This window comes from Carboxylicivirga mesophila (assembly GCF_018271975.1).
Classification (GTDB): Bacteria; Bacteroidota; Bacteroidia; order Bacteroidales; family Marinilabiliaceae; genus Carboxylicivirga; species Carboxylicivirga mesophila.
The window spans coordinates 403,700-461,370 of record NZ_JAGUCN010000001.1 but is presented as its reverse complement, the minus strand read 5'-3'; the positions used below and the strand labels follow the sequence as shown (position 1 = coordinate 461,370).

Sequence of the window (57,671 nt, the reverse complement as noted above, 5' to 3'; positions counted from 1 at the left end):
CATTAATAATAGAAGACGATCCGCTCAATGCATTAGCTGTATCCAGGGTTATTGAAAAGCACTTCCCTGAGATCAACATCGTTGGCAAGGCTGAACGAGTGAATGAGGCAGTTGACAAAATAAACAGCCTTCAACCAGAGCTTTTATTAATGGACATTCACTTAATTGATGGAACCTCATTTGACGTTATCAAACTTTGTAAAAACATGGACTTTAAGATCGTATTTATGTCGGCCTATCATGAGTACGCGGTTAAAGCCTTGCAACATGCAGCAGTTGAATTTGTATTCAAACCATTCGATATTAACGAATTGGTAATTGCCATTGACAAAGCCATTGACGAACTGCTTGACCAGAATTACAGACTCAAAATTCAAACCCTCTTCAATAACATCGAACACAATGAGCATCAAATAATCTTACAGGGTAAAACCAACTTCAGAGTGTTCAATGTCAACGAAATTGCCTGGGGCAAAGCCATTCAGGGAGGAGCTAATTTCTACATGACTGACAACAGTTACTACTTTGCAGCTAAACCTTTGAGGCGCTATGAAGCCATGCTGACTGATCATTCTTTTTTCAGATGTCATCCACATTATTTGATTAACCTCAATCAGGTTAAAGAAGTTAAACCTGAATTACAACGCATAAAAATGAACACTGGCGATGAAGTAATGTATGAAGATAGGCGTTACGACCAGTTAATTGAACTACTGGAGCTAAGTAAGATGTATGCGTAATTATTCCAAATAACAAATCGATTAAAAAAATTTATCTTTTTTTATAACTTTTTTATCGCAATAAAGTATTAGTAGGTGAGTGTTTAAAAATTGGGAAATCATCTAACTAATTAAGCAAATGTTTCGTGGGATTGGTGTACTTTGTTGTGTGGTATTTTGGTGCAGTATGAGTCTCGCACAGGTTGATCAAACCTGGCGTTATTACTATCCTGAATTCAAAGAAAATGCAGGCAACAACCTGTATTTCAGACTTGAAAACAACAACTTCGTCAAAAACAACGAATACTTCGGCAACTACATTGAAGGATATACCCTAATGGGTTACACAGCCCAGCCCTCATTGGTTTATTATGCAGGTTCCCGTTTACGAATAAAAGCAGGCGTGCACGTCATCCAGTTTAGTGGCATGAACGAATTTACAGAAGTACTACCAACATTCTCAATTCACACAAAACTTACCGACAAACTTGATTTAATAATGGGGGGACTTAAAGGCGATGTACACCATCGACTAATAGAGCCTTTATTCGATCCTGAAAATCAATATACACGTCCGATAGAAAATGGTTTTCAGTTTGTATACACCTCTGACAAACTATGGTTGGACACGTGGGTAGACTGGGAGCAGTTTATCTTTTTAGGCGATGATAAACCTGAAAAATTTACCGCTGGCTTCAGCACCGAATATACGCTTACAAAACCAGAAAGCGATTTCAGTTTGAGCATTCCTGGGCAACTTGTGGCCACTCATCTAGGAGGACAGATAAGTAACTATAGTGAACGTATGCAATCATTAGCCAACCTGGCAACAGGCCTAAAAATGAGCTATAACATTGGAGAGGGATTTATCAGAGACATAGGCATTGCCACTTACTTTGTAACTTACCACGATCTCACCGCTCAATCAGGCTGGGATTTCACCAATGGTAGTGCCATATACCCGGTAGCAGAGGTCAACTACAAATACGGGACTCTTATGACTGGCTTTTGGCGAGCCCATAACTTTTTGGCACCAAAGGGAAATTCAATATTCCAGTCGACATCCAACTACCAACCGGGCTATTACACCGAATACCGCAACTTAATTACTTCAAAACTGAGTTTTACCAAAACTTTTATGAAGCAAATAAAGTTTAGCGCGATGATTGAAACATATTATGATGTGCCAGCCAGCCAGTTTGACTATTCATATGGCATTAACCTGGTATTTACACCAAATTTCTTTATCTCAAAGGTGAAGTTTGATTAAGTCAACAGCCACTCAAAACGCCATTTTTTGTTTCGCCACTCGTCAGTAGCATATTCAATTCCAATTCGCTCGGTCCGGCAAACGGTACCGTCCTCTATTTCTTGCGTGTCTTCGATCCACAAACGTGAAGAGTTGACAATTGATTCGCCATAAAAACTTTTGTCCAGATGCAGAACCTTCCCCACCCGGCCCGGTCCGCTTATATTTTTAACTCCTCGAATTAATACCGCTTGTGGCTCATCCTTTTGTCCAGTAACAATATTCAACATCCAATACATTCCATAAATTAAATAGACATAAACCACACCACCTTCGTGATACATTACCTCGGTGCGCGCCGTCCTGCCTTTACTAGCATGGCAGGCATCATCTTCCTCACCGCGATAGGCTTCAGTTTCAACAATCAAAAAGCGCTCTACCCGACCATCACTAAAACACCGGACCAATACCTTACCCAGTAGAGAGCGGGCCACCACTAAAACATCCTGGCGAAAAAAATCAACACATAACCTCATAGCTTAAAAATCAATAACTGCCAACTATGTATGAACCATATAATGACGAAGTTGTCGCATATAAATGATTTCAACAAACATTAGTGCTTTTTTAATCAAATAATTAGCACAATAAAAATAAAAGCAGTAATTTTGCGGCCGATTATTATCCGAGCCGAAAGGTATGGCCTTCAGTTTCAAGGCAGTTGGGGTGGGACCTGATTGTGGCGATTCGAACGCAATACCTTTGCAAACTGTTTATTAATAAGTCGAATTTTAAAAAGGAAGACTGTGGATACGTTAAGTTACAAAACGATTTCAGCCAACAAAGCGACTGCCAACAAAGAGTGGGTTGTGGTAGATGCTGCTGATATGGTATTAGGTCGTTTAGCTACAAAAGTTGCTAAACTGCTTAGAGGAAAGTATAAGCCAAATTATACACCTCACGTAGATTGCGGAGATAACGTGATTATCTTAAACGCAGACAAAATCAAAATGACCGGTAACAAGTGGGACCAGCGTTTATTTTTCTACCATAGTGGTTACCCAGGAGGACGTCGCGACGTGACGCCTGCGGAAATGTTCGCTAAAAAACCGGAAAGATTAGTTGAAAGAGCTATCAAAGGTATGCTACCTAAGAACCGTCTTGGACGTCAGCTTTTCAGAAACTTATATGTTTATACTGGAACTGAACACAAGCACGAAGCTCAACAACCTAAAGTAATTGATATTAACGCCATTAAATAAGTACTATGGAAGTAATTAATGCGATTGGTAGAAGAAAAGCGGCTGTTGCTCGTATTTATGTGAGCCAGGGAAGTGGTAATATCACCATTAACAAGCGTGAGTTAGATCAATATTTCCCAGCTGCAACATTACAATATATTGTAAAACAACCATTAAACACCATTGGTGTTGCTGACAACTACGACATTAAAGTAAATCTTTACGGTGGTGGTTTCAAAGGACAGGCTGAAGCAGTTCGCTTAGCTATTGCCCGTGCACTTGTAAAAATTGATGCTGAAAACAAGCCGGCCCTTAAAGCTGAAGGTTTCATGACTCGTGACTCACGTGTTGTTGAACGTAAGAAGCCAGGTCGTCCTAAAGCACGTAAGAGATTCCAGTTCTCTAAACGTTAATATTTATCAGGTGTGTTTAGTATCTAAATCTTTAAGACTTCTCAACGTATTATTGGGGAACTACTTGAAGATTGATTTAAACAGAAAGTAAACAACTTTAAAAAAATTACAATGCCAAGAGTTAATTTCGAGGAATTATTGGAAGCAGGTGTACACTTTGGTCACCTGAAAAGAAAGTGGAACCCAGCCATGGCGCCGTACATCTTCATGGAGCGCAATGGAATCCACATACTAGACCTTCATAAAACAGCTGTGAAGATCGACGAAGCTGCTGATGCACTTAAACAGATTGCAAAATCGGGTCGGAAAGTGCTTTTCGTAGCCACTAAAAAGCAAGCTAAAGAAATCATCGCTGATAAAGTTGGTGGTGTAAACATGCCTTATGTGACTGAGCGTTGGCCAGGTGGTATGTTAACCAACTTCCCCACTATTCGTAAAGCGGTGAAGAAAATGACTTCTATCGACAAAATGATGGCTGACCCAAGTCAGTGGAAAAACTTGTCGAAAAGAGAAAGGCTTCAAATTACTCGTCAGCGTGCCAAGCTTGATAAAACTTTAGGTTCTATCGCTGACCTGACACGTCTTCCTGCTGCAATGTTTGTTGTTGACGTAATGAAAGAACACATTGCCGTAAAAGAAGCTATTCGTTTGAATATTCCTGTATTTGGTATCGTTGATACTAACTCAGATCCAGCACCAATTGATTTTGTAATCCCTGCTAACGATGACGCCACTAAGTCTATCGAGCTGATTACTGAGGTGATGACTAAAGCGATTCAGGAAGGATTAAGCGAGCGCAAAGTAGAGAAAGACAACGAAGGATCGAAAGAAAAGAAAGCTCGTGCTAAAAAAGCTGAACCTGCAAAGGAAGCAGCTAAAAAAGAAGAAGCTCCTGCTAAAGAATCTTCATCAGAAGAAACTGCAGGCGAGTAATTCGATTATTTTTGTCTAACAACTTTAAAAAATTATATCATGGCTATTACTGCTGCTGACGTAAGCAAACTAAGAAAAAGTACCGGTGCCGGTATGATGGATTGTAAAAAAGCTCTAACAGAAGCTGAAGGCGATTTCGACAAAGCTGTTGAAATCATCCGTAAAAAAGGACAGGCTATCGCTAACAAGCGTGCTGACCGCGAAGCTACTGAAGGAGTTGTTTTAGCAAAAGTTACCGCTGACAAGACAAGAGGTGCGTTAATCGTATTAAACTGCGAAACTGACTTCGTTGCTAAAAACGAAAGCTATGTTGATTTCGCAATGTCAATTCTTGATTTGGCGATTGCTGAAAATCCAGCTGACTTAGAAGCGTTAAAAGCGTTAGAATTGAACGGCCGTCCAGTTGCTGAGTTAGTTTCTGAGCAAAGTGGTGTAATTGGTGAGAAACTTGATTTAGCTGCTTACGAAGTAATCAGCGCCGAATCAGTTAGCGCCTACATCCACGCTGGTAACAAATTAGCTACTTTGGTAGCTTTCAACCAGGCTGACATTGACGAGCAAGTTGGTAAAGACGTTGCAATGCAGGCTGCTGCAATGGCTCCTGTAGCTGTTGACGCTGACAGTGTACCTGCTGATGTTAAAGAGAAAGAATTGGAGATTGGTAAAGACATGGCCCGTAACGAGGGTAAACCAGAAGCAATGTTGGAAAAGATTGCCATGGGTCGTCTGAACAAGTTCTTCAAAGAAAACACTTTGATGGAGCAGGCGTTTGTTAAAGACAACAAATTAACTATTAAGCAATACCTTGACAACACAAGCAAAGGCTTAAAAGCTGTTGACTTCAAACGTTACACTTTGAACAACTAGTAGTTAATTATTCTACTTTATATAAAAAGGGAGCTATTGCTCCCTTTTTTTTTACATACCACCCCTATCATTTAAAGCCTTTACCTCATTCCATTATTAATTGACTGAATCCCATAGCTCGCCTGAGACTTGCCATTAATAAAGAGAAATTCAAATAACTAAAGAAGTCAGAAGCTAATTCAGAGAGGAACCTGTTTGCTCTAAAAATTGTGTAAAAATTTATGAGCAGACATAGAATGTAGTTCTAGTCCGGTTTAATGCGTTTGCATCAATCAAGCGCACCTTTGAAACACATCATCAGACCATCATCAATTATTTCAATGGCAGAAGTACGAATGCGGCGGCCGAATTATTCAATGCTAAAATCAAAGAATTCAGAAGACAATATAGAGGGGTTACAGATATGAAGTTTTTCCTCTTCAGATTGTGTAAAATTTATGCCTAGACCCAGAAATTGGATGTGGTCCGTGGTCCCCGTTATGGCCCAGATAGAGTAACCATAATAAAAAAACGCCTCCCAATCTATTGAGAAGCGTTTCGGACGTTGTCTCACAAGGATTCGAACCCTGACTAACTGGACCAAAACCAGTTGTGCTACCATTACACCATGAGACAAACTTATCAAAAATAAACCTCCTTCTTCAGGAGGTTAAGTTGTTGTCTCACAAGGATTCGAACCCTGACTAACTGGACCAAAACCAGTTGTGCTACCATTACACCATGAGACAATTCCCATGCTTTTGTTTTAAAAGCGATGCAAAGATAGAGAGTTTTTCTTTCAATGCAAGAAATTTTTTCAAAAATATTGGCTTGAATTCGTTAGCCTGTATGACTCAGAGAGTTTTATGACACCAACAACCAATGGAGACTTAACTGATGTTACATACATAAAAACAATCACCAGGATGTAGTAAGTGAGTATCAGTGATAAAAACTATCTTTAAGAACAAAATAGCACGAAATCATGATTTCAACCAAAAAGCTTAACCTCGTATTGGGCTGGAGCCTCTTTATCATTTCATCAATCCTGTATTGGAGCACAATGGCACCCACAGTTAGCTTGTGGGATTGTGGCGAATTCATCGCCTGCATGGTCAAAATGGAGGTCGGTCACCCACCAGGCGCCCCATTTTACCTGATACTTGGCAAAGCCTTTAACCTATTCGCTTTTGAACCGTCGCAGCTAGCCTATACAGCTAATCTATTATCGGTTTTTGCATCAGGTGCAACGGTTATGCTATTGTATTTTTCGGCCGAGCACATGCTACGTAAGCTATTTAGTCAACATACTCAAACACTTAAAGGCTATTTACTACTTGCTGGTTCAGCTGCCATTGGGGCGCTTGCCTTTGCTGTATCGGATACCTTCTGGTTTTCAGCGGTTGAAGCAGAGGTATATGCCCTATCTGTATTTTTTACAGCGCTTTGTTTCTGGCTGTTCCTCAAATGGGAAGATGCCAATAGCAAAACAAGCTCGGGTACTCGCTGGCTGATACTGATTGCCTATCTAATGGGTCTTTCAGTCGGCGTACATTTGCTAAACCTGCTTATTATTCCGGTGTTGGTACTGCTGATATTATTACGTCAAAAAGCATTTTCGTGGGCATTACTGGCCAAAGCAATGGCCATTGGTGGCGCCATTTTAGGGCTTTTACTTTTTGGCATCATACAAAACGGGCTGTGGCTGGCAGGTAAAATGGAAATTTTGATGGTCAACAGCTGGGGCTTACCCATCAACGCAGGCTTATTAACCTTTGCTGTAATATTGTTTGGTGGCTTGTTTTATGCGGTTTTTGCCACGCTAAAAAAGAACAACTGGCAACACATGCTGGCGGTATGCACCTTGGTATTTATGATTGGCTACTCTTCTTATGCCATGATTATTATTCGGGCAGATGCCAATACACCTATCAACCTGAATGATCCTTCTAGCGTTTTTTCGCTGGACAGCTTTCTGAACCGCGAACAGTATGCGCAGAATCCACTTTTATACGGCCATTACTACAACACAGCTGCAGGTGAGTTGCAATACAAAGATGCCTATCGCAAAAGTGGCGAAGGCTATGAATTGTATAAAAAATCAGACAGCTATGATTATGATGATAAGGGCTGTGGCTTTTTCCCAAGAATGCATAGTAACAACCCTGCTCATAAATACGGCTATCAGCAATGGGCCGGGGCCAATCCCAATAGTACTGAAAAACCTTCATTCGTTACTAACCTGCGTTTCTTCTTTAATTACCAGGTCAATCACATGTATATTCGCTATTTCATGTGGAATTTTTCCGGGCGCCAGAATGATGAGCAAAGCCACGGTGATATACAGAAGGGTAACTGGATTACAGGCATTCCGTTTATTGACCATAGCATAGAAGGCAGCCAGCTACACAGCTTGTCAGTCAGCAATCCATCTCGCAATGTCTATTTTATGCTGCCTCTTATTTTGGGTATAATAGGCATTTTGTCGCTAATAAACAAAGGCAAAAACAGCAAGAAGTACCTGGCCGTAACGGGCTTACTTATGCTGATGACCGGACCGGTGATAATTCTTTACCTCAATCAAACACCCTTTGAGCCCCGCGAGCGCGATTACGCATTTGTCGGCTCATTTTTTGCATTTGGCCTTTTCATTGCCTTTGGAGCATTCGCGGTTATCAATTTCATCTACCTAAAAACAAAAAGCTATTTGTCCGCGGGACTGGGAAGCGTTTTGGTATTGGTGGCTGTGCCGCTTTTGATGGTGACACAAAATTACCCTGATCATGATCGCTCGGGAAGAGAGTTTGCCCTGATGCAGGCCAAAAGCTATCTCAACTCTTGCGAACCCAACGCCATCCTGTTCACCTATGGCGACAACGACACCTACCCACTCTGGTACGCCCAGGAAGTAGAAGGCTACCGAACCGATGTCAGAGTGATTAATTACGGCTTAATGGGTGCCGATTGGTGCATACAACAGCTGGCGGGTGCTATCAATCAAACACCCCCTACTTCGCTAAGCATCGCACAGGAACGCTACAAAACAGGTAACCTTGACTACGCATTATTGCTGGAACAAAGTCCGGAGTATGCACCCTTGCAGAGTGTGGTGCAATTCATTGGGAGCAACAAGGAAACTTCGAAGCTACCTATGCAAAATGGTATGAAGGTGGACTTTTCGCCGGTTAATCGCTTCACACTGCCATACGATGATAAGGATACGCTTAAATGGCAATGCCCCAAGCGTGTGTTGTATAAAAATGACATTGCCCTGCTTGATATAATCGCCAGTAACAACTGGGAGCGCCCCATTTACTTTACCATTGGTGCCGACCCGGAAATATTTAACGGGCTGGAGAAGCATTTAAGATACGACGGATTGGTTTACAAACTTGTGCCCCAAAAACAACAAGCCAACACCCCTATTTTTTACGATACTGATCAACTGCTTAATACTTTCTTGAATAAAATTGATTTGGGAGATGGCTCTCTGGCTTATTACGATCACTATTGCCGTCGTACATTTGATGTCATCAAATATCGTCAGATTGGCAATCTGCTTGCTGCCGATTTACTGGAGCAGAACCGAATGGAGGAAGCACAGGCTGTCGTTTTAAAAAGCCTGAAGGAATTGCCCATTGAGGCAGGCCCTGATGTGGCCGGCAACCTGCCACATGTTCATTTAGCCTTTGAGTGCGGACTGGAAGAAAAAGCGCTGCAATATGCCGATTACCTGCTAGAAAGACACCTGAATAACCTGCTATGGTACGCTGCTTTGCCTCAGCGTAAGCAACAATTTGCAGCCAACACCTTTCAGCAGGAGCTTGAAAAAGGCCAATTGGTAAAAATGGTTTTGGATACCATCAATGATCCGGCACTAAACCAACAATTAACCAACGTTTATAAGCAATTAGGAATAGAGTTGTAGGCTAGTAATAAAAAACACATTTAATCGCAATGACTCTTAATCAAATTGAACCGTACATTATTATAGGACTTTTAGGAACCTTATTCTTAGTTCAATTATACTATAGGTTTATTGGTGAAAAACAGCTTAGAAAAATTATAACTGACTTTTACAAAACAAAAGGATTTAAAGTCATTGAAATAAGTAATTTAACAATAAAAGAAAAACTAAGATATGGGGTCCCACTCAACTCCTTTTTAGAAATATATCGATTTCTGTTTACTGTATTCTTTAAGTTTGGAGACAATCACTACAAAAAAGTTGAAACTTCAAACACGCAAGAGAACGAACAAATTAGATATATTGATGTCTATATAAAGAGACGAAGATTAGTATCATGTAAAGAATTTGACGTTTATGACTTCTAGTAGAGTCACCAAAAGACACCTTAAAAACATTCTATTCAGACTGCTTGTTTTCCTTTGCATATCTTATAACTAAAAAACCAAGGAGCACAATTACTTTATAATATTGAAGTAGATAATATATCCACGCGCTTTTAACTTTTCCCGATACACGATGTATCGAGCCAAAATTAAAAAAACGTCGATACACGGTGTATTTTTGCTACTTGGAGCTTGTTGAGCCAAATACACGGTGTACTTTGCATTTTTATACTTGGCGAAGCAAATACACGGTGTATTTTGACTTTTTGACACTCAGCGGGCCCGATACAACTTGTATCCGGCCATTTTAATACTAAAACACGCAAATACACGGTGTATCGGGTCCACCAGACAGAAAAATGGTAAAATACACGGTGTATCGACTATTTTAATAACCTGAAACTGATACACGCTGCATATAGCTGTGCTTGACATCAGACTTCAAACCATACTACCTTTGCCTTTTCACACCCTAAAAAAATGATACTATGAAACGTATTTTATTAGTCACCACCCTGCTCATAGGCTGGGGCCTGCATGTAGCATATGCGCAAAGTGCCGAACAAGAAATTAAACAAACCATTGAAGACATGATCCAGGCCGGGCTGGACAAAGATGTCGACAAGACCTTATCTTACTGGGATCAGTCGCCTTCATTCACCTTCATTGCCGATGGCCATCAATATGATTTTATGGCCTTTAAAGACATGTATACCGATTTTCTGAACAAGGTAGAGTCGCAAGAAGTTACCGAAAACAAACTGACTGTTAAAGAAATTGGGAAATACAAAGCACTGTGCATCTGGACCGGTACCGAAAAAGTAAAAATGAAGGAGCAAGAACCATTTGAATCAAAATGGATATCAACCCTGCTGATGGAAAACAAAAAAGGTGGCTGGGTTATCCTTCATGGGCATACCAGTCACTTTTAATCTTATTTATCTGGATTTTAAAGGCACCCATTGGGTGCTTTTTTTTCACCACAATCTGGTCCCAAACAAAAAGCCCTTCTTCCAATGCTTATCGCGCAGGTTGGATATAATACATCCTTTCGAAGATGAAACATGGATAAACTCATCATCACCCAGGTAAATACCCACATGGTTGACCAGTTTTTTACTCCAATCCATATGAAAAAACACTAAATCGCCTCGTTTCAGGCGACTCACCGCATGCACCTGTTTACCATACCGACCTTGTTCTTCTGAAGAGCGAGGTAGTTTTACCCCATGCTTCTTAAAACTAACATAAACGAGTCCGGAGCAATCCAATCCTTTATGATCAGTTCCGCCCATCCGGTGCTTTACACCCAAATAATAGCGTGCCGAGGTCACCACTTCTTCAAGCTCCACCTCACTCACATCTATCTTTTGCTCTACGCCACTCGCCCTATACAATTTCAGTTGCTTTTTCACTTCATTATTTTGTGCATCAATGGCGTTAGTACACAATAGAGTCATGATTAACAACATTAAACAATATTTCAGCTTCATTGGAAATGATTTTCTATAAAGTTAAAAGATTTTATTAAAGCATTGTCAGCTACCAATATTGCAGATAATGTAAAGGTCAAACAAACAAAAAATTGTATTTTTGGAACTTGTCTAAAAGAAAGGCTCGGAAGGGCATCTATCAACAGACTCTATTGTACTGAAATTAAGTAATTATGAAGCAATATACGCGTTTAAATCTGATACTCGGCTGGCTCACTTTTTTTATTTCTGCCACCGTTTATACCATGACCATTGAACCCACAGCCTCTTTTTGGGATTGTGGCGAATTCATTTCAACATCCTACAAACTATTGGTGGGACACCCTCCCGGGGCACCATTTTTTATGATAGTGGGTCGTTTCTTCTCTTTATTCGCCCCTGATACAGGTTCTGTTGCTTTTATGATTAACATGATGTCGGCCCTGGCCAGTGCATTAACTATCATGTTTCTGTTTTGGACCATTACGCATTTAGCCAAAAAAATATTTATCACTGAAGAAGAGCCGCCTATCTGGCGCACTTGGTCAGTAATGGGTGCCGGTTTGGTAGGTGCTTTGGCCTATACTTTTTCGGATACCTTCTGGTTCTCAGCTGTTGAAGGCGAAGTTTACGCCATGTCATCACTATTTACGGCTGTGGTATTTTGGGCTATTCTTAAATGGGAAAATGTGGCCGGGCAGCCCTATTCAAACCGCTGGTTGATACTAATTGCCTACCTGATGGGACTTTCCATCGGTGTTCACCTTTTGAACCTGTTGGCTATTCCTGCTATTGTTATGGTGTATTACTTCAAGATGTTTGAAGTCAACCGTAATAATACCATCAAAGCACTGGCACTGTCAGCGGTTATCCTTGGCGGCATTTTATATGGTATTATACCAGGCGTTGTTAAAGTAGCGAGTTGGTTTGAGCTAGCTTTTGTTAACGGTTTCGGGCTACCATTTAACACCGGAGCCATCTTTTACATGATTCTTTTGGTAATTGCGCTCATAGCTGGCATTCTAATCACCTACAAAAAGAAAATGGTGATTGCCAACACAATAATACTGGCTGTTACTGTTATCATGATTGGCTACTCATCATTTGCCATGATTGTAATTCGCTCATTTGCCAATCCACCGATGGATCAGAACTCACCTGAAGATGTATTCTCGTTGATGTCGTACCTGAACCGTGAGCAATATGGCGATCGCCCGTTATTTTTCGGACAGAACTACAACTCACCACTCGACCGCGAAGCAATGCGTAATCAAAAGGGAGCCCCTGTTCGCATTAAAAAAGACGACGAATACAAAACAGTGGATCACCGTCCTAAATATGAATTTGATGATCGCACCACAACCTTGTTCCCACGTATGTATAGCCGCGAAGGCCGTCATATAAATGAATATCAAAAATGGACTAACCTGAAGGGTAAGCGTGTAACGATTGAGGATGAAACAGGTCGCCCAAGTACCTTGATGGTCCCTACCATGTGGGAAAACTTTAAGTTTTTTGTCAATTACCAGGTTAATCACATGTATTTCCGCTACTTCATGTGGAACTTCTCTGGTCGTCAAAACGACATTCAGGGTAATGGCGAAATACATAAAGGGAACTGGATAACGGGTATCAAATTTCTGGATGAATCTCGTCTTGGGGATGAAGAACTTCTGCCAGACACCTACAAAAACAACCCGGCCCGCAACAAATATTACATGCTACCGCTGATTCTTGGTTTAGCTGGGCTATTCTTCCAGTATAACGCCGGCAAAAACGGCAAGCAAGGTTTTTGGATAGTGATGCTGCTATTCTTCTTAACCGGACTGGCCATTGTACTATACCTTAATCAAACTCCCCTGCAGCCTCGTGAACGTGATTACGCCTATGCCGGCTCTTTCTATGCATTTGCCATCTGGATTGGCTTGGGAGTATTGGCTATTGTCAATGGCATCAAGCGATTCATGCCGGGTTCGGTAGCTGCCAGTTTGGCAACAGGTTTGTCATTGGTATTGGTACCAGGCATTATGGCTAACGAAAACTGGGATGATCACAACCGCTCAGAACGATATGTTGCACGCGATTTAGCACATAACTACCTCAATAGCTGTGCTCCCAACTCCATATTATTTACCAATGGTGATAACGACACCTTCCCATTATGGTACGCCCAGGAAGTGGAAGGCATCAGAACGGATGTACGCGTATGTAACCTGAGTTACCTGCAAACCGAATGGTACATCGACCAGATGAAGCGCAAAGCCTATGAATCGGATCCGCTGCCATTCTCACTGGAACATGATCAATATGTAACCGGTAGTCGTGATGTGGTGTACCTGTTGGATCGCATCAAGGGTTCAGTTGATTTGAAAGAGGCCATTAAGTTTGTGGCCAGCGATAATCCTAAAACCAAGCAAGTACCGGAATATGCAGGATACCTTGAATACCTGCCCTCTAAACAATTTAAGTTACCTGCAGACAGTTTAAAGGTGCTGCAAAGAGGCATAGTATCTGAAGATGCTGCACACTTAATCACTCCGGATCTAGACATCAACCTTCAGAAGGACATGATTCTGAAGAATGAATTAATGATACTGGACCTTTTGGCCAATAACGATTGGGAACGCCCCATCTACTTTGCTGTCACAGTGGGTTCCGACAACTATGTTAGCTTGCAGGATTATTTCCAGCTCGAAGGTTTTGCCTATCAGGTAGTACCTATCAAAACAGTGAATACCGATGGACAATATGGCCGCGTTGACACTGAGCGCATGTATCAGCATGTGATGGAAGACTTCAAGTGGGGTGGTTTCGAAAATCCAAATGTATACCTGGATGAGAACCATCTGCGAATGGCTACCAATATCCGTAATAACCTGTCGCGACTGGCTACTTCACTTATTGATGAAGGCCAGAACGACAAGGCCAGAAACATTCTGGATAAAAGCATGGAAGTATTAAGTGCCGAGCGTGTGCCTCACAATTATTTCAGCATCTTTTTGGCAGAAGGTTACTTCCGCATTGGTGAATTTGAAAAAGGTGATGAGATATTGACATCATTGGCAAATGACCGCCTAAAAGAATTGGAATACTTCAACTCATTGCCATCATTCAAGCGCGCAACAGCCGGAAGAGAACCAGAGACGGCAATGGCTATTTATATGGAAGTAGTGAAGATGGCTCAACGATATAACAGAGAGGACTTAATGAAGTTCCTGGAGAAAGATTATGAGAAAAACATGCAACGCATGGGCTTCTTCAACGAGTAAAACATGAGTTGGAAAGTTCAGCCACCAGCTGCACTCAGGGCCTTGTTCCCCCACACATTGTGGCGGCAGAAAGGTGTAGGTAAAACACTTTACCTCACCTTTGATGATGGGCCAGTTGAAAAGGAAACGACCTGGGTGATGCAGTTACTGGAGCAATATCAGCTCAAGGCCACGTTTTTTTGTGTAGGCGAAAATGCACATAAAAACGAAGGGTTGCTGGCTGAACTTTTAAAGAAAGGGCATAGCGTGGGTAACCATGCCTATAACCATTTGCCTGCGTGGAGATGTTCGCGCGAGGCCTATTTTGACAATATTGAAAAAGCCAAACCACATATACCTGGCAGGTTGTTTCGGCCTCCGCACGGACAATTGTATCCATGGTATATGCGGGCACTCAAGGAGCAGTTTAAGCACATCGTCATGTGGGATGTTCTGTCAATGGACTATGACAATCGCCTAAGTCAGCATGAAGTACTGGCCAATGTGATGAATCATGTGCGCGATGGCTCTATACTGCTTTTTCATGATTCGAAAAAAGCCTGGAAACGGATGCATTATGCGCTTCCTGCTGCTTTGGATCAATTGTTAGAACAGGGCTACCAGTTTGAACCACTGGAAATGTGACGTTGAACACGCATTTTTTGAATTGATAAAACATTAATACAATAACCAGATTATTGAAACCATCTTGTTTCGGTAGGCTGATATTAATACCTAGAACATGAATATTTTACTATTAGGCTCGGGAGGACGTGAGCACGCATTGGCTTGGAAAATGGCACAAAGTGAAAAACTAACACAATTATTTATTGCCCCTGGAAATGCAGGTACCAAACAAGTAGGCATCAATGTCAACATCAATCCTAATGACTTTGAGGCCATCAAAGCTTTTGTTATTGATAACAACATCAACCTGATTGTTGTAGGTCCCGAGGAACCTTTAGTAAGAGGTGTGAAGGATTTCGTATTGAACGATCCTCAGATTGCACATGTACCGGTAATAGGTCCAGGTAAAGAAGGTGCTAAACTGGAAGGCAGTAAAGAATTTGCCAAAGCATTTATGATGCGCCATGATATCCCTACTGCCGCCTATCTGTCAGTCACTCAAGATAACCTGGAAGAAGGGCTTGCTTTCCTAAAAACACTAAAAGCACCTTATGTGCTTAAAGCAGATGGTTTGGCAGCAGGTAAGGGCGTACTGATTTTGGATGAACTAACCGAAGCTGAAGCTGAGTTGAAAGAAATGCTGAGTGGTAAGTTTGGTGATGCTTCCAGCACTGTTGTTATTGAGGAATTCCTGAGTGGTATAGAGCTATCGGTGTTTGTATTAACCGATGGACATGGCTATGTGGTTTTACCCGAGGCCAAAGACTACAAACGTATTGGAGAAGGCGATACAGGCCTTAACACAGGTGGTATGGGTGCTATCTCACCGGTTCCATTTGCCGATGATGTATTCATGAAAAAAGTTCACGATCGCATTGTCAAGCCAACAATTGATGGTTTAGCAAATGATAACATCCCTTATAAAGGTTTTGTATTTATCGGTTTAATGAGCGTTGAAGGTGAACCATATGTGATTGAGTACAATGTACGCATGGGCGATCCGGAGACAGAGGTTGTGATCCCACGTATTAAAACAGATCTAGTTGACTTATTTGAGGCGGTTGCAGCGGGTGAGTTGCGTAAGAAAACCGTTGAAGTAGACGAGCGCTTTGCAACTACGGTAATGTGCGTTTCAGGTGGTTACCCTGAAGCCTATGAAAAAGGCAAAGAAATAAGTGGACTTGAGAAGATTACAGAAGGTCTGGTTTTCCATGCCGGAACAGCAGATGCGGATGGGCAGGTAGTGACCTCTGGCGGCCGTGTTATTGCGATGACGGCCTATGGCAATACTAAAGAAGAAGCCTTAAAGCAATCTTTTGCCAACGCGCAAACAGTCTCATACGAAGGAAAATATTTCCGTTCAGATATCGGATTTGATTTATAGTACTTATGCTTTTTAGAACACTCAACAGAAACGACATTGTCGCGTTGGCCCTCATGCCTTTGCTGCTGATAGGCTTTTGGATCAATACCCTTTTATTTGATCAATCGCCCAGTTTCCCATACGATCATAATCCAATGCCCCTTTGGGATTTGGTGATCAGTGTTCTGAAAAGTAATCATTTACTGGCATCCGTTATCAGCCTGCTTATTGCGCTGATAATGATGTTCAGTGTCAATAGGGTGGTGAACAGATACAACCTGTTTAACGGACAAACCAATCTGCCCGGGTTTCTATACATGCTTTTGGTCAGCGCCTACCTGATGGCTCAAAAGCTACACCCGGTATGGTTTTTTACGCCACTCCTTATTTTAGCCATTGAACGCCTCTTTTCGGCTGCCGGACAGCGCAAAGCAATGACCTGGTGCTTTGAGGCGTCATTCGCGCTATCCCTTGGTACGCTGTTTTATGCCAAGGGCATCTATTTTATGGCCTTCTTATGGATGATCATGTTTATCCTTCGCCTCCTAACGATTCGTAGTCTCATGGCATCTATCATTGGCCTGGCACTTCCATATTTGTTTTCATTTGCCTATTATTTTTGGTTCGATCAGGCAGATGTGTTTTTAGAAACTGTGGTAGAAAACTTTATTTCGCCCATTGCCTTTTTCAATCATACCATTTACTCGCAGATATACAATGGCTTCATAATCTTTCTGGTATTTGTTTCAATTCTTTCGGTGGTCAGAATACTGCCAGCCATCAAAATCATATCACGTAAACACTACCGGATATTCATTTGGCTAATTGTATTGTGTGTCGTGGCCGCTATCACACCATACTATTCTCTGGAAGTGATGCCCATTTGGGCCATTGGCACATCAATCGTTTTGGGAAGATTTCTATCGCTCATCAGGCGCCGATTCATTCAGGAGTTGATCTTATTTATTATTGTGGCCATCACCATTGCCGGCCAGTTTCTTATCTAATTACATGCATCTTTCAAAGCCTACATTAGCCATATACGGTATTCAGGATCGTATAAATAGTGATACGCCTTTTTATGTACACGACCATGCCTTGACATTAATGGATAAGGGCAAAGTGATTAAACACCTCACACTGGAGCGACTAACCCGTAAAAAGCACGACAACACACTGCATGAACAGATTTATGAACTACTGAAACAAGCCGGGCTATTAAAGAATACTGACTACGATCTGGTTTTTGTTGATAATGTGGTTGGCCGAAGTTTTATTTCAACATGCGGCCGTTTTCGCTTCGAAGCCCCCTTGCAGGATGCATTAGCCGTTAAACCTGAAAAAGGTCGGTGCTGGTGGTTAGATAAAGAAAAAGAAGCCTATGCCCTCAACCACGAACTGGCGCATATAGGTGCCTGTCTGCCATTTTATGGCGCATTTAAAAACAACAGTCTTCTTGTTCATTTTGATGGCGGTGGTAGCTTGAGCAACTTCTCGGCTTTTAGTTATACAAATAAGCAACTGAATGCCCTGGAGCATCATTGGGATTTTAAGTACCTCTCGGGCTTATTTAATGCCAATGCGCTTGTTTTTGGCATCATAGGGGCTAGATTTAAAGAGCAAAACAGTGTACCGGGGAAGATGATGGGACTGGCGGCCTATGGCACTTATCGCAAAGAACTGGAAGAATGGCTGGTCGCTAATAATTACTTTTCAGACATTTGGGGTTCTAAGAAGATATTTTTTGAAGCGGCCAAATCCGACTTTAGTATTGATATCCAAAACCTCAACCAGGATAATCCTTTTCTTCAGGACGTAGTAGCCACCATGCAAGGTATTTTTCAGCGCGAACTATTCAGCAAACTCAGTGCTTTAAAAGAGGATGGTGACTACAAACAGCTCTACTATTCGGGAGGCTCGGCACTTAACATTGTGGCGAATACACAGATTATTGATGCTAACTTATTTGACGATGTGTATATACCTCCTTGCACAGAGGACAGTGGCCTGTCGCTTGGAGCTGCCGCATTTTTTGAATGGTATAAAGGCCATGAGGTAGCACTCCATTCACCCTACCTTAACAACTGGCTGCCTGATGAAGTAAACTGCGAATTTGGCACGGCCGATATAGAAGCATGTGCACAGGCCTTACTCCGGCAAAAGGTTGTGGCCATATGTAACAATGCCGGGGAAATTGGCCCGCGCGCACTGGGTAATCGCTCAATACTGGCATTAGCCAACTCAAAAGCATTGGCCGATAAGGTAAGCATGACACATAAAAAGCGTGAATGGTACAGGCCGGTAGCACCTATTATGCTGGAAAAGAATGCCAGGTATTTTACAAATCGAAGGTCTATAAACCACCTGGCCAAATACATGTTACTTGACTTTGAAATAGCAGATGATAAGCGAGCAAAGATTGAAGGCGTTGTGCATGTTGATGGTACTTCACGTATTCAAACCATCAGTGCAACAGACAATGCCTACATGTATGCTTTATTGAGCCTGTTGGATGAAAAATATGGCATTAGAGCGCTTATTAATACATCCTTTAATGTACGTGGCGAACCAATTGTTCATTCCACGGAAGGCGCCTTAAAATCAGCTAAGAATATGCAGCTGGATGGTCTGGTATTAAATGGTAAATACCAGGATTTATAACCATTTATCGATTATATTTTCCAAGTCATCCATCTTCACCGGTTTGCCAATGTAATCATTCATGCCGGCTTCTATACACACTTCCCGGTCACCTTTAAGCGCATTGGCTGTCATGGCTATAATGGGTAAATCAACTTTCTCTTCGCGCAACTTACGAGTTGCATCAAGTCCATTAAGCACAGGCATCTGTACGTCCATAAACACCAAATCTATCTGATCCTGTTCTTCACCGGTTAGCATATCAACCGCCTCCTGTCCATTATTGGCAATATTAGTCTGAAGCCCTAAACGGGACAGCATCTTCTCGGCAATCTTCTGGTTAATGATATTATCCTCAACCAACAGAATTTTTTTATCCTTAATACGCTCCTTTAACTCAGCCACCTGTGCTTCAGCCGTACTCACATCATTCTTTCCTTCCACCAGCAACTTCTCAATCGCACTGAATAAATCTGCATGTTTAACCGGCTTTTGCAACACAGTATCCACCCCTTTGAATTCCTCAGGATTTTTCCATCTGTTTTCAGATGAGAATAAGATGATCTTAATGCCTTTCTGCTTCCGTTTTACTGTTTTAAGGAAGTTATCGTCGGCTTTACTAAACACATGGCTATCAATTATCATCAGGTTGAACTCCGAATGTTCCTCCAGCATCGACAAGGCTGATTTCTCATCGTTCACTGTATCAGATTTAATCTGCCAGTTATTAAGTGTTTTCTTAAGCAGTAACAAGTTGGTTTTATGATTGTCAACAATCAGGGTGTTGACATGTGCAAACTGCTCCGTATTGAGCTCAAGCGTCTTATGATTTTTATCGATTACAAATGGCAGCGTGAAATGGAAAACTGAACCTGGATTTTCCTTCGACCACATAAAGTTTGGATTTGGACTCTCCACCCAAATCTTACCTCCCATGAGCTCCACCAACATTTTTGAGATGCTGGTACCAAGACCAGTTCCACCAAATTTGCGCGTGGTTGAACCATCGGCCTGTGTAAATGATTCAAATATCTTTTCCAGCTTATTTTTAGGAATACCAATACCTGAATCTTCCACCGAGAAGTGCAAAATCAGGTTAGTCCCTTTCTGCTGTTCAATTTCCACTTTTAGCACTACCTCACCCTCAGACGTAAACTTAACCGCATTACCCATCAGGTTCACCAAAACCTGTATCAGACGACTCTCATCACCAATCAGCACAGGCGGAATAGTTTCCTCCACATCATTTAAAATCTCAATTCCTTTCTCGAGCGATCGGAACGACATTTGGTCCATCAGGTAATCAACCGTAGAGCGCAAATTAAAGGCGTACGATTCAATCTTCATCTTACCAGCTTCAATCTTCGAGAAGTCGAGTATATCGTTGATGATATTGAGTAAGTTATCACATGAACGGCCAATAATTGACACCACATTCTTTTGCTCTTTACTTAGGCGCGTTTTGCCAAGCAATTCAGTAGCTCCAATGATGCCATTCATTGGCGTACGGATCTCATGGCTCATATTTGCCAAAAACTCCGACTTCGCCTTATTTGATTCAGCTTCTTTTTTCTGAATCTCTTTTTGCGCACTGATATCCATAAAGGCCTCAAGGAACACTTCTTTTTGATCCAGCGATATCGGAATAATGTTCTTTAATATCTCACGTGAAATATTATTCTCTTTTATTTCCAGACGCTCCTCCAAGGAAGCCACAATAACTCCCGTTTGCTCGTCCTTATACTCCTCCCTTTTTGCCGTAAAAAACAGTTCATCGTACGAACTATTGATCAGATGCTGTAAGGCTTCCTCTCCATTGGCAAAACCCATTATCTTTGCGGCCGTTTTATTAATCTGTATAATTTGCTTGTCTTTATCTACAATCATTACACCTACGGGCAGGTTGTCGGTAATGGTAGATAAGGCTTTATTCGATTCTTTCAACGACTCAGTCAGCAGCCTTTTCTCTGTGGTATCCTCCTTGATGGCCACATAATTGGAAATGGTCTTATCCTTACTTAGTACCGGCGAAATTAATACCTTCTCCCAGTATACATTGCCATCATCTTTGGCACTGGATATCTCTCCCTGCCATACCTGGCCTTCTTGTATGGTTTGCCACAACATATCGGCCAGCTCATTTTTCTTATTCTGTATCTGGAAAAAGTTAGCCTTCCCACTTTCTAACTCACTTTTTGAGAAACCATCCAGTGATTTAAAGCCTTTATTCACATACTCCACATTACCCTGAGTATCAGTAATCATTATAGATATAGGACTTTGCTCAACTGCCTGTATTAGCTTTTTATTGTTTTCCTCAGCTTTTTTACGATACAGAATTACACTGCGTATCTGAGAAAACAGAAAGTAAGAAAGAAAAATAACAAATAATGAGAATAATATGAGTGAGGCATACTTCAGCTTATTGTAACGACTCAAAATATTAATGGCTCTGTTATTCAACTTTACCAGGCGCTTATTGATTTCGTATGCAATGGTATTTTCTATCTCGAGCATGCGGCCAAACTCAGGATCTGCACCTTTTATAAGTTGTTCCACATTACCTTTCAGATGCTCATTTTGGCCACCATGAACCGTAATATTTTTCAGCACCTGGTCCGATATACGTGCCGCCTGGTTATATAAATCATCTATGATGGGGATTAAATCGCTAACTTCAGATATACTACCGGTAAACTCATCTTCGAGGTAGTGTATCCGCACAGTAATGGAGTCTTTCGAATAATCCTTTACAGGCCGCACATCTTCAATAACACCGCCCTGATCAATAACATTCAATATCGCCTTACTTTTCCTAGTAAGTTCTTCAATTTCGACATTATTATTCTCAAGTGCTTTTACAAGGTTAATGGAAGCATAGGATTTAAAGGCCAAATTGAGCTTGAGCAGGCTATGGTTGAGCATGTTTTCCAGCTTCAGCAGCTTTTCCTGATTCTCAATCGCACTTCTGTATTTCGAACTATACGACTGGTCAAAATAGTTTTCAATGGTTAGAATGGTGGCAATGGTCAACAGAAAGATAGCCAATAACAAGTATAATTTATTGATTATTGGCTCTTTAAAATATGCTAGCTTGGATTGTTTATTGCTCTTACTCACAAATATGAATTTTCCTAAAAATAGAGTTTTTAGAAGTAATTTAAAAAATAATGGTTGGTCTTTTCGTAAAACCATAACGACTTAACGTGGATTCGCTGAGCTCTTGTGAAGCCAGGTGAAGAAAAGCTCTGGCTAATAGTGGTTCTGTAGAACAAGAAATAACTGCGGCATACATAGGAATAGCGTTATTGTAAGGCGACTGAGGATTAACAATTTCAATATGATCACTATTCCCATTCACATGAATATCACTTTGCCAATTGACAGCCACATCGGCCTGATTACCAATTAGCCCCTTAACCAAACCTTTTGAATCAGAGGTTAGAGATACAACACTTTCAAGCACATCGTCATAGGCATTCTGTCGTTGTAAAAACAGTTTAGTCTCGTATCCAAGTGAACTAGTTTCAGGATTAGCTATGATAATGGCGTATCGCCCTTTACGTTTTAATGGATTTGTACTGCCATTAAATTTTTTAGGATTCCCTTTTTTAACCATATAAACCAAATGGTTATACCCTAAGAACAATGAATCGGTCAGCTGATAGCCTGTATTTTTTTTAAAATGTTTAAACGACGAAGATGAAGAAGGTATATAGATATCACCTTTAGCTGCATAATTAATAATTCCCATGAGGTTCTTAGAGCAATCATTCTGGATAATCACTTTACAGTTATGCTGCTGTTCAAATTGATACTTTAGGTCAAGCACCATATTCAGCATCGAATTTTCGCAATAGATAATAAGCTCCTTAGGTGGTATTCTTACTTTCTTACTTTTTTTAGGCTGCTGCCGATGACAACTTCCCATGAAGAAGAATAACCCAATTGTTAGAGTGAGAATATATTTGGTTAGAGGCATAGTTATTCATTTAATGCTAAGCAAGTTAGTGAATAGCACTATCCCAATACAGTCATTTATCACCAAAAAAGACCTGTTTATCAAATAGAATCAGGCATTAATGAAGTGTTTCCGGATCCATTTGGGCACCACAAAGGCGCCAATAACCAAATATGGGTAGTAACTCACCAGCCTCCACATAAAGGCCATTGCCATACCAGTCCCCAAGGGTATCATATTGGAAAGAAACTCTTTAAATACCCACTCCGCAAAGCCACTACCACCGGGTGTAGGGCTCACCAGCATCATTATCCACATCACCAGCTGCTTGCCAAAAATGAGGATATGATCGTTCCAGCCCAGTAGGTGAAAACCGAAAAATGCCAGTATTAAAGTGTTAACTATCCAATATCGGGCAGTCCAGCTTAATGCGGTGGCAGCAAAAGCTTTTAACCAGCTGGATAATGGCCAGCGCCGAAATTCTTCTGAGGTAGCTATTAAATCGGAGCCTGACTCATTGGCCTGTGGACGCCAGCGCTTGATAATGGGAAGTTTAAAGATCCATAAAAGCAACCATTTCAGTCCACGCGGATTAAAAAATAACCCATAACTGATGATGATGGTATAAGCCAACTTTAAAAAATAACCCGTTAGTGCAAACATAAAGAACTGGTTCTTATACCACGGCAATCCTTCCATCATACTATCACCGAAGGCAAAAATATCGGTTCGCCCTATAAAGAGCAATATCAGTGGAAAGGTGAGTATAAAATACAACTCATCAAGAAATGAAGTAACCATAACAACAGCTGTACTACGCCCCAGCTTAACCCCTTCTTTATTAATGAAGAAGATTGCCACACTGGTACCTCCGATGGCCGATGGTGTTATGGCCGAAGTGAATTCCCACAACATTATTGTATTAAACGCCTTTCGCCAGCTCAATAAATTATTTGTCAGTAAGCGTATCCGAATGATGTAGCCCAAATCGCGAATAGCCATCATTATAAATGATACAAAAAACCAAAATAAGGATTGCAGGGTAAACGAAAAGTAATCTAACACAGCCGGATCGAACTCCTGATATAAAAAATAGCCTGTTACACCTAAGCCAATTAGTATGGGAAAGGTTATTCTGCCGGGTTGAATGCTTTTTAATATTTTGCCTGAATTATCAGCCATAGTCTGTAAAGTTATGGTAATCCATGCTGCCAATGAAATACTCAGTTAATTAAAATCACTAAGGCAATTAATTTTATGATTTTTTAAAGATTTCATCAGTTAAAATAAACTTAAGCCTCGCCTTTGTGTTATTGAAGTAAAAAATTATAAACATGAAAGAAGTTCCCTCTCCATGCATTAGTGTATGCCAATATGATAGCCAGGGCGTTTGTTTTGGATGCCGACGAACCATTGACGAAGCGGGCAATTGGTCGAAGTTTACCAATGAAGAAAAAGAAGCCATCGTAAAAGAACTTTCGCTCAGACGTAATGCAGATGGTGAAGAGCCTACTATTTTTCTGCGTTGACTAGCTCCTTAATACACCTGACTATTAGATGACAACACTGGTTAAACATCTCGACAATAAGTCGCAAGTGGTATTTGACAAGGGCAAATTTGACAATTGGTGCGTTTACATCGCCAATGAAAAACGCAAAGAAGCCCCTACAGACATTGACTATTTCAGTCAATTGAAATTATTGAGCTATCGTTACCCTCAGGGTAAAATTTACAATGATTTCCTGAAAATATATACATTAACATCCCGACACATCGAAAGCAAAGTTATACAGCTGATTGACCAAATATGCCTCAGCTATAAATGGAACGATGCAAGCATTATTGAGCAGTGGCTAACCGTGCTTTATGCAGCCATGATAGCTGAGGAAAACAAAGAAAAAGCCATCCTCAAGAAACGCATTAAGCGCCTTGGACTTTACCAACTATTTTTTCAGGACTTCAGCGCCAGCGAAGCGGCCAATTACAGCAAAGGCAAGAGCTGGCGAGAACTCGATAAAACAATGAAAGCGCTTGGTTTCTAACCAACATTACTTCCTATTATCAAAAAAACATTCAGCTAAACACAACATTTTTAGCAAGTCACCGTATTCAACACTGTATGGGACCAAAATCACTTTTAGATTAAAGTATGCTACAAAAGGTTAAATAACAAGGCAGTTACCTCAATTTTTATACCTTTGGCCGCTTTAATGCTTTTTATAAGGATTTAGATTATTAAGTTGTTGATTTGAAGAGTTGTAAGAATGATCTTTACTTTCCTAATTGTATTTTTAACATTTAACGCACCCGACAATCTGCCAGAAAAGTCAGTAAATGAAACAAGTGAATCACTTAGTGGTGCGCAATCAATTTACCAGGAGTTAAACAATAAACACCTCCCCTTTGAGGCCTTTGAAATGGCCTACAACGGGTGGCTAAAACTTAAAGACTCCGTTCATTTCGAAAAAAACATTATTACCCTGGTTGATTTCAGTCAACCTTCCACCCACAAACGTTTTTTCCTTATTGATATTGATTCTAAATCAGTTATCTATCAAAACTATGTGGCACATGGAAAGAATAGTGGCATGCTCAATGCTGAAAAATTTTCGAACATTGCCAATAGCAATCAGAGCAGCCTTGGTTTTTATAAAACCGGCGAAACCTACTATGGCAAGCACGGGTTATCATTAAAACTGGACGGCCTTGAGAAAGGCATTAACGACAAGGCACGTGAAAGACACATTGTGATACATAAGGCCGACTATGCCGAAGAATCGTTCATCAAAAAATATGGCCGCCTTGGCAGAAGCTTTGGTTGTCCGGCAATTCCTTCAGCCAACTACCAGTTTGTGATTGATAACATTAAAGAAGGAACAATGCTTTTTATTTATCATCCGAAAGCGACATACATCAAAACGTCGTCGATATTGAACTGATTTTTTGGTAAATTAATACCTCAACCAAATAATAGTGAGGTATGAAATGGGTTTCATTGGGCATATTAATGATGCTACTCTCTGGCACGCTCCGCAGCAGCCCCAATGAAGCCATTGATTATCCACCAGTGTCCATTGACGACAATTTATCTGACATCTTTCCTGTCGATACCTTTATTGCCCGGTTTGCGAATGACATGGCCACCAAAGAAGTCCTTAAGCTAGCCGGTGAAAAAATCTATAGCAATACACTTATCGCATCTATTTATGAAGAAGCCGGTTATGCCCCTCTATGGCAACTCGAACGCAATCGAATGGACTTAGAGAATATACTGGAAAATGCCTACTACGAAGGGTTAAATCCCAAAGATTACCACCTGGAAGTCATCACCAACTACAACTCACTGTCGAGGGTTTATAAAAACCGTAAAGCTGTGCACGCAGCCATGGCCGACCTTTTAATGACCGATGCCATATTGAGCTACACGCATCACCTTATTCACGGAAAGGTGGACCAGAAAGATTTAAGCCCCAATTGGGACTACAGCATGCAACCCACCGATGCCAGAAAAACGTTTGACCTTCCAAAAGCCCTTAAACAAAACGCCCTTCACCAATACGTTGACAGCGCTCGCTCGCATTTACCTTTCTACGATAAACTAAAACACCTGTTTATTGAATACGACTCCATTCAAAAAGCAGGTGGCCAACTACCTGAGATTAAATACCCGGGCAGATCTCTCAAACCAGGTGACACCTTACCCTCTGTATCAAAATTAAAACAGCGCCTTAAAGCAGATGCCTACACGATTGATTCAATTAATGAGGTATTCGATGAAGAACTAGAGTCTGCACTTATGAGCTTCCAATCATTAAATGGTCTGCCTCCCGATGGTATTGCCGGCCGAAAAACCTATCAAGCGTTAAATCTATCGTTGAGTGAACGTTTGGATATATTACGGGCAAACATGGAACGCGTCCGCTGGATCAACTACGATTACCCGGATGAGTTTATATTGATCAATATAGCCAGCTATCAACTACAAATGATAAAAGGCAATGAGGTGAAATTTGAGTGCCGCGTTGTTGTTGGTAAAGAACACACGCAAACGCCTGTATTCTTTTCCTACATTCGCTACATCGTTTTCAATCCCAACTGGCACATCCCCTACTCCATAGCTTCAGAAGAAATACTGCCAAAACTTAAAACCGATAAGCACTACCTCCAAAACCGCAACATGCTGCTAATGCGAGGTTCTTCAGAAGTCAACCCTATGAACATTGACTTTACTAAATACACAAATACCAACTTCCCCTATTCCATTATTCAGGAAGCCGGTGCCGGTAATGCACTGGGCAAGGTTAAGTTTATCATGCCCAATAAGTACTCAGTTTACCTGCACGATACGCCATCGAAATCTCTCTTTAAACGAATCGACAGAGCATTTAGTCATGGATGCATCCGATTAGAAAAACCTTTTCAACTAGCCGAGCTGCTATTGCAAGAGCAAGGTTATAACCAGGCTGCCATTCAGGAAATTATTGAGAGGAAAGAACCAAAAACAGTAGTGCTTAACAAAGGCATGCCCACGCTGATTATCTACATGACCTGCAATGAAAACCTGAAAAACGGACAAGCCATCTTTTACAATGACATCTATGGATTGGATAAAGAACTATTAAATGGATTAAGTACATCTAGGTGAATAGCTATTCAAGAAAAGCCTGCTTCACTAATACTTCCTACACAAACAATACCTGAGTCTTACCAGTCATTAGCATACTTTGGCGCAAAAACATTACCTTTAAACTTTCATCAACCTTATGCAACAGTGCAATGGATACGCAAGAGATCTTAATTAAAATCAGAAAAATAGTTCGTTCAATCGACATTGAATCGAAGAAAATACAAAAGGAATATGGCGTCAGTATTCCACAGGCACTTTGCCTCAATTACTTGAAAGCAGCTCCAAATTATCAGGCTACCCAAAGCGAAATCCGTAAATTTGTAAACCTTAACTCCAGCACAGTCAGCGGAATTATTAACCGACTGGAGAAAAAGGGCTACCTAGCCCGCCTGCCAAAAGCAGGAGACAAACGCGTTGCCAATATAGTATTGACATCAGCAGGCGACGAACTACTTAAGCGCATCCCTCCTTTGCTACACGAACAATTGTCTAACCAATTAAAATGTCTGGATACAGATGAGTTACACATCCTAGAGAAAGGATTGGACACCCTTGTATCCATTCTGGATATTGAACAAGTAGATGCCTCCCCAATAATCATGCTAAAGATTGATAATGAACAACAAATAGACCAAGACACTCAGTTCGAATAACAACTTTCACATCCTTATCTTATCATCACAGTCGCACTAAGCTCTTTCTGCGATTAGGCCATTTCATGTTTTTTTGCTAATTTTGTTCGCATAGAAACAATCTGCACGTTGAATGATTTATAATGACACACAACAAGAAATCGCAAACAAAATTGAAACAACCAGCCAGGCAAACAACTGGAAAGACTGGAAGTGGCAACTCCGAAACACGATTAAAAATCTAGAGCAATTCGAGCTCTTAACCGGCATACAATTCAATGCAGCCGAGCGAACAGACCTGGAAAAGACCTTCGACAAATTCCCTCTTTCAATAACACCTTATTATCTGTCATTAATAGATAAGACCGATTACAAAAACGATCCAGTATTCAAGCAGGCATTTGGTGGCATCGAAGAACTATCTGTCTTAAACACAGATATGACAGACCCACTTTCGGAAGACAAGGACAGTCCTGTAGAAGGCATAACTCACCGCTACCCCGACAGGGTACTGTTTCATGTCAGCAACATTTGCGCCATGTATTGCCGGCACTGCACACGCAAACGTAAAGTAGGCGACAATGACCATATTCCCTCAACCAATCAATTGAAAAAAGGCATAGAATACATCGCCCGAAATAAGCAAGTCAGAGATGTTCTTCTTTCAGGAGGCGATCCGTTGATGCTACCGGATGACAAAATTGATTGGCTATTGAGTGAACTTAAAAGAATTCCACACATTGAAGTTATTCGTATAGGAACAAGAATGCCTGTCGTACTACCCTATCGCATCACCGATAATCTGGTAAATATTTTAAAAAAATACCAACCTCTGTGGATAAATACTCATTTCAATCATCCCAATGAAATAACAACCTCTGCTAAGGAAGCATTGGCCAAACTTGCTGATGGGGGATTTCCGCTAGGTAATCAATCTGTTTTACTAGCAGGCGTTAATGATTGCCCCAAAATAATGCGAACACTACTTCATCAGCTGGTTCAAAACAGAGTTAGACCTTACTACCTGTACCAATGCGATTTATCCGAAGGCTTGTCACACTTCAGAACACCAATTGGCAAAGGCATCGAAATTATGGAAAGTTTGATAGGCCACACTAGTGGTTTTGCCCGCCCAACCTATGTGATTGATGCGCCGGGTGGTGGCGGTAAAATACCGGTGATGCCAAATTACATCATATCGTGGTCCACCAATAAAGTTATCCTGCGCAATTACGAAGGCGTTATAACCACCTATAAAGAACCCGACAACTACGAGCAAAAAACATGCAATCAGTCATGCGATAATTGCAATCTTGAATTGAATTTAAATAATAAAGATGAATCAGAAGCCATTGGCATTGAGAAACTCCTGTCTGATTCATCTGATGTAATATCCTTAATACCAGAAAACAATGAACGCGTACAAAGAAGAGATAATAGTTAGTGATGTGGTAGAAGAAATTGGCAACGGTTCTTTGATTCAACATGGTAAACACAATGACCGGATCTACCTGATGAAGATGGACAAACGGGATGCAATAGCACTTCCGGAAACATTAACAAAAATGGCCAGAAAGGAAGAGTACACAAAGGTATTCTGCAAAATACCCAAATGGGCCGCTCCTTTGTTCTATTCACACGGCTTTATACTGGAGGCATCTATCCCTCAGTTTTACAACAGCGAAGAAGATGTATTTTTTGTATCTAAATTTCTAAGCTCCGACAGACTACTTAATATAGAAACAGACAAGCTAAAGGACTTAGGCGAACTGCTGTATATCAAAAGGAACGGCAAACCATCGGCCACTTCAAAATACACCATTCGCCCGCTCGGCATCAAAGATGCAGCGACAATCGCGGACATCTACGACAAAACCTTTGCTACCTATCCCTTCCCAATACAAGATGAGGAGTTTTTGATCGAAGCCATGGGAAACGACACTTTTTATTTTGGCGCTGAATACAATGGAAAGATCGTAGCCGTAGCATCGGCCGAGGTTGATCGAAAGGGAGGCAATGCCGAAATGACTGACTTTGCCACATTAAAAGCACATCAGGGCAACCGATTGGCCAGTTTGATACTTCAGTCTATGGAATGGGAGATGAAAAAGCAAGGTATCCATTCATTGTATACGATAGCACGCCTGAACTCCATCCCAATGAACAAGACCTTTTTACGAGCCAACTACCAATACGCTGGTACCTTAATCAAAAATACCAATATAGCCGGCAATATCGAAAGCATGAATATTCTTTACAAACACATATAAACCAAACAACAATATGCCACAACTACTATGTCCTTTGGCCACCGAATGCAAGATATTTAAAGGCCAGACACCAATACTCCAGCCACATCTTCAGATCTACCAAAACGTATTTTGCCGAAGAGGGCTGAAAGGCTGGAGTAATTGTGAGCATTACCAGAAAACTAAAAAGTCAACCCAATAACACTTATCCCCATGAACAAAGCACAAAGCATCCAACTTGAAAGCATTGACGATCCAAAAGAGAAAGAGATTTTGGCACTCCTGAAAGAAGATGAAGAGTGCATATACGGTGAAATAATAAAACGTACGAACCTTTCATACAGCAAAGGGAAAGAGCTCATTTTCTCGCTCATATCTAAGGGTTACATTCAATACATAGGCCGCACAACAAAGCTCAAGCTAGCCATTGAAGTGATCTGACCTTACTCTCTTAACATTTTTAGCACACTGCTCAAACTATAGCTAGACTGAATAACCAAGTATAGCAGCTATAGCAGGCATTGCATGGTAGTTTCTATAAATGCACATCTGAAAATCAGAAGCGAATAAAAACGTTCGGGGCAATTTGTGTCATTATTAAACCCCTGCTTGTATTAAACTTCTTATTGTATGCATACAATTGATTTGATAATCTTCTTTATTTACCTCATTGCCATGTTAGGAGTCGGTTTTTTCTTTATGCGACGCAACAAAACACCTGATGATTATTATGTAGGCGGAAGAAAGCTGAAAGCCGGACACATAGGCCTATCAGTAGTAGCAACGGATGTGGGAGGCGGCTTTTCCATTGGGCTTGGCGGCCTTGGCTTTTTAATGGGTTTGTCGGGTAGTTGGCTACTGTTTTCGGGACTGATAGGTGCGTGGCTGAGCGCCGTTATTTTAATCCCCAAAGTATCGCGCCTGGCTCGCGAACGCAACTTCTTAACTTTCCCGCAATTTCTGGAACATGCTTTTAACAAAAAGGTGGCATTATTTGCCGGCATCATTTCCGCCATTGGTTATATTGGCTTTACCTCGTCTCAGATATTAGCAGGAGCCAAACTGGCTTCATCCACGTTCCCGGCTTTATCGATGGATACCGCCTTGCTTGTTATGGGCTCCATCGCCATTGTTTACACCGCAATAGGCGGCCTTAAAGCCGTTATTTACACCGATACCGTGCAGTGGATTGTTCTAATGGGCGGCTTACTGTTTGTGGCCTTGCCTTTTGCCTACTTTAAAATTGGCGGATTGGAAACGATCAAATCCACATTAGATGCTGATTTCTTAAGCCTGACAGCCATATCATGGTCTCAATTGATCAACTGGCTATTTACAATTGTCCCAATCTGGTTCATTGGCATGACATTATACCAACGCATCTATGCAGCAAAAGACACAAAAACAGCGCAGCGAGGCTGGCTCATTGCCGGCTTGTTTGAATACCCGCTAATGGCTTTCCTGGGTGTTACACTGGGTATGTTTGCGCGAGTGGCTTTCGAAAGCGGTATTATTACCAACTATGTGGTTGCAGACATAGATGCCGAAATGGGACTGCCCATTTTATTGCGCACCATACTACCTGCAGGCCTTATGGGCATAGTACTATCGGCCTACTTTTCAGCCATAATGTCTACCGCCGATAGTTGTTTAATGGCAGCATCGGGTAATATCCTTACAGATGTGTTCAAGCTGCACAACAAACGTCATAACCTGCGTTATTCACAGCTCATCACACTGCTTATAGGTATTCTGGCTCTGTTCATCGCACTAAAAGTTACCAGTGTACTCGATCTAATGTTGCACTCCTATTCCTTTATGGTATCAGGCATGTTTATTCCGGTACTGGCCGCGTTATTTGCCAAAAAACCAAATCCCGAAGCAGCTCTGGCCGCCATGCTCATTGGCGGGGGCACCACCTTAAGCTTAATTATATTCGACATAAAACTGATATTTGGATTGGATGCCAACATTGCAGGTATTACAGCTTCAGGCATTACCTATCTGATAGAAAACTTCATCTCGAGGCTCCAGAAGAACGATTCCATTATACCGAACAATTAAGTAAACAACGTCAAATACCATATAGAAAATGAATGATAGATTTAATCTGGTGAGGTATTATACACGACAAAAAGCCAGAAGTTTTAAGAAACAGAAAAATCCGCCCGGTTCAACTGATACCCCAAAACAAAAGAGTCGACTCAGACACTTGATTGACCAGTTACAACGATTCCTTTTAAAGGAGCTATAAACAACTTAAAACACATAGTACCCAATAACAAAAATAAACCTCATAACTATGTTAACATTTAAAAAATACACCTCCAACACCGATTTTAGTACCATTAGTCGCGAAGAATATGTCGATTTCCTGCACACGCACCTTGGCCAATATGGCGATCCTAAGGCCGATATCAACAAATGCCTTGACTACGCCTTTTCAACAGAAAAGAGCGAGGGCGGCTTTGCCCTGGCAGCGTTTTACAAGGGACAATTAGTGGGCGCACTGGTTATGAACCATACCGGTATGAGCGGCTATATACCAGACAATATATTGGTATACGTAACTGTGGATGCCAGCTATCGTGGCAAAGGCTTTGGTCAGCAAATCATAGAAAAAGCATTCTCCTATTGCAAAGGCGATATCAAACTGCATGTAGAATACGATAACCCAGCCAAACGACTCTATGAGCGAATAGGCTTCCAGTCAAAATATGCAGAAATGAGATATACAAAAACGTCTAACAATTAAGAACAGATATGGCTTTTATTACTTTAGAAACGGACAAACTACAGAAGAACTTTAACTATCTCAATAAAATATTCAGGAGCAATGACATCCAATGGTCGGTTGTATCGAAATTACTTTGTGGCAATCGTGATTATTTGAAAGTACTTCTCGACATGGGTATCACCAGCTTTTGCGATTCCCGCATCTCAAACTTAAAGATGATTAAACAGCTGGATACTGATGTTGAAACTATTTACATTAAACCTCCGGCCAAGCGCTCCATTGCCAATGTTGTGAAATATGCCAACATCAGCCTTAACACAGAGATAAACACCATCCGCTTGCTATCCGAAGAAGCGATAAAACAAAATACCATCCATAAAATCATCATCATGATAGAACTGGGTGAATTGCGCGAAGGTGTAATGGGCGATCATTTCATGAGCTTCTACAAGCAGGTTTTTAACCTTAAAAACATTGAAGTAGTAGGCATTGGCACCAACCTCTCATGCCTGTATGGTGTATTACCCAATCATGATAAACTCATACAACTTTGCCTGTACGAACAATTAATTGAGGCCCGCTTCAATAAGCAAATACAGTTTGTTTCAGGCGGCTCATCGGTCACCATTCCCCTCATCTTTCAAAACCTGCTTCCCAAAGGAATTAATCACTTTCGGGTGGGTGAAACCTTGTTTTTGGGCACCGATGTATACAACAATACACCCTACAAAAAAATGCATTCAGATGTGTTTAAGCTCTATTCCGAGATTATAGAATTAAGCGAGAAGCCAGCCGTACCAATGGGCGAAATGGGTGTTAATGTGGAAGGTCATGAGGTGGAATTTGACGACAATCAAATAGGACAAACATCTTTTCGGGCCATATTGGACCTTGGTTTGCTGGATGTAGATGAGCAACACATCACCCCCGTTGATGAGCAAATAAGCTTTGTTGGTGCCAGTTCTGATATGTTAGTCATCGACCTGAAAGAAAACAAGCAAAATTACAAAGTTGGTGACCTAATCGAGTTTAAAATGGACTACATGGGTGTTCTGCGCATTATTAATTCTAAATACATCGACAAACGAATTAAAAATTAATCATCATGGAAGAATTTGGAAAATCAGTTTTGCTTCTCCTGGTTCTGCTGAATCCTTTTCTGCTAATTGTTTACCTCATTGATATTGTCAAGAAAAAGCCAAAGGACCTCTTTGCGAGAATCCTCCTAAGAGCCGGGATAATCAGTTTTGTTGTTTTCTCCTGCTTTGCCATTATGGGAGACAGCATCTTCAGCAGCGTATTTAATGCCCGCATGGCTTCCTTTCAAATATTCGGCGGCATTGTATTTTTGCTCACCGGCATACAGTTTGTTTTTAAAGGCAATGCCTCTATCGAATCTCTAAGGGGCGAATCAAAACACATTGCCGGTGCCATAGCCATGCCCATCTTTATTGGTCCTGGCACCATTAGTTACAGCGTACTTATTGGCGAACGGCTAAATAAGCCAATGGCCTTAGCCGCCATAGCCACAGCTATACTTTTATGTATTACCATAATCATCCTGCTAAAGTTCGTTCACGATCATATTCACTCTAAAAAGGAAGAACTCATTGAACAATACATCGATATCGCCGGACGTGTTATTGCTCTTTTATTAGGCACCGTATCCATTGAACTTATTATGTCCGGCCTAACATTCTGGATGAAGACCTCTTAGCTAATGAGATTCAAACTGCCATTTATGTTCGCATAGAACCTTTTTGGCGGTTTGAAATATTGTGGCTATTTTTGCACCCTCCAAAACTTGCCAAGTCTATATTTTTAAGCCTGTTAACTTACTCTGATAGCACCACCAAAGTTTATAAGAATGCTATTTCGTACAGGATGCATCTACTTATAGCAGGCATAATTAAAACTCATTTAGCTGAATGAAAAACAGAAAGATATACATACTACTCATATTAGTAACGATTTGTTTTACAGGATACGCCCAGGAAGAACAACTGCCTAAAGTAAATATCGGGGGTGCCATCCGCTTTAACTACAATTTATCCGACTGGAAACCAGAACAAGTGAAAAGAGGTGGTGATTTCGGCTACGATGTTTTCAGGCTGAATGCCACCGGCACTTACAAGCAGCTTGGCTTTAATGCCGAGTATCGTTTCTACTCCAACAGTTTTGGTGGTGGCATGCTGAAACAAGGATGGATTGAGTACCACATCAACGACTTTAGCTCAATCCAACTGGGCTTATGCCAGGTGCCTTTTGGCCTGCAGCCCTACAATTCCAATAATTGGTTTTTCAGCTTACCCTACTACATTGGCCTTGAAGATGACCATGACATGGGTATCAAATGGATGAAGCGTTATGACCATTTGCTGGTACAAGCAGCCTTCTTTAAAAACGCCGAAGAACTAAACTTTGGCAATAACTCAGCTATTTCACCTAATCGCTATTCCTACGACGTGGCAGGCAGAAACAAAGAGGTAAACCAGGGAAATATCAAGTTTGCCTACAGCCCCGACGGCAATTTTAACACCAGCATTGAATTTTCAGCCATGTACGGTGGACTTTACAACCTTGTATCCAACAAGATGGGGAATCACTCAGCCCTTTCTATTGGCTTTCGGCACAAAATGAATAACTGGGAAGTAAAGTTACAAGCTCTCACTTTCAGTAAAAACCCGAAGGACTCGGCACAGTATCAAAACACCATTGAAATGGGAGCCTATGGCGCCATTTATAAAGTGGCAGCCAAGGGGCAGGTAGTAAGTTCATCCCTCTCATACACCATCCCCTGCAAGAGTCAACACATTGATTACCTCAAACTCTATAACGATTTCTCCTGGTTTAACAAATCGGAAGAAACCTTCCATGATTCATACATGAACGTGGTAGGCTGCATGGTAGCGGCCGGACCAATATACACATACATCGATTCGGCCTGGGGTAAAAATCATGCCTGGTTAGGGCCTGAATGGACAAATGCGTTTGCAGAAGGCTCAAAAGATGCAGAATGGCATATGCGATTTAACATTAACGTTGGATACTATTTTTAAAGGATTATGACAGAACAGAAATATAAAAGAAGCGATAAGCGCACATTTTTAGGCATTAAAGCCAATGGGCCGGTCTTTGTTACATCACTATTAGTGATTGCCATTTTAGTGGCCACTACCATACTGGTGGGCAAGCCCATGGAAAAGTATTTTTCACAGATTCAGTCAACCGTATCCAACAATACGGGTTGGTTCTTTATATTGGTGGTTAATATACTTCTCTTGTTTGCGGTATTTCTAGGTTTTAGCAAATTTGGCAAAATTCGCTTAGGTGGCGCAGATGCAAAACCTGAATTCTCTAAAAAAGGTTGGTTTGCTATGCTTTTTAGCGCAGGTATGGGCATTGGCCTGCTATTCTGGAGCGTCGCTGAGCCCATATTTCATTACAACAGCAACCCACTGATTGACAACTCAGATAAGATTGAAGCCGCTAAATCAGCCATGGGCATCACATTCCTACATTGGGGCGTGCATGCGTGGGCGGTATATGCCATTGTTGGACTCGCCTTAGCTTTCTTTACATTCAACAGAAAGCTTCCCTTAACCATTCGCTCAATCTTCCATCCCCTTTTAGGCGATAAAATATATGGCCCGCTGGGCGATGCCATTGACATCATCTCAGTTATCGCGACCATTTTTGGACTGGCCACCTCCCTGGGTTTTGGAGTGCAACAGGTCAATGCAGGGCTTCATTATTTGTTTGATTTTAATCTGAACACAAACGTGCAGATCGTACTCATCATCATCATCACCGGGATGGCTACATTATCGCTAGTCTTAGGCCTTGATAAAGGCATCAGACGCCTGAGTGAATGGAATATGCGAATTGCGATTATATTGCTGCTATTTGTTGTTATAGTAGGGCCATCGGTTTTTATCTTTAAATCATTCGTCCAAAATGTAGGTCACTATCTAAATGAGTTTTTTGAGTTAAGCTTCTGGACCGAATCATACAAGGGCGTTAAAGAAGCCAAGCACTGGCAGAACTCGTGGACGGTGTTTTATTGGGCCTGGTGGATTTCATGGTCGCCTTTTGTAGGAATTTTTATTGCCCGCATTTCCAAAGGCAGAACAGTTAAGGAGTTTATATTAGGTGTTTTACTTGTGCCAACACTGTTAACATTCATCTGGATGTCGGTTTTTGGAGGAAGCGCACTATTTCAGGAATTAATTGGTAACTCCGCTATTACAGAAGCCGTTAATGAAGATGTCTCCACAGCCATCTATAAATTACTGGAACAATACCCATTAGCTTTTCTTTCTTCATTCATAGCGGTATTGCTGGTTGCGAGTTTCTTTATCACCTCCTCCGATTCCGGGTCTATGGTGGTTGATACGCTCACCTCAGGAGGTCGACACGATGCACCGGTTGGTCAAAAAATATTTTGGGCATCGATGGAAGGAACCGTGGCGGGTGTTTTATTAATTGGCGGTGGGTTAACGGCATTACAAACTGCATCTATCCTAACCGGGCTGCCATTTGCCATTTTGTTACTCATCCTCTGTTATAGCTTTTACAAGTCTCTCAAATCATATTACCACACTAACTATCCGGGACCAACGAAAAAGGACGCCCTGCCAAAACAATAAGATGTTATCGGGCAATCCTTTCCCTACAGTCCCCAGCCAATCACCCAATTATAGAATAGGCCATTTATCCTGTTCTATAATTGGAAGGCTATTTGTATTCATTTCTGAATCTGCTAAAAAAATAATTCATTCGCCACTAACCTAGTCCCCTTAAAAACAAAAGAATTCATCAAGCACCTTCTTCACATAATAGTTACAGGCTAAACTAATAACTTGGATATTTGCGATGACTTAATTATTTTTAGTCGCAACCTTATTGCCTTAGCACAGTTAATTAGTTTTAACCTATAATTTTCTTGCATTGAAGAAAAAACCATCTCTTGTCAGTATTGTGCTGCTGCTAACTTTTGCAAACCTTTTAATTCTTGTCATACGCAATGTCATTGTTGGCAATGATTTTTATTCATTTCTGAGGTCGAACTTATTTATCGGTTCCTTCCCGGTGATTGCCATTGCCACCTGTCTTTACCACTTTAATCATAAGATTAATACACTACTTTTTTGGGGTGGCAGCTTTCTATGGTTTATTTTCTACCCCAATGCGCCGTATATGATTAGCGACCTCATACATGATTCGCAAGATCCTATTTCTAAGCTACATCCTGAAATGATCAAATACGATACACTGATTATCTTTTCCTTGGCAATGCTATCGGTATTTTACGGCTTTTTATCGTTGAAAATGATGTTCCAGCTTTTTAAAAAACGCTACAGCAACACATTCGCGCATATAGCCATACATTTTACAATTGTTATGAGCTGCCTTGGCTTCTACATGGGACGAGAACTGCTATCAGCCATTAAACTGGGGAATGGCTATCTATATTCATGGGAAATTTTTCTTGAACCCATTCAGATTATTAAGATTGTGTGGGAAGCCCTGTGGCCAATCCATGAGCACTGGCCAGCCTATGCTATGATGCTGCTATTTGGTGCAGTTCAATATCTTTTACTAATCATCTTTCATTACATCAACAGCATTGAGATTGCGCCGGAGAAATGAGATAATCCTTGCAATACATAGTTTATCCTGACACAAAAACAATAACAACATGACCATATCACGAAAAATCCTATACCTGCTGCTTGCCATGGCCGCTTTATTATTTCTGCCCTGGCTTGGCGGTTACTTCTTTTATAATGGGGAATTCCCGGCAGACTTTTATGCGTATCCTCCACTAAAACCAATCAATAAACCAGGTTTCAACCTGCCTATATTTGTGTTTGTCGCCATAGTATGCCTGGGTATTACAGCTATATACATCATGCCCAAGTGGTTTGGTTTTAAGAAAACTATCGTAGAAAATACAAGAAATATACCTCGTGTTAAACTACCTGTATGGTTTTGGTTTGGCCTTATTTGCTGGGCTATATCACTCACCTTTCTGGCTCTGCACCTTAAACAGCCTGCCTGGTTCATTCACTGGAGTGACGTTCCACTGTTTTGGGGTGCTGTTTTGGTACTTGATGGCATTGTTTACAAACGTACCGGAGGCAAATCATTAGTAGCCATCATCCCACAAGAACTTATTGGTATTGGCATAGCATCAATGACGGGTTGGATGATATTTGAGTTCATGAATTTTTTTGTGGATGATAACTGGTACTATCCATGGGGTAATATTCTTGACAGAGAGGAATTCCTATTATATGCCTTTATAATCTCATCTGGCCTGCTGCCGCTTGCATTTGAGTGGTACCTGTTATTCCTGACATTCCCAAAACTGGCAAATAGATTTCGGAATGGTATTAAGATAGTACTGAGTAATGGCTTAAAAAATGGCATCCTTGTGATCTCACTTGTGTCAATGTTTGCTGCGGGCCTATTCCCTAATTACTTATTTTTTGTACTCTGGGTATCACCTCCTGTGGTACTGGGAATAATCCTCAATAAAATTGGCATCTGGACACCTTTTGATCCTATTGCAAAAGGCAATTGGGCACCTGTGCTTCTCTCGGCACTCACCTACCTGGTGGCGGGCTTTACACTTGAAGGCCAAAACTTCCTGAGTGCCATACATGATGGGCAGACAGCTCTGTTCACTAACGACCCGGCCTACTGGCAGTATAGTATTCCATTTGTGAATGTAGCTCATGTTTTTGAAATGCCTTTACTAGGCTATTTTGGTTATTTACCATTTGGCGTATATTGCTGGGTTTGGTGGATAGCGTGTGCCACATTACTGAATATTCCGGCCAAATTCCTGAAAGAAAATCCTCTGGACATTTAACTCATTGTTATGAAACACCTGATATGGCTTCTCATTATTTTTCCATTCATATGTAACGCTCAAATTATTACATGGGATGAAAAAAAAGAATTTTCATCAATCGGCGATCAGGTTGAGCTCCTTGAAGATCAAAGTGGCCAACTTACATTCAAAGACGTTAGCTCAAAAGCCATTGAGGAGCAATTCAAGCCATCTGATAGTAAAATACTAAGTCTGGGGTATACCGACTCCTATTTTTGGCTCAGGTTGACCATTCATAATCAAACAAAGGAAAATGCAATTCTGGAGCTGGCTCAGGCTGGGATCCCCTCTGCCGATTATTATTATCAGGAAGATTCCATCCGAATACATCACACAGCGTAGCATATGCCACGCTAATTGAAGCATTTCTACTGTCATTCCTGCTATCAAGACGGTTTGAATGGGAAAAGGAGGAGATTGAGCGTGAGAAACTGGCAGCTCAAATGAAAGTGGTTGAGACGACGCTTGAAAATAAGCGCATTATTGAAGACCAAAAAAGCAAACTTGAACAGGAGGTAGCCAGCCGTACTATTGAGCTTCAAAAAACGAATCGTCAATTAACCGAAACTAATGAGAAGTTAATGGATCTGAATCGTGAAAAAGACGGACTAATTAATATAGTTGCGCACGACTTGAAATCACCACTATGCAGCATCATCGGCTTTACTGAGTTAATTAAGCGAGAAGGTGAATTAAATCATAAACAAGATGAATACTTGTCTATCATCAACTCTGTTTCGCAAAATGGATTGTATTTAATTGATGACCTTCTGGATGTTCACTCATACGAATTCGGTTATTCTAAAGTCAATCACCAAAAAATTCATATCTCTCAATTTATTAATGATTGGTTAAAAACATTCCATCAACAAATTGAAAATAAAGAACAAAAGGTGCATTTTGAAGACAACATGACTAATTCTTCATACAGTACCGATCCATTTATGTTGAGCCGCATATTGAACAACATTCTTTCTAATGCTATTAAATTCTCAAATAAGGGGAAAACAATCTATGTGAAAACACATGATACTCCAACCTCAATTCATATATCAATACGAGACGAAGGTCCGGGAATCAGTCAGGATGACCAGAAACTCATGTTTAAGCGCTTCCAGAAACTATCGGCCAGACCTACGGATGGAGAAAGCTCCAATGGCCTAGGACTGTCTATCGTACAAGCATTAGTCGAAAAACTTAATGGAGAAATATCCGTAAAAACCCAACTTGGAGAAGGCACTGAGTTCAACATCAGCTTACCGGTAAACCAACAACCCGAAAACATAAAAAAAGAGAGCTGAAACCTCAGCTCTCTTTTCTGTGGAGAATAGCGGAATCGAACCGCTGACCTTTTGACTGCCAGTCAAACGCTCTAGCCAACTGAGCTAATCCCCCATCACTTTTTCAGTAAGGCCCTTTTGACCTTAGCGAGTGCAAATATAGATGTTTTTTTATTTATCGCAACACTCCCACTCAAAATGAGCACCTGATTTTAGTCACAAAAATGCCTTTTTAGGATTTACTCTTGACAGCTACCCTAAAAACTATGGAAATTTGAATGAAATTTGATTTTAAAATTCTATTTTTATGCACTCAAAATTTGGGTGAGGATTGAAACGGTCCTATTTAAATTGAGAAAAACTGGTAATAATAGCTATCTTTAGGCACCAAAACTTTGATCTATTATGGAAGTAAAAAAGTCGCCGAAGGCAGATCTTGAGAACAAGAAAAGCGTCTTCATGCAGATCGGGTTGGTGGTTACCCTGGCAATTGTTTTAATTGCGTTTGAGTGGACTACTACCGATGTGGATGCATCTCAGTTTGAGATGGTGGAAGAGCTTGAAGCCGAGGAAGAAATCATGCCTATCACAAGGCAGGAAGAAGTAAAACCACCGCCACCACCGCCACCACCAAAGGTTGCCGATGTATTAAACATTGTAGAGGATGACGTGGAGTTGGATGAAGAATTAGACATCGAAGACACTGAGATGGAAGAAGATACTGAGATTGATTTCTCAGACTTAGCCATGGAAGAAGAGGAGTCTGACGATGCACCGGTCTTCTTTATTGTAGAAGACATGCCTGAGTTCCCTGGTGGAGAAGAGGCGTTACGTAAGTACATTGCACAATCGGTGAAGTATCCTGTTATTGCTCAGGAAAACGGTATTCAGGGTCGTGTTTATGTGTCTTTCGTTGTTAACACTAAAGGTAAAGTAACCGATGTGAAAATTGCCCGTGGTGTTGACCCTAACCTGGATAAAGAAGCTATTCGCGTAGTACAGGCGATGCCAGCTTGGAAACCAGGTAAACAAAGGGGTAAAGCAGTAAAAGTATCGTATACTGTGCCTATCAACTTTGTATTGCAGTAGTAACTACTACAGTAACAATATAAAAAACCCCGCGGACGCGGGGTTTTTTGTTGCTTCAAATTGAACTATATTTGCGCTCAAATAATAAAACTAAAAGGTTGTAAATGATAGAAAGTCCTTCATCACAAAAGGAGTTGGAAAAAGTTGTATTAGTTGCGGTTAAAACACCGGAAGTATCCATGCAACAGGTAAATGAATATCTGGATGAGTTGGCTTTTCTGGCCGAAACAGCAGGAGCCATTCCTTTTGAACGCTTTACCCAGAACCTGACTATGCCCGACCCCAAAACATTTGTTGGACGAGGCAAGCTCCAGGAAATAATTGACTTTATGAAGGTGCATGAGGTGAAAACCATCATTTTTGATGATGAATTATCGCCATCGCAATTGCGCAACCTCGAACGCGAGCTGAAGGTACTTGTGCTGGATCGTACCAACCTCATTCTGGATATTTTTGCACGTAGGGCTCAAACAGCTCACGCCAAAACACAGGTTGAATTAGCACAATACCAGTACCTGTTGCCTCGATTAACGCGTATGTGGACGCACCTTGAACGCCAGCGAGGTGGTATTGGCATGCGCGGACCGGGTGAAAAAGAGATTGAGACTGACCGCCGTATTATTCGTGATAAAATTGCCAAGCTCAAAACCGATCTTAAAAAGATCGATCAGCAGATGGCTACCCAACGACAGAACCGTGGGAAAATGGTACGCGTAGCACTTGTTGGCTATACCAATGTGGGCAAAAGTACATTAATGAATGTACTCAGTAAATCGGAAGTATTTGCCGAGAATAAGCTTTTTGCAACTTTAGACACCACCGTTCGCAAAGTGGTGGTCGATAACATTCCTTTCTTATTGGCCGATACTGTTGGATTTATCCGTAAGCTGCCTCACCATTTGGTAGAATCGTTCAAATCTACGCTTGATGAGGTGCGCGAAGCTGATATTTTACTTCATGTAGTGGATGTATCACATCCGGGCTTTGAGCAGCAGATAGAGGTGGTTACCAAAACCCTGAATGAGATTGACAATCGTGAGAAACCTTCAATACTGGTATTTAACAAGGTAGATGCCTACGAATACACCCCAAAAGATGAGGACGACCTTACGCCTAAGAAACGGGAAAACTATTCGCTGGATGATCTGAAAGAAACATGGATGGGCAAACAGCCCGATTGTATTTTTATATCGGCAAAGAACAAAGTTAACTTTGTAAGGTTTAAGCAAATAATTTACGACGAGGTAAAAAAGATACATTCGCAACGTTTCCCCTTTAACGATTATCTTTACAACTCATACAATCAGGAAGGTGAATTGGAATAAGCACAATACATATCAGGAGAATGTCGAACATTCTCCTTTTTTATATCTGCTGTTCAACACCTAAGCGATTAAACCTGTAATTTTTGCTTGAGAAGTGAAACTTATCAGGGCTGATAAGGTAAACAGGATATTGATTCACCTCACATCTTGCTATTGAACAATCATGTTTTCACTGGATAAGCTTAAAATACGAACCCTTAACTTCTTTCATTCGTTTTTCTACCACCTATTGTTTTGGCTGGCTTCACTCGCGATGTATGTGTTCATCACTGGCGATGAATCTACTTTCATCAACTACTTTAAGTTATTTACAAAGGATGATATTTACGGTAATACTGTATTGCTGGCATCTATGTCATCTGTGCTGTTTACCAGTTTTGATCTGCTTTTCTCAGACAAACTGATGCGTTTCTCTCCCATCCGAATAATTGTATTGCTCCGTTTTTTATTCTACCTGCTAATCGCTTTACTTATTATATTTCTATCGGCCAATGCCACCATTAAGCTGGAGGAGTTAAAAGACTTTCAAATCTATTACCGTCTTATGCCTGAGCTAACCATTGAGCACGTCCGGTTCATTGTATGGTTTTATATTTCCTGTATTCTAAATAGTTTTTTCAGAGGTGTATTCAGAAAAATAGGCGTCGGCAATTTTTTACATTGGCTAACCGGAACACTTAATAAACCAAGGGTTGAGAAGCGCATATTTATGTTTATCGACATGAAGTCATCGGTTACTATCGCTGAAAAGTTAGGGCACAAAAAATTCAGTTATCTGGTTCAGGATGTTTTCAGCGATTTAGCTATTGTTGAAAACTACCATGGTGCTATTTACCAATACCTTGGCGATGGTGCAATCATCTCATGGGATTTAAAGCGAGGCATTAGAAATAACAACTGCGTGAAGGCTTTCTTCGCCTTTCAAAAAGTTATTCAAGGCAAAAACCTCTTTTACGACACCATTTATGGCATCAAACCTGAGTTTAAAGCCGGTATGCACGTGGGCGAAATTATGGTCCTGCAGGTGGGGCGGTTTAAGCGCGACATCTCGTACAATGGCGACACCTTAAATACTACCGCCCGTATCGAATCCATGTGTAATCAATACAAACAATCCCTGTTGATTTCTGGTGTTCTGTACGAGACGCTTCGTCATCCGGAAGAATTCGCAACCAAAGAACTGGAGACTATTAAGCTGAAAGGAAAATCAAGGGGAATACAGATTTACCAGGTCGGCCTTAAACGTAAGAAAAAGCGCAAATAAAAAGGAGCAATGCTTAGCATCACTCCTTCCGTATATTATTAGTTTTAATATCCCTACTTAATCAGCCCTTCTTTAATCATGTATTCAGCAATCTGCACAGCGTTAAGAGCTGCTCCTTTTTTGATTTGATCGGATACACACCAGAAAGTTAAGCCATTTGGATTGGCTAAATCCTGACGCACACGTCCAACAAACACCTCATCCTTACCAGCTAAGAATAGAGGCATCGGGTATTCTTTATTAGCCGGATCATCCATTAATATTACACCATCAGCTTTTGAAAAAGCTTCTTTAGCCTGCACTGGTGTAATTGGGGCTTCCGTTTCTACCCAAACTGATTCAGAGTGTGCACGAAGAATAGGCACACGAACACACATAGCGCTTACTGCTATATCACTGTGCATAATCTTGCGTGTTTCGTTAAACATCTTCATCTCCTCTTTGGTATAGTCATTGTCGGTAAACACATCTACCTGTGGAATCAGGTTCATGGCTAACTGATACTGAAAAGCTTCAACTTTTGTGTCCTCACCGTTAACAATGGCTTTTGTCTGCTCCTCCAGCTCCTGCATACCACTTGCCCCGGCCCCACTCGATGCCTGATAGGTAGACACATGCACACGCTTAATATGCGACAACTCCTCGATTGGCTTCAGTGCCACCACCATCTGAATGGTCGTGCAGTTGGGGTTGGCTATAATGTTGCGTGGGGCATTTTTACAATCGGTAGCATTCACCTCAGGTACCACCAACGGCACATCATCGTCCATGCGAAAAGCACTAGAATTGTCAATCATAACCGCACCATGCTTGGTAATTGTTTCAGCAAACTCTTTTGAAGTACCTCCACCGGCAGAAGTTAAAGCGATATCGATATCTTTAAAGTCATCATTATGCTGAAGTTCTTTCACTGTCAACTGCTGACCTTTAAACGTAATTTTTTTACCTGCGCTCCTTTTAGAGCCAAATAAAACCAACTCATCCAACGGAAAATTGCGTTCTTCCAAAACCCTCAGGAACTCTTGTCCTACAGCGCCACTAGCACCAACGATTGCTACTTTCATTACTCTAATAATTTAAATTGCTTAAATCATACTTTTCATAGTAAAACAAAAAATATGACCTCAACGGTGATATTAACTTTACATAGTAAGCAAAATGTATTAATTTGTTGTTTGTTGGTGGATTGTTCAATTGCTTACATTTCAATACAAAAATAGAAATATTTACTTTAACCCTTAACCCAATGATGCGATTTTTTGTCCTTTTACTATGTCTGCCATTCAACCTGACAGCCCAATTAAATGAATCATTCAGTGACAACAACTTCACAACAGCGCCTCAATGGATAGGTGATGACGATAAGTTTATTGTTAACTCTGAGCAGCAACTTCAACTCAATGATACAGATGCTGGCACAGCCTATCTGTCAACAGCCTGTAATATTGTTGAGGAAGCCAACTGGACTTTTCGTGTTCAGATGGGATTTAATCCTTCATCTAGTAACCTGGCGCGTGTGTATCTCATCAGTAATAATAGTCAGCTTATTGAGGCTAGCACTGCTGTATTTGTTGAACTGGGAAACACCGCAGATAATATCTGCCTGTATAAGGTTGAAAACGGCGAGAAAGAACTATTGGTGGAAGGCCTTGCAGGACGCCTCAGCCTCTCAGGTGTTGATGCACTTGTGCAGGTTAGCCGAAACGCTAATACCTGGCAGATGGATGTTGATATGGGCTCGGGATGGATAACGGAAGGTACTGCGACATACGAACACAACAGTCCATCAGCTTATTTTGGATGGTATTGCAAATACACCAAAACGCGCGCCGACAAATTCTTTTTGGATGACATTGTGGTTGATGGTCTCCCATTCTCTGACAAAACGCCGCCGATCATTACTTATTTTGAGCTCATTAATGGCTCACGCATGCAACTCCGCTTTAATGAACCGTTGGATGAAAGCAGTATAACCAATGACAACTTCTCTTTGGCGAATAGTGGTCGTCATCCATCTTCCTATACTTATTCGGGTGATAACCTCGAACTTACCCTCTTCTTCGACCCAATTATTGGCGATAATGATGCTGAACAATTAGTAGTTAAAGACATTAAAGATATGGCTGGCAATAGCATAGAGCCTGTTTCCTTTGAGTTTAGTTACCAAGTTACGCGCATTAACAGCCTTAAGCTTATTAATACTTCTACCTTGGAACTGCATTTTACAAAACCCGTTAATACTGAAGGTTTTACTAATGCAATATTCATCATTGATGATCATTCGGCAGACTTTAGCAATATCGAGCTAATTGATCCAACCACCTTTAGAATTAGTCTGACCAAAGCCCTTATCAACGGACAGACCTACCAGCTAACCATCAGCAACATAATTGATGCGATTGGTGATATCATTCCTGAAAAAACCAGTTCAATTGTGTTTTACCAGCCCAAACGTTTTGATGTGGTATTTAACGAGTGGATGGCCGATCCAACGCCTTCAATGGGTTTGCCAGAAGTGGAGTACATTGAATTACTTAACACTTCTGAATTTGAACTATCATTACATAACTGGAAGTTGTGGATTAACAACAAACAGGTGACATTACCTGAAGCCACTCTTTCAGCCGGGGCAATGATTTGCCTACTCAATTCTGCTGACGCAAATAGCTGGACGGAGGATGTGCCCGCTATTTTTGTGAAGAATATGCCGGCGCTTAGCAACATCGGTTACGATCTCGTACTTTCGGATGCTGATGATAATATTATGGATGCGTTCCGCTATTCATCTGCTGCAATTCCAGGGGAAGGTTTTAAACGTGAGGGCGGCTGGTCCGTGGAACGCATTGATCCTCTCAATCAAAGTGGGCAAACAGATAATTACCACTGGTGCATGAATTTAAGCGGAGGCACACCAGGCGCACTCAACTCGGTTTATCGCGAGAATCCTGATATTCAGCCTCCCGACATCTCGCAATGCGTTCTTCAAAGCGACAGTGCCTTACTGATTACATTTGATGAAACCATGCAATTGACTGATAATATATCCTTTGAGATAGAGCCTTCACTTACAATACAAAGGCAAGAATCAGACTCAGTCTTTCTGCGTGAGCTGACCATACATTTTTCAGAACCATTACGCGTAAATAATGCATATCGCATATCGGCTATTAAAATAAGTGATTGGGCAGGCAACCCCATGCATTTGGAGCACCCTCGATTGTTTGGCGTACCAGATTCTCTTGAAAAGAACGATTTACTAATCAATGAGGTGCTGTTCAATCCCTATCCCGACGGTGCGGACTTTGTTGAAATATACAACCAATCAGATAAAATTATCGATGTGAGTGAGCTATATCTGGCTGAAATTAATAGAGATAACATTGAAAAGCTACACGCCGTTGCACATAGTAACCACTTACTGTTGCCCCAAAGCTACATGGCTATAACTCTAGATATAGCCCAAATAAAACAGTTTTATAACTGCAAGGATGAAATGGCTCTATTGGAGGCCAAAACACTACCTTCCTACCCCGATCAGGAAGGAATAGTAGCACTTACCAATAAGCAAGGTATCATTCTGGATGCGTTTAACTACAGCGAACAAATGCATTTTGATTTATTAAAAGACAAAGAAGGGATATCACTCGAGCGCTTATCATGGGAAAAACCTGCTAATGATGCGAGTAACTGGCATTCAGCTGCATCAACAGCAGGCTTCGCCACACCAGGCTATATCAACTCACAAACAGCTGAGCCATACAATCCCGAATTAGACGCCAAAACAGTTTCAGTTACACCTGAAATTTTTACGCCCAATGGCGATGGGACGACTGATTTTCTGAACATTTATTATACTGCCGAAGAAACAGGTGCTATCGGCACCATTCGCATTTATGATAGCTATGGCAATGAGGTGCGTTACCTGGTTAACAACCAGACATTGGCCCAAAATGGCTATTTTACCTGGGATGGTTTAGATGAACAAAGTGTTGCACTGGCACCTGGTATTTATATTATTTATTTCCAATGCACTTACGCCTCCGGCAAAACCGTTGAAGAACGGCTTACATGTGTAATTAGTGCACAGAACACCAATTAATGACTTACATATAGCCAAATACAATGGTAAAAGTGTATTTTCATACCCGGAAAAAGACTCAAAGAACAAGGTAAAATGAACAGACAGGAACGTTTACAATTTTGCAAAGCCTGCAAACATCAGAAATTTGACACACATAAAGGGATTATTTGCAGCCTGACGAATGCTCCGGCTGAATTTCAGGTGGCCTGTACAACCTATAGTGAAGACCCGGAGCTAAAGCATAAAGTAGAGATGGAAGCTATACGCAACCAGCTATATACCCGAGAGGCAAACAAAGGGAAGCGTTTTGTCAACCACCTGCTCGATGGTATCTTTGCGTATATATTCATGTTCTTTGTAGCCATAATTATTGGTGTGATAGTAGCCATAGTGAATCCTGAGGCAGTTAATAATTTTGAGAATAATATGGGATTTTCATATTTCATGATGTTCTTTTCATTCTTCACCTACTACCTTATTATGGAAGCTACGACAGGCCGTACGCTGGGGAAAATGATTACCAATACAAAAGTGATTGATGTTAACGGCAATAAGCCTGATTTTTCAACGATACTTATTCGCTCGTTTTGCCGCTTAGTGCCCTTCAACGCCTTATCATTCCTTTTTGCAGAAAGAGGCTGGCACGATGCGTGGAGCAAGACCCGGGTGGTTGAAATACGATAAAACCCAGATTTATAAAAGAGTATACAATTAGATAGCATTAACTTAACACAGTATTATCTCTCAGCTTTTACTTTAGAGCGACAAAATATTAAGGTAAGAACTGATGAACAGAAATCTGCACTTGCGCTATTGTAAAACATGCCTGCACCACAAAAAGGATATGAAAAGCGGTATCCTGTGCCGCTTAACAAATGAGCTACCTTCATTTGAGGTGGAATGCAACACTTATCATGAGGACCAGTTTTTAAAAGAGAAATACAACCTGGAAGAGGTTGGCAAATGCCTGACATATCATCAGGCTAATTAACTGAAGCGCATTGTCAATGGATTGATTGACGGCATAATAGCCATTTTACTTTTCTTTCTAACCATCAACATCATTGACCTCAACCAAAGTAATCTGTTCCTTCAGCCTTCCCAGAATCTCGTGCTTCAGTTTAGTACCGGCATGGTAAGTGTCATCCTGTATTTTGCCATAATAGAGGCCACCACAGGACGCACCATTGGCAAAATTATCACCCACACCAAAGTCGTCAATACCTGCGGCCGAAAGCCCTCTTTCAAAAGCATTATCATGCGTTCATTATTGCGCGTTATCCCCCTGGACGTTTTATCGTTTCTGATTGCCCATACGGATGGCTGGCACGACCGCTGGAGCAAAACCACGGTAATAACCACATAGTATCAGGAAGCTTTACCAGCCATCCCAATGCACATTATCCTCATTCCATTTGTTCTTGGGCATTTCCTCTCCTGTTGGATACCCAACTGCAATCACGTTTAGCGGCACAACGTTATCAGGTGCATTGAGTACTGTTTTAACGACCTGCTCACGTTCCTCGATAGGATGAACGCCTGTCCACACAGCGCCTAAGCCCATGCTTTCGGCTGCCAGCAGAATATTCTGTGATGCCGCTGAACAATCCTGTATCCAATAGGCCTGCGCGATGCCCTCCAGCGCCTTATCCATATCTCCACACACCACAATTGCAGCTGTAGCCTGCTTTAGCATTTGTGCATAGGGCAATACTTCAGCCAGACTATCGAGCACGCTTCGCTCACTGATGGCAATAAAAGCCCAGGGCCTTTTATCGACAGCTGTTGGGGCAGCCATTCCTGCTTTAACCAACTCTGTCAGTTGATCTTTACTCACCTGCCGGTTGGTATAATGCCTTACACTTTTGCGATTATAAATACTAGCCAAAGTTGAATTGGTATATTGTATTGGTTGATAGCTAGGTGCCATATCATCTATAAATAACTTATAAACATCCCAGGGCTTGGCCAAGCGCTGTCCAAAACCATAGTAATATTCTCCCCCGTATATAACCGGATTAATGCGTTCGATATCAACATTATCATCCTCATCAAGATACTGTTCATCAACCTTTGTATCAATAATTTTACCAATAAACTGGATGTGAGAACCCAGCTCAAACATGTCGGTTACTTCACACTCTATAACGATTGGAAACTCTTGAATATAGGGAGCATTCACATAATCACCCTTTACTGGGGTCAGGTTTAGTACTTTAAACTTATCTACATCGTAGCCCGAAATATTACCGGCATAATCCATGTGTGCCACATTTTGGGCCGATGGCACATTGACCGTAAACGATTTGGTAGCCATTATATTTTCGTAGCTTTTGCGGTTGGGACGAATCGATACGCCTATGCTCATTGGTGTAGAGCTAACAATACCAGCCCAGGCAGCCGTCATAATATTGGCTTTTCCATCGGCACTATAGGAGCCTATCACCAGAGCCGGCTTCGGATGAATATGTCCCTTTACACCGAGTGATTTCTTTTCGGATGCGATTGTATCGCCAGTCATTAGGGGCACCTCAGTAAATACAGGCTGCTCGGCTGTCTCAGACGATTGGTTGGTGCTCAACTGATACACCAATACAACTATAACTAGAGCCAGCAAAACATTTAATAAGTGGGCTTTATTATTCATGGTATCTATTTTTTACGATTTGACTTTAAAGAAGGAATGCTATCGAGCAAACAACCGGTTGGACACAGCTGGCACCACGGACGGTTAAAAACAAGCGATAGAAGAATGATAAGAATGCTGGCCCCAAGCATCAGCTGAGTGGCCACCTTGTATGAGAAGGCCATAAATGGCTCAAGATAGGCCAGTGGCAAAGAGAAACCCAGTATCAGTGCCACCCATATAAAGCTCAGGTAAACCGTACGCAAGGTTAGGGTCGATATCCTCAGTTGCAGCTTGCGTTTTTTAAAAGGTGAATACTTTGAAACCAGCATTTGCATAGCGCCCATGGGGCACAAATAATTGCAGTAATATTTTTTATGCCCCGCAATGCTGAGGGCTATGGCAATTATCAGAATAAGAATGAGCTCCCAGTTACTTTGCCAGGGAAGGCCTTTGGTTAGCAAGTTGTTCAAAAGTTCAAGCGACAGCATTTTTTTAAGCCAAAACCCCATGACCAACACCACACCAATCAGATAGTAGGCATACAGCTTTCGAAACCTCTTTCTCAGCAGCATGCTCAATGAAAGAAAGAGCAACGCAGCCATCAGAATCAGTTGGATAGCCCTTATCACTGAAAAACTTCCCGAACGATGCTCCGTCTGCAGATAATTGCCGGCAGTAGCCTCAAAAGTGCGGATAATCGCCGCACTGCTTTTGGTAGCGCCCGATACTGCATCCACTTCGGTGCTGAGAAGCAAGGTATCCATCGGTAATGCATTCCAGGTTTCCAGCAGTTTTTCATCATTAACATGGTCCATGAATTCTGCCGTTTCATTATTGGCCAGCAATTCGGTTGCAATAATCTTGTTAGCATTATCCATGGCAATTAGTAAAGGCACTGCCCCGGCATAGCCCTGATAGCTTGCATCTAACTGCTCAGAGATAAGTACAAAGCCCAGGCGCTTATTGCTTCCATCAAATATAGCCAGACTTCTATCAGATTGTTGCTCAAAGCTATGTGCTTCGGGATAAACACGTTGAATATCAACAATTGAAAAAACAGGTTCATCTGCATCTTTAAGCCAATCGAAAGAAGCACCGCCACGGATGGCTACAGCTAATAGAATGAGAAAGATAACAAGATAGTTATAGAGACTATTTGTGCGTTTTGTGTGAGTCATGAAACATTCATTTTGTCAGCGCACAAAAATAGCGTTGCAGTATCTTACAAACAACATTGATACTGTTAAGAGGATGTGAAAAGATGAACTTCCGGCAGCTTCAATACATACATATACCTATGCAAGTAGCACTTTGCCAACCAGCATTTTTGAAAAAAACGGTGTGGTAGATACAACAAGAGGCTGCCCACTGAACAACCTCTTGTTAATCGTATTTTCAAAACTTATTATTTACTCATCGACGGTGGTAACTGAGTTGTTCCCCATTGGTCATTTGGCTCAAGTCCCATCACTAAATTAAGTTCGCCCCCATTTACTAACTCTTCATGGGTAAACCATGAGCGTGATAGCTCCTGACCATTTAGAGTAGCACTTTGGATGTAAATATTTTCAGGCGAGTTATTTTGCGTGGTAATCACAAATATTTTGCCATTTGCCAACGAAATAGTGGCCTCATCAAATAAAGGTGTACCCAATATGTAGTTACCATCGGCCGGGTTAACCGGGTAAAAACCCATGGAGCTTAGCACGTACCAGGCCGACATTTGTCCGCAGTCTTCATTACCACATAAGCCATCAACCTCAGTAGTGTACATTGTGCGCATAATCTCATTGGCACGTTCAGCAGTCTTCCAAGGCATACCAACATAATTGTATGCATAGGCCACATGATGACTTGGCTCATTTCCATGTGCATACTGTCCTATTAACCCGCTAATATCGGGCGAAGCATGCGCTCCCTTCACATCCTCTTCTATTGTAAATAGCGAGTCCAGCTTAGTCACAAAGTTGTCGGCGCCTCCATGTAGCTTCACCAGGCCACCAATATCGTGCGGCGCAAACCACGAATACTGCCAGGCATTACCTTCGACATATTCATCATCACGATGTGACGAATACAATGGATCAAACTCTTTCTTCCATTGGCCATTGGCCAGTTTTCCACGCATAAATCCGGTGGATGCATCAAAATGGTTTTTGTAAAAGCCGGCTCGTTCAATAAATGTCTGATATACTTCTTCATTACCTAGCGACTTGGCCATTTGTGCAATGCACCAGTCATCGTAGGCATATTCCAATGCTTTTGATACCGATTCATTCTCCAAATCAGCCGGCAGGTAGCCATATTCTCGATAATGCTTTAGACCACTCTTATCGGTCATAGCACTGGCCACCATTGCTTCCAGCAATTCATTGCCATCAATATCAGTTATTAAACCTTTCTGCCAGGCATCGGCAATAACCGGTATGGCGTGGTAGCCAATCATGCAATTGGTTTCGTTACCCACCAACTCCCAAACAGGTAGCAAACCACTTTCGCGATAGATGGCCATAAAAGAGTGAATAAAATCGTGCACCAAATCTTCCTGTACTATGGTAAATAAAGGGTGACTCGCCCGGAAAGTATCCCACAGCGAGAACACTGTATAACGTTCGAAACCTTCAGCCTTATTAACCTCGCCGTTAAGCCCCTTGTACTCGCCGTTATAATCCGAATGCACATAAGGCGCAATCATACTATGGTAGAAAGCGGTGTAGAAAATAGTTTTTACATCTTCTTCCGGTGTTTTTACTTTAATTTTTTGCAACTCTTTCTCCCAACTATCCGATGCAATTTGGCGCTGCTTCTCAAAATCCCAGTCAGCTACTTCCATCTCGATGCTTTTGCGTGCACCATCAATACTGGCCGATGAAAGTCCAACTTTTAGCTTCACATCACCTGCCACAGACTCATCAAACTGAAGAACAGCCTTCACATCCTGGCCTGTTAATTCATCGAGCTGTTGTAACTCGCCTCCTTTAACCACCTGAAAATCCTTAACGGCTTGATTGGTTTCAATCACAAAAAACAGCCATTGCTCGTTGGCCCAGCCCGATGACTTACGATAGCCCACAAAACGTGTATCCGTTTCCTTTTTGATGTAGGTATCAACCGGGCGATCCCAGTTAATGGCATGCCCCAGGTCAATAATCACTGAGCGCGCATCGCCTTCGGTAAATTTATACTTGTGAAAACCAACTCTGCGTGATGTTGTTAATTCAGCCTTAATGCCTTTGTTAATTAAATCTACCATATAATAGCCAGGCTGTGCTATCTCTCTATCGTGCTGATAGCTGGCTTTATAGTGCTGCAGAAAATTCTTGCCGCCGGCCGTGGTATCTGACTTCACTACCTGGTTAGTAGGCAGTATAATTAAGTCGGCTAAATCACCTATACCTGTTCCACTTAAACACATATGGGCAAAACCAACCATCTCGGTTGAAGTAGTGTGGTAACCTGAAACCCAGTCCCAGCCACTTACACCATTAACCGGACTAAGTTGAACCATACCAAATGGAGTAGTAGCACCCGGAAATACGTGACCATGTGCCCCTGTTCCTATAAACGGATCTACATAATCCGTTAATCTAGGCTCTTTTTCTGCAGGCTGACAAGCATACAAAAAAGCGACTGCTATTAACGCGAATAAAATATTTGCCTTCATGTTTAGTCTATATTAATAATTACTATTTGCAACCAAACAGAAGTTGAAGTTTGAAAAGGGTACAGATTACTGCACCCCTTTTATGCATTTACTGCTCTACCTGCTCAAGCTCTTTCCACACAACAGCGCTTGCACCCAACACAGCAATTTTGGCACCATCCAGTTCCGATGGCAACAACTGCACTTTATTGCTGTACAGGAAGCACATATTCTCTTCCATGTGCTTTTTGGTTGGCTTAAATATATAATCGCCAGCCTGTGCTAAACCACCAAACAGGAATACTGCTTCGGGACTTGAGAATGCCACAAAATCGGCAATGGCACGTCCCAGCATTTCACCGGTTCTTTCGAATGCTTCCAATGCCAGCTCATCACCTTTAACAGCAGCGTCATATACCATTTTTGAGGTAAACTGCCCTGATGGCACTTTTCGCAATTCACTTGGAATCTTTGTGCTGGCATTCAATTCTGATACAGTACGACAAATACCCGTAGCAGATGCATAAGTCTCGAGGCACCCATTGCGTCCACAACCACACTCGCGACCATTACGCTCTGTAATCACATGTCCAAGTTCACCGGCAAATCCATCATGCCCCAGCACTAGTTCGTTGTTGATAACAATACCACTACCAACACCAGTTCCCAGCGTTAACATGATAAAGTTGTTCATTCCTTTGGCTCCGCCATACATCATTTCGCCAACGGCAGCCGAATTGGCATCATTGGTTAATACGATAGCCGGATAGTCATAGTACTGACGCAATAATTCGACAAATGGTACCACATCACCCCATCCCAGGTTTGATGCGCCCACAATTTCACCGGTGTAGTAGTTGCTGCTTGGTGCACCAACACCAATTCCCATTACTTCAACTTCTTCGTCAAGTTCAAAAACAGTCTCATTGATTTTGGCACTAAGCACATCCAGGTAGTTCTTAACATCGGTATTAGTTAAAGTAGGTGTTGAGGCTTCCGCCAGCAGGTTTCCCGCTCGGTCGACCACTCCAATTACAGTATTGGTTCCCCCAATGTCAATACCAATAGCTACTTCTTTCTTCATCGCTAAAAGAATTTTAAAATTTAATTAAACACTTGTTGTTTTTTGGTTGATGGGTAAATAATGGCAAAACACTATTGCCCGCATAAAGATAAAATTTAATCACCATCCAACTAACAAGTCAATGAATTAAACCTGAATCAATTCCAGACTGTTATTAAAGCACTTAACTTATAACGCTGTCAAATGTATTGAATTATAAAGGAGGATAACCTTCGCAGAAGAAGCAAAACGGATGAATTGATAGCGTTTCGCCTTAATTTGAACAAAAGACCACCAAGGACCATCGCCCATAGTGCTAAAACATCTTATTGCCGAAGAGTCCTTTCTGCCGCCCTTGTCTTTTTCCAAAATAATAGGTGATATCAAAAAATGGCAGGATAGCCATACTATTGGTATCAACATAGTTAGCAAATGAAAGAGCATAACCAATAGTAAACGACAAACTAGGAATAATTAACGTTTGTAATTCGGCCTGGTGCTCCAGTGCTCCATTCCCCGAAAAATTACCTCTGAAATACTTAAAACCACCACCAAGCATCAGCATGGGCGTCATTTGCCAGTCGGCCCTTAATTTTAGATAAGCAGAATATCCTGAGCCTGTTAGTGCCGGACTTCTGTTAGCCAGAAAGTGCCCTTTCATTTCACTTAAATCAGAATCACCGAATGGAACGCCAAAATCAACTCCAAGACCTCCAGTCAGAATAATGTATGGCTTATCCCTTCCACAGCGCGTATCGCTCATAATAAAACGCGAAACCATTAACTCATTTTTCATAGAAAGAATAAATGGTATCTGGCTGGCATTATCTACAACCGAGCTGTAATTTTTGTTATTAAACCAATGTAAGCCGGGCGTTGCTGAATACAAACCATGCTTACTGGCTACATACCAGGTGTCGTTTCGCCATCGTTTCTTGAGGTACACATTGGGCATCCAGTAGTTGAGCAAGAGCACAGACGAAAGCTCAAGGCCTGGCTTTAAACCATAGCGTGAAGCATTAACCAGACTAATATTCGCGGTGCCATCGTATATCGTATTCGCGGTTTCGCCATGCCACAATAAA

The 57,671-nt window shown here is 41.4% G+C and carries 48 protein-coding genes, 3 tRNA genes and 2 pseudogenes (2 of these 53 running past the window's edge); 39 read left to right on the top strand and 14 right to left on the bottom strand.

Going from position 1 to position 57,671, the window contains the following annotated elements; genetic code table 11:
* Both KEM09_RS01945 and KEM09_RS01940 read left to right on the top strand, forming a co-directional pair.
* Positions 1-740 carry the 3' portion of a LytR/AlgR family response regulator transcription factor gene (locus tag KEM09_RS01945; RefSeq protein WP_212224586.1) on the top strand. Its footprint begins 16 nt before the window's first position, so 740 of the gene's 756 nt are visible here — the last part of the coding sequence; its start codon lies beyond the left edge, outside the window; it ends in the stop codon at positions 738-740.
* Positions 741-906: 166 nt separating this feature from the next.
* Complete coding sequence (locus KEM09_RS01940) at positions 907-1,989, top strand: hypothetical protein (protein WP_212224579.1); 1,083 nt, start codon at positions 907-909, stop codon at positions 1,987-1,989.
* Here the strand turns inward: KEM09_RS01940 and KEM09_RS01935 are convergent.
* Positions 1,986-2,504 carry a DNA-3-methyladenine glycosylase gene (locus KEM09_RS01935; protein WP_212224577.1) on the bottom strand — a complete coding sequence of 173 codons (519 nt, stop codon included), beginning with the start codon at positions 2,502-2,504 and terminating at the stop codon, positions 1,986-1,988. The two genes, KEM09_RS01940 and KEM09_RS01935, sit on opposite strands and share 4 nt — an antisense overlap.
* Before the next feature lie 270 nt (positions 2,505-2,774).
* On the opposite strand from KEM09_RS01935, the gene rplM reads away from it, so the two are divergent.
* The 5 genes and pseudogenes from rplM to KEM09_RS01910 all read left to right on the top strand — a co-directional run.
* Entirely contained in the window at positions 2,775-3,230 is a 456-nt protein-coding gene (gene rplM / locus KEM09_RS01930) for a 50S ribosomal protein L13 (protein ID WP_212189599.1), read from the top strand.
* 5 nt (positions 3,231-3,235) lie between these two features.
* On the top strand, positions 3,236-3,622 hold the full coding sequence (gene rpsI, locus KEM09_RS01925) for a 30S ribosomal protein S9 (RefSeq protein WP_212224575.1): 387 nt from the start codon (positions 3,236-3,238) through the stop codon (positions 3,620-3,622).
* A 111-nt stretch (positions 3,623-3,733) separates the two neighbouring features.
* Complete coding sequence (rpsB, locus tag KEM09_RS01920; RefSeq protein WP_212189595.1) at positions 3,734-4,555, top strand: 30S ribosomal protein S2; 822 nt, start codon at positions 3,734-3,736, stop codon at positions 4,553-4,555.
* A gap of 39 nt (positions 4,556-4,594) precedes the next feature.
* Entirely contained in the window at positions 4,595-5,422 is an 828-nt protein-coding gene (tsf, locus tag KEM09_RS01915; protein ID WP_212224573.1) for a translation elongation factor Ts, read from the top strand.
* Between the two features lie 262 nt (positions 5,423-5,684).
* Positions 5,685-5,867 (top strand): annotated as a pseudogene (locus tag KEM09_RS01910) (transposase); the annotation flags it as partial.
* Between the two features lie 99 nt (positions 5,868-5,966).
* Here the strand turns inward: KEM09_RS01910 and KEM09_RS01905 are convergent.
* Positions 5,967-6,037 (bottom strand) — tRNA-Gln (locus KEM09_RS01905).
* Between the two features lie 42 nt (positions 6,038-6,079).
* A tRNA-Gln gene (locus KEM09_RS01900) sits at positions 6,080-6,150 on the bottom strand.
* 236 nt (positions 6,151-6,386) lie between these two features.
* Here KEM09_RS01900 and KEM09_RS01895 point away from each other — a divergent pair.
* Both KEM09_RS01895 and KEM09_RS01890 read left to right on the top strand, forming a co-directional pair.
* Positions 6,387-9,329 carry a glycosyltransferase family 117 protein gene (locus KEM09_RS01895; protein WP_212224571.1) on the top strand — a complete coding sequence of 981 codons (2,943 nt, stop codon included), beginning with the start codon at positions 6,387-6,389 and terminating at the stop codon, positions 9,327-9,329.
* Positions 9,330-10,242: 913 nt separating this feature from the next.
* Entirely contained in the window at positions 10,243-10,686 is a 444-nt protein-coding gene (locus KEM09_RS01890) for a YybH family protein (RefSeq protein WP_212224569.1), read from the top strand.
* Between the two features lie 45 nt (positions 10,687-10,731).
* Here KEM09_RS01890 and KEM09_RS01885 read toward each other — a convergent pair whose 3' ends face one another.
* Positions 10,732-11,214: a C40 family peptidase gene (locus KEM09_RS01885; RefSeq protein WP_212224567.1), complete on the bottom strand. Its 483-nt coding sequence runs from the start codon at positions 11,212-11,214 to the stop codon at positions 10,732-10,734.
* A 206-nt stretch (positions 11,215-11,420) separates the two neighbouring features.
* On the opposite strand from KEM09_RS01885, the gene KEM09_RS01880 reads away from it, so the two are divergent.
* The 5 genes from KEM09_RS01880 (at position 11,421) to KEM09_RS01860 (ending at position 19,125) form a co-directional block, all read left to right on the top strand.
* Positions 11,421-14,495: a glycosyltransferase family 117 protein gene (locus tag KEM09_RS01880; RefSeq protein WP_212224565.1), complete on the top strand. Its 3,075-nt coding sequence runs from the start codon at positions 11,421-11,423 to the stop codon at positions 14,493-14,495.
* 3 nt (positions 14,496-14,498) lie between these two features.
* Positions 14,499-15,119, top strand: coding sequence for a polysaccharide deacetylase family protein (locus KEM09_RS01875; protein WP_212224557.1), 621 nt, complete (start codon positions 14,499-14,501; stop codon positions 15,117-15,119).
* A gap of 97 nt (positions 15,120-15,216) precedes the next feature.
* Entirely contained in the window at positions 15,217-16,485 is a 1,269-nt protein-coding gene (gene purD, locus KEM09_RS01870; protein ID WP_212224555.1) for a phosphoribosylamine--glycine ligase, read from the top strand.
* Between the two features lie 5 nt (positions 16,486-16,490).
* Positions 16,491-17,471, top strand: a complete 981-nt coding sequence (locus KEM09_RS01865; RefSeq protein ID WP_212224552.1) for a DUF6427 family protein — start codon at positions 16,491-16,493, stop codon at positions 17,469-17,471.
* A gap of 4 nt (positions 17,472-17,475) precedes the next feature.
* Positions 17,476-19,125, top strand: a complete 1,650-nt coding sequence (locus KEM09_RS01860) for a carbamoyltransferase C-terminal domain-containing protein (protein WP_212224551.1) — start codon at positions 17,476-17,478, stop codon at positions 19,123-19,125.
* On the opposite strand, the gene KEM09_RS01855 is transcribed toward KEM09_RS01860, so the two are convergent.
* The 3 genes from KEM09_RS01855 to KEM09_RS01845 all read right to left on the bottom strand — a co-directional run bounded on the left by KEM09_RS01855 (position 19,120) and on the right by KEM09_RS01845 (position 24,247).
* Positions 19,120-22,224: a PAS domain-containing hybrid sensor histidine kinase/response regulator gene (locus KEM09_RS01855; protein WP_342343993.1), complete on the bottom strand. Its 3,105-nt coding sequence runs from the start codon at positions 22,222-22,224 to the stop codon at positions 19,120-19,122. The two genes, KEM09_RS01860 and KEM09_RS01855, sit on opposite strands and share 6 nt — an antisense overlap.
* Before the next feature lie 40 nt (positions 22,225-22,264).
* On the bottom strand, positions 22,265-23,086 hold the full coding sequence (locus tag KEM09_RS01850; RefSeq protein ID WP_212224540.1) for a substrate-binding domain-containing protein: 822 nt from the start codon (positions 23,084-23,086) through the stop codon (positions 22,265-22,267).
* Positions 23,087-23,176: 90 nt separating this feature from the next.
* On the bottom strand, positions 23,177-24,247 hold the full coding sequence (locus KEM09_RS01845; protein ID WP_212224532.1) for a lysylphosphatidylglycerol synthase transmembrane domain-containing protein: 1,071 nt from the start codon (positions 24,245-24,247) through the stop codon (positions 23,177-23,179).
* A 152-nt stretch (positions 24,248-24,399) separates the two neighbouring features.
* Here KEM09_RS01845 and KEM09_RS01840 point away from each other — a divergent pair, with 152 nt between their 5' ends.
* The 18 genes from KEM09_RS01840 (at position 24,400) to KEM09_RS01755 (ending at position 41,513) form a co-directional block, all read left to right on the top strand.
* Positions 24,400-24,594, top strand: a complete 195-nt coding sequence (locus KEM09_RS01840) for a DUF1289 domain-containing protein (protein ID WP_212224531.1) — start codon at positions 24,400-24,402, stop codon at positions 24,592-24,594.
* 28 nt (positions 24,595-24,622) lie between these two features.
* A complete protein-coding gene (locus KEM09_RS01835) occupies positions 24,623-25,108 on the top strand; it encodes a DUF7004 family protein (protein ID WP_212224530.1) in 486 nt (161 codons plus the stop codon).
* Between the two features lie 222 nt (positions 25,109-25,330).
* Positions 25,331-26,005, top strand: a complete 675-nt coding sequence (locus tag KEM09_RS01830; RefSeq protein WP_212224528.1) for a murein L,D-transpeptidase catalytic domain family protein — start codon at positions 25,331-25,333, stop codon at positions 26,003-26,005.
* A 41-nt stretch (positions 26,006-26,046) separates the two neighbouring features.
* Positions 26,047-27,711 carry a L,D-transpeptidase family protein gene (locus tag KEM09_RS01825; RefSeq protein ID WP_212224526.1) on the top strand — a complete coding sequence of 555 codons (1,665 nt, stop codon included), beginning with the start codon at positions 26,047-26,049 and terminating at the stop codon, positions 27,709-27,711.
* 131 nt (positions 27,712-27,842) lie between these two features.
* On the top strand, positions 27,843-28,346 hold the full coding sequence (locus KEM09_RS01820) for a MarR family winged helix-turn-helix transcriptional regulator (protein WP_212224524.1): 504 nt from the start codon (positions 27,843-27,845) through the stop codon (positions 28,344-28,346).
* 112 nt (positions 28,347-28,458) lie between these two features.
* Complete coding sequence (kamA, locus tag KEM09_RS01815; protein WP_212224516.1) at positions 28,459-29,769, top strand: lysine 2,3-aminomutase; 1,311 nt, start codon at positions 28,459-28,461, stop codon at positions 29,767-29,769.
* Positions 29,738-30,595: a putative beta-lysine N-acetyltransferase gene (ablB, locus tag KEM09_RS01810; protein WP_212224508.1), complete on the top strand. Its 858-nt coding sequence runs from the start codon at positions 29,738-29,740 to the stop codon at positions 30,593-30,595. The genes kamA and ablB overlap by 32 nt, the downstream gene beginning before the upstream one ends.
* A gap of 192 nt (positions 30,596-30,787) precedes the next feature.
* Complete coding sequence (locus tag KEM09_RS01805; protein WP_212224506.1) at positions 30,788-31,015, top strand: winged helix-turn-helix transcriptional regulator; 228 nt, start codon at positions 30,788-30,790, stop codon at positions 31,013-31,015.
* Positions 31,016-31,204: 189 nt separating this feature from the next.
* Entirely contained in the window at positions 31,205-32,638 is a 1,434-nt protein-coding gene (locus tag KEM09_RS01800; RefSeq protein ID WP_212224504.1) for a sodium:solute symporter family protein, read from the top strand.
* Between the two features lie 238 nt (positions 32,639-32,876).
* Entirely contained in the window at positions 32,877-33,329 is a 453-nt protein-coding gene (locus tag KEM09_RS01795) for a GNAT family N-acetyltransferase (RefSeq protein WP_212224502.1), read from the top strand.
* Between the two features lie 8 nt (positions 33,330-33,337).
* Complete coding sequence (locus tag KEM09_RS01790) at positions 33,338-34,411, top strand: alanine racemase (RefSeq protein ID WP_212224500.1); 1,074 nt, start codon at positions 33,338-33,340, stop codon at positions 34,409-34,411.
* Between the two features lie 5 nt (positions 34,412-34,416).
* Positions 34,417-35,028, top strand: coding sequence for a MarC family protein (locus KEM09_RS01785; protein WP_212224498.1), 612 nt, complete (start codon positions 34,417-34,419; stop codon positions 35,026-35,028).
* Positions 35,029-35,239: 211 nt separating this feature from the next.
* A complete protein-coding gene (locus KEM09_RS01780; RefSeq protein WP_212224496.1) occupies positions 35,240-36,370 on the top strand; it encodes a hypothetical protein in 1,131 nt (376 codons plus the stop codon).
* 6 nt (positions 36,371-36,376) lie between these two features.
* A complete protein-coding gene (locus tag KEM09_RS01775) occupies positions 36,377-37,960 on the top strand; it encodes a BCCT family transporter (RefSeq protein WP_212224494.1) in 1,584 nt (527 codons plus the stop codon).
* A gap of 301 nt (positions 37,961-38,261) precedes the next feature.
* A complete protein-coding gene (locus tag KEM09_RS01770) occupies positions 38,262-38,963 on the top strand; it encodes a DUF1361 domain-containing protein (protein WP_212224492.1) in 702 nt (233 codons plus the stop codon).
* Positions 38,964-39,012: 49 nt separating this feature from the next.
* Positions 39,013-40,191 carry a hypothetical protein gene (locus tag KEM09_RS01765; protein WP_212224490.1) on the top strand — a complete coding sequence of 393 codons (1,179 nt, stop codon included), beginning with the start codon at positions 39,013-39,015 and terminating at the stop codon, positions 40,189-40,191.
* Positions 40,192-40,200: 9 nt separating this feature from the next.
* Positions 40,201-40,554, top strand: a complete 354-nt coding sequence (locus KEM09_RS01760; protein ID WP_212224488.1) for a 7TMR-DISMED2 domain-containing protein — start codon at positions 40,201-40,203, stop codon at positions 40,552-40,554.
* Positions 40,555-40,655: 101 nt separating this feature from the next.
* Positions 40,656-41,513 carry a sensor histidine kinase gene (locus tag KEM09_RS01755; protein WP_212224486.1) on the top strand — a complete coding sequence of 286 codons (858 nt, stop codon included), beginning with the start codon at positions 40,656-40,658 and terminating at the stop codon, positions 41,511-41,513.
* Between the two features lie 20 nt (positions 41,514-41,533).
* On the opposite strand, the gene KEM09_RS01750 is transcribed toward KEM09_RS01755, so the two are convergent.
* A tRNA-Ala gene (locus KEM09_RS01750) sits at positions 41,534-41,607 on the bottom strand.
* A 290-nt stretch (positions 41,608-41,897) separates the two neighbouring features.
* Between KEM09_RS01750 and KEM09_RS01745 the strand changes: the two genes are divergently transcribed.
* The 3 genes from KEM09_RS01745 (at position 41,898) to KEM09_RS01735 (ending at position 45,170) form a co-directional block, all read left to right on the top strand.
* A complete protein-coding gene (locus tag KEM09_RS01745; RefSeq protein ID WP_212189531.1) occupies positions 41,898-42,581 on the top strand; it encodes an energy transducer TonB in 684 nt (227 codons plus the stop codon).
* Between the two features lie 104 nt (positions 42,582-42,685).
* Positions 42,686-43,906 (top strand): GTPase HflX, encoded by a 1,221-nt coding sequence (gene hflX / locus KEM09_RS01740; protein WP_212224484.1) that lies wholly within the window; start codon positions 42,686-42,688, stop codon positions 43,904-43,906.
* 163 nt (positions 43,907-44,069) lie between these two features.
* Entirely contained in the window at positions 44,070-45,170 is a 1,101-nt protein-coding gene (locus KEM09_RS01735) for an adenylate/guanylate cyclase domain-containing protein (RefSeq protein ID WP_212224477.1), read from the top strand.
* A gap of 53 nt (positions 45,171-45,223) precedes the next feature.
* Here the strand turns inward: KEM09_RS01735 and KEM09_RS01730 are convergent, their stop codons facing one another.
* The gene (locus KEM09_RS01730) at positions 45,224-46,234 is read right to left on the bottom strand and encodes an aspartate-semialdehyde dehydrogenase (RefSeq protein ID WP_212224475.1); all 1,011 of its coding nucleotides are present in this window, start codon (positions 46,232-46,234) and stop codon (positions 45,224-45,226) included.
* Between the two features lie 182 nt (positions 46,235-46,416).
* Here KEM09_RS01730 and KEM09_RS01725 point away from each other — a divergent pair, with 182 nt between their 5' ends.
* The 4 genes and pseudogenes from KEM09_RS01725 to KEM09_RS22110 form a co-directional block, all read left to right on the top strand.
* A complete protein-coding gene (locus KEM09_RS01725) occupies positions 46,417-49,269 on the top strand; it encodes a lamin tail domain-containing protein (protein ID WP_212224467.1) in 2,853 nt (950 codons plus the stop codon).
* 75 nt (positions 49,270-49,344) lie between these two features.
* Positions 49,345-49,935, top strand: coding sequence for an RDD family protein (locus KEM09_RS01720; protein WP_212224465.1), 591 nt, complete (start codon positions 49,345-49,347; stop codon positions 49,933-49,935).
* 103 nt (positions 49,936-50,038) lie between these two features.
* Entirely contained in the window at positions 50,039-50,242 is a 204-nt protein-coding gene (locus KEM09_RS01715) for a hypothetical protein (protein WP_212224464.1), read from the top strand.
* Positions 50,243-50,263: 21 nt separating this feature from the next.
* Positions 50,264-50,503, top strand: a pseudogene (locus KEM09_RS22110) (RDD family protein); the annotation flags it as partial.
* Positions 50,504-50,629: 126 nt separating this feature from the next.
* On the opposite strand, the gene KEM09_RS01705 reads toward KEM09_RS22110, so the two are convergent.
* The 5 genes from KEM09_RS01705 to KEM09_RS01685 form a co-directional block, all read right to left on the bottom strand.
* Positions 50,630-51,898, bottom strand: a complete 1,269-nt coding sequence (locus tag KEM09_RS01705; RefSeq protein WP_212224452.1) for a flavin reductase — start codon at positions 51,896-51,898, stop codon at positions 50,630-50,632.
* A gap of 5 nt (positions 51,899-51,903) precedes the next feature.
* Positions 51,904-53,058 carry an FMN-binding protein gene (locus KEM09_RS01700; RefSeq protein ID WP_212224450.1) on the bottom strand — a complete coding sequence of 385 codons (1,155 nt, stop codon included), beginning with the start codon at positions 53,056-53,058 and terminating at the stop codon, positions 51,904-51,906.
* A gap of 227 nt (positions 53,059-53,285) precedes the next feature.
* Positions 53,286-55,544, bottom strand: a complete 2,259-nt coding sequence (locus KEM09_RS01695; RefSeq protein WP_212224448.1) for a GH92 family glycosyl hydrolase — start codon at positions 55,542-55,544, stop codon at positions 53,286-53,288.
* An 88-nt stretch (positions 55,545-55,632) separates the two neighbouring features.
* Entirely contained in the window at positions 55,633-56,607 is a 975-nt protein-coding gene (locus KEM09_RS01690; protein ID WP_212224446.1) for an ROK family protein, read from the bottom strand.
* A gap of 295 nt (positions 56,608-56,902) precedes the next feature.
* Positions 56,903-57,671, bottom strand: partial view of a hypothetical protein gene (locus tag KEM09_RS01685; RefSeq protein WP_212224444.1) — the 3' portion only. The gene runs 212 nt beyond the window's last position; only the last 769 of its 981 coding nucleotides appear in the window; its start codon lies beyond the right edge, outside the window; it ends in the stop codon at positions 56,903-56,905.

Bases quoted from the DNA above. Each gene is read 5' to 3' on its own strand.
- KEM09_RS01805 (WP_212224506.1), top strand. From the start codon at position 30,788: ATGAACAAAGCACAAAGCATCCAACTTGAAAGCATTGACGATCCAAAA.
- KEM09_RS01725 (WP_212224467.1), top strand. From the start codon at position 46,417: ATGATGCGATTTTTTGTCCTTTTACTATGTCTGCCATTCAACCTGACA.
- rpsI (WP_212224575.1), top strand. From the start codon at position 3,236: ATGGAAGTAATTAATGCGATTGGTAGAAGAAAAGCGGCTGTTGCTCGT.
- kamA (WP_212224516.1), top strand. From the start codon at position 28,459: ATGATTTATAATGACACACAACAAGAAATCGCAAACAAAATTGAAACA.
- KEM09_RS01875 (WP_212224557.1), top strand. From the start codon at position 14,499: ATGAGTTGGAAAGTTCAGCCACCAGCTGCACTCAGGGCCTTGTTCCCC.
- KEM09_RS01830 (WP_212224528.1), top strand. From the start codon at position 25,331: ATGATCTTTACTTTCCTAATTGTATTTTTAACATTTAACGCACCCGAC.
- KEM09_RS01940 (WP_212224579.1), top strand. From the start codon at position 907: ATGAGTCTCGCACAGGTTGATCAAACCTGGCGTTATTACTATCCTGAA.
- KEM09_RS01890 (WP_212224569.1), top strand. From the start codon at position 10,243: ATGAAACGTATTTTATTAGTCACCACCCTGCTCATAGGCTGGGGCCTG.
- KEM09_RS01690 (WP_212224446.1), bottom strand. From the start codon at position 56,607: ATGAAGAAAGAAGTAGCTATTGGTATTGACATTGGGGGAACCAATACT.
- KEM09_RS01880 (WP_212224565.1), top strand. From the start codon at position 11,421: ATGAAGCAATATACGCGTTTAAATCTGATACTCGGCTGGCTCACTTTT.
- KEM09_RS01835 (WP_212224530.1), top strand. From the start codon at position 24,623: ATGACAACACTGGTTAAACATCTCGACAATAAGTCGCAAGTGGTATTT.
- KEM09_RS01735 (WP_212224477.1), top strand. From the start codon at position 44,070: ATGTTTTCACTGGATAAGCTTAAAATACGAACCCTTAACTTCTTTCAT.
- KEM09_RS01730 (WP_212224475.1), bottom strand. From the start codon at position 46,234: ATGAAAGTAGCAATCGTTGGTGCTAGTGGCGCTGTAGGACAAGAGTTC.
- KEM09_RS01820 (WP_212224524.1), top strand. From the start codon at position 27,843: ATGGATACGCAAGAGATCTTAATTAAAATCAGAAAAATAGTTCGTTCA.
- KEM09_RS01790 (WP_212224500.1), top strand. From the start codon at position 33,338: ATGGCTTTTATTACTTTAGAAACGGACAAACTACAGAAGAACTTTAAC.
- KEM09_RS01705 (WP_212224452.1), bottom strand. From the start codon at position 51,898: ATGAATAATAAAGCCCACTTATTAAATGTTTTGCTGGCTCTAGTTATA.
- KEM09_RS01825 (WP_212224526.1), top strand. From the start codon at position 26,047: ATGAAATGGGTTTCATTGGGCATATTAATGATGCTACTCTCTGGCACG.
- KEM09_RS01840 (WP_212224531.1), top strand. From the start codon at position 24,400: ATGAAAGAAGTTCCCTCTCCATGCATTAGTGTATGCCAATATGATAGC.
- tsf (WP_212224573.1), top strand. From the start codon at position 4,595: ATGGCTATTACTGCTGCTGACGTAAGCAAACTAAGAAAAAGTACCGGT.
- KEM09_RS01795 (WP_212224502.1), top strand. From the start codon at position 32,877: ATGTTAACATTTAAAAAATACACCTCCAACACCGATTTTAGTACCATT.
- rpsB (WP_212189595.1), top strand. From the start codon at position 3,734: ATGCCAAGAGTTAATTTCGAGGAATTATTGGAAGCAGGTGTACACTTT.
- KEM09_RS01695 (WP_212224448.1), bottom strand. From the start codon at position 55,544: ATGAAGGCAAATATTTTATTCGCGTTAATAGCAGTCGCTTTTTTGTAT.
- KEM09_RS01850 (WP_212224540.1), bottom strand. From the start codon at position 23,086: ATGCCTCTAACCAAATATATTCTCACTCTAACAATTGGGTTATTCTTC.
- KEM09_RS01885 (WP_212224567.1), bottom strand. From the start codon at position 11,214: ATGACTCTATTGTGTACTAACGCCATTGATGCACAAAATAATGAAGTG.
- ablB (WP_212224508.1), top strand. From the start codon at position 29,738: ATGAACGCGTACAAAGAAGAGATAATAGTTAGTGATGTGGTAGAAGAA.
- KEM09_RS01765 (WP_212224490.1), top strand. From the start codon at position 39,013: ATGACCATATCACGAAAAATCCTATACCTGCTGCTTGCCATGGCCGCT.
- KEM09_RS01775 (WP_212224494.1), top strand. From the start codon at position 36,377: ATGACAGAACAGAAATATAAAAGAAGCGATAAGCGCACATTTTTAGGC.
- purD (WP_212224555.1), top strand. From the start codon at position 15,217: ATGAATATTTTACTATTAGGCTCGGGAGGACGTGAGCACGCATTGGCT.
- KEM09_RS01865 (WP_212224552.1), top strand. From the start codon at position 16,491: ATGCTTTTTAGAACACTCAACAGAAACGACATTGTCGCGTTGGCCCTC.
- KEM09_RS01715 (WP_212224464.1), top strand. From the start codon at position 50,039: ATGAACAGAAATCTGCACTTGCGCTATTGTAAAACATGCCTGCACCAC.
- KEM09_RS01780 (WP_212224496.1), top strand. From the start codon at position 35,240: ATGAAAAACAGAAAGATATACATACTACTCATATTAGTAACGATTTGT.
- KEM09_RS01760 (WP_212224488.1), top strand. From the start codon at position 40,201: ATGAAACACCTGATATGGCTTCTCATTATTTTTCCATTCATATGTAAC.
- KEM09_RS01720 (WP_212224465.1), top strand. From the start codon at position 49,345: ATGAACAGACAGGAACGTTTACAATTTTGCAAAGCCTGCAAACATCAG.
- KEM09_RS01935 (WP_212224577.1), bottom strand. From the start codon at position 2,504: ATGAGGTTATGTGTTGATTTTTTTCGCCAGGATGTTTTAGTGGTGGCC.
- KEM09_RS01860 (WP_212224551.1), top strand. From the start codon at position 17,476: ATGCATCTTTCAAAGCCTACATTAGCCATATACGGTATTCAGGATCGT.
- KEM09_RS01895 (WP_212224571.1), top strand. From the start codon at position 6,387: ATGATTTCAACCAAAAAGCTTAACCTCGTATTGGGCTGGAGCCTCTTT.
- hflX (WP_212224484.1), top strand. From the start codon at position 42,686: ATGATAGAAAGTCCTTCATCACAAAAGGAGTTGGAAAAAGTTGTATTA.
- KEM09_RS01800 (WP_212224504.1), top strand. From the start codon at position 31,205: ATGCATACAATTGATTTGATAATCTTCTTTATTTACCTCATTGCCATG.
- KEM09_RS01845 (WP_212224532.1), bottom strand. From the start codon at position 24,247: ATGGCTGATAATTCAGGCAAAATATTAAAAAGCATTCAACCCGGCAGA.
- KEM09_RS01755 (WP_212224486.1), top strand. From the start codon at position 40,656: ATGAAAGTGGTTGAGACGACGCTTGAAAATAAGCGCATTATTGAAGAC.
- KEM09_RS01785 (WP_212224498.1), top strand. From the start codon at position 34,417: ATGGAAGAATTTGGAAAATCAGTTTTGCTTCTCCTGGTTCTGCTGAAT.
- KEM09_RS01700 (WP_212224450.1), bottom strand. From the start codon at position 53,058: ATGACTCACACAAAACGCACAAATAGTCTCTATAACTATCTTGTTATC.
- KEM09_RS01745 (WP_212189531.1), top strand. From the start codon at position 41,898: ATGGAAGTAAAAAAGTCGCCGAAGGCAGATCTTGAGAACAAGAAAAGC.